At 75.1% G+C, this 56809-nt stretch carries 48 protein-coding genes, 1 tRNA gene and 1 pseudogene (1 of these 50 cut by a window edge); 15 read left to right on the top strand and 35 right to left on the bottom strand.

Features of this window, described 5'->3' with window-relative positions:
* On the top strand, nt 1-547 hold the end of the coding sequence (locus ACH436_RS07985) for a hypothetical protein (protein WP_430559661.1). Its footprint begins 1283 nt before the window's first position; 547 of the gene's 1830 nt are visible here — the last part of the coding sequence; its start codon lies beyond the left edge, outside the window; its stop codon occupies nt 545-547.
* Between the two features lie 25 nt (nt 548-572).
* Here ACH436_RS07985 and ACH436_RS07980 read toward each other — a convergent pair whose 3' ends face one another.
* The 3 genes from ACH436_RS07980 to ACH436_RS07970 are packed head-to-tail and all read right to left on the bottom strand — an operon-like array spanning nt 573 to nt 4320.
* Nucleotides 573-1637 (bottom strand): glycosyltransferase family 4 protein, encoded by a 1065-nt coding sequence (locus ACH436_RS07980; protein WP_430559660.1) that lies wholly within the window; start codon nt 1635-1637, stop codon nt 573-575.
* Complete coding sequence (locus ACH436_RS07975; RefSeq protein WP_430559659.1) at nt 1634-2692, bottom strand: glycoside hydrolase family 99-like domain-containing protein; 1059 nt, start codon at nt 2690-2692, stop codon at nt 1634-1636. Before ACH436_RS07975 ends, ACH436_RS07980 begins: the two co-directional genes overlap by 4 nt.
* Before the next feature lie 38 nt (nt 2693-2730).
* Complete coding sequence (locus ACH436_RS07970; RefSeq protein WP_430559658.1) at nt 2731-4320, bottom strand: lipopolysaccharide biosynthesis protein; 1590 nt, start codon at nt 4318-4320, stop codon at nt 2731-2733.
* 174 nt (nt 4321-4494) lie between these two features.
* Between ACH436_RS07970 and ACH436_RS07965 the strand changes: the two genes are divergently transcribed.
* On the top strand, nt 4495-5691 hold the full coding sequence (locus ACH436_RS07965; RefSeq protein ID WP_430559657.1) for a glycosyltransferase family 4 protein: 1197 nt from the start codon (nt 4495-4497) through the stop codon (nt 5689-5691).
* 50 nt (nt 5692-5741) lie between these two features.
* Here the strand turns inward: ACH436_RS07965 and ACH436_RS07960 are convergent, their stop codons facing one another.
* Genes ACH436_RS07960 through ACH436_RS07935 form a run of 6 tightly spaced genes read right to left on the bottom strand, consistent with a single transcriptional unit; the run spans nt 5742 to nt 12289 of the window.
* Nucleotides 5742-7157, bottom strand: coding sequence for a DUF4038 domain-containing protein (locus tag ACH436_RS07960; RefSeq protein WP_430559656.1), 1416 nt, complete (start codon nt 7155-7157; stop codon nt 5742-5744).
* 58 nt (nt 7158-7215) lie between these two features.
* Nucleotides 7216-8100 (bottom strand): glycosyltransferase family 2 protein, encoded by an 885-nt coding sequence (locus ACH436_RS07955; RefSeq protein WP_430559655.1) that lies wholly within the window; start codon nt 8098-8100, stop codon nt 7216-7218.
* On the bottom strand, nt 8097-8747 hold the full coding sequence (locus tag ACH436_RS07950; RefSeq protein ID WP_430559654.1) for a PIG-L deacetylase family protein: 651 nt from the start codon (nt 8745-8747) through the stop codon (nt 8097-8099). Before ACH436_RS07950 ends, ACH436_RS07955 begins: the two co-directional genes overlap by 4 nt.
* A complete protein-coding gene (locus tag ACH436_RS07945) occupies nt 8744-10033 on the bottom strand; it encodes a polysaccharide pyruvyl transferase family protein (RefSeq protein ID WP_430559653.1) in 1290 nt (429 codons plus the stop codon). Before ACH436_RS07945 ends, ACH436_RS07950 begins: the two co-directional genes overlap by 4 nt.
* Nucleotides 10020-10871: a sugar phosphate nucleotidyltransferase gene (locus ACH436_RS07940; protein WP_430559652.1), complete on the bottom strand. Its 852-nt coding sequence runs from the start codon at nt 10869-10871 to the stop codon at nt 10020-10022. The genes ACH436_RS07945 and ACH436_RS07940 overlap by 14 nt, the downstream gene beginning before the upstream one ends.
* Nucleotides 10868-12289 carry a glutamate-1-semialdehyde 2,1-aminomutase gene (locus tag ACH436_RS07935; protein ID WP_430559651.1) on the bottom strand — a complete coding sequence of 474 codons (1422 nt, stop codon included), beginning with the start codon at nt 12287-12289 and terminating at the stop codon, nt 10868-10870. Before ACH436_RS07935 ends, ACH436_RS07940 begins: the two co-directional genes overlap by 4 nt.
* A 179-nt stretch (nt 12290-12468) precedes the next feature.
* On the opposite strand from ACH436_RS07935, the gene ACH436_RS07930 reads away from it, so the two are divergent.
* Nucleotides 12469-13035, top strand: coding sequence for a dTDP-4-dehydrorhamnose 3,5-epimerase family protein (locus ACH436_RS07930; RefSeq protein WP_430559650.1), 567 nt, complete (start codon nt 12469-12471; stop codon nt 13033-13035).
* Here the strand turns inward: ACH436_RS07930 and ACH436_RS07925 are convergent.
* The 3 genes from ACH436_RS07925 to ACH436_RS07915 are packed head-to-tail and all read right to left on the bottom strand — an operon-like array spanning nt 13007 to nt 16550.
* On the bottom strand, nt 13007-14206 hold the full coding sequence (locus ACH436_RS07925) for a class I SAM-dependent methyltransferase (RefSeq protein ID WP_430559649.1): 1200 nt from the start codon (nt 14204-14206) through the stop codon (nt 13007-13009). The genes ACH436_RS07930 and ACH436_RS07925 overlap by 29 nt on opposite strands.
* On the bottom strand, nt 14203-15519 hold the full coding sequence (locus ACH436_RS07920) for a methyltransferase domain-containing protein (RefSeq protein ID WP_430559648.1): 1317 nt from the start codon (nt 15517-15519) through the stop codon (nt 14203-14205). Before ACH436_RS07920 ends, ACH436_RS07925 begins: the two co-directional genes overlap by 4 nt.
* Nucleotides 15516-16550 carry an NAD-dependent epimerase/dehydratase family protein gene (locus ACH436_RS07915; protein WP_430559647.1) on the bottom strand — a complete coding sequence of 345 codons (1035 nt, stop codon included), beginning with the start codon at nt 16548-16550 and terminating at the stop codon, nt 15516-15518. The genes ACH436_RS07920 and ACH436_RS07915 overlap by 4 nt, the downstream gene beginning before the upstream one ends.
* A 193-nt stretch (nt 16551-16743) precedes the next feature.
* Between ACH436_RS07915 and ACH436_RS07910 the strand changes: the two genes are divergently transcribed.
* Genes ACH436_RS07910 through ACH436_RS07895 form a run of 4 tightly spaced genes read left to right on the top strand, consistent with a single transcriptional unit; the run spans nt 16744 to nt 22428 of the window.
* Nucleotides 16744-18801, top strand: coding sequence for a glycosyltransferase (locus ACH436_RS07910; RefSeq protein ID WP_430559646.1), 2058 nt, complete (start codon nt 16744-16746; stop codon nt 18799-18801).
* Nucleotides 18798-20231 (top strand): O-antigen ligase family protein, encoded by a 1434-nt coding sequence (locus ACH436_RS07905; protein WP_430559645.1) that lies wholly within the window; start codon nt 18798-18800, stop codon nt 20229-20231. Before ACH436_RS07910 ends, ACH436_RS07905 begins: the two co-directional genes overlap by 4 nt.
* A complete protein-coding gene (locus tag ACH436_RS07900) occupies nt 20228-21250 on the top strand; it encodes a glycosyltransferase family 4 protein (RefSeq protein WP_430559644.1) in 1023 nt (340 codons plus the stop codon). Before ACH436_RS07905 ends, ACH436_RS07900 begins: the two co-directional genes overlap by 4 nt.
* Nucleotides 21247-22428 (top strand): glycosyltransferase, encoded by a 1182-nt coding sequence (locus ACH436_RS07895; RefSeq protein ID WP_430559643.1) that lies wholly within the window; start codon nt 21247-21249, stop codon nt 22426-22428. Before ACH436_RS07900 ends, ACH436_RS07895 begins: the two co-directional genes overlap by 4 nt.
* On the opposite strand, the gene ACH436_RS07890 is transcribed toward ACH436_RS07895, so the two are convergent.
* The 9 genes from ACH436_RS07890 to ACH436_RS07850 form a co-directional block, all read right to left on the bottom strand.
* Entirely contained in the window at nt 22376-23581 is a 1206-nt protein-coding gene (locus ACH436_RS07890; protein ID WP_430559642.1) for a glycosyltransferase family 4 protein, read from the bottom strand. The genes ACH436_RS07895 and ACH436_RS07890 overlap by 53 nt on opposite strands.
* The gene (locus tag ACH436_RS07885; RefSeq protein WP_430559641.1) at nt 23578-25392 is read right to left on the bottom strand and encodes a Wzz/FepE/Etk N-terminal domain-containing protein; all 1815 of its coding nucleotides are present in this window, start codon (nt 25390-25392) and stop codon (nt 23578-23580) included. The genes ACH436_RS07890 and ACH436_RS07885 overlap by 4 nt, the downstream gene beginning before the upstream one ends.
* Nucleotides 25389-26546, bottom strand: a complete 1158-nt coding sequence (locus ACH436_RS07880; protein WP_430559640.1) for a glycosyltransferase — start codon at nt 26544-26546, stop codon at nt 25389-25391. Before ACH436_RS07880 ends, ACH436_RS07885 begins: the two co-directional genes overlap by 4 nt.
* Nucleotides 26547-26709: 163 nt before the next feature.
* Nucleotides 26710-27312 carry an aminoacyl-tRNA hydrolase gene (gene pth / locus ACH436_RS07875; RefSeq protein WP_430559639.1) on the bottom strand — a complete coding sequence of 201 codons (603 nt, stop codon included), beginning with the start codon at nt 27310-27312 and terminating at the stop codon, nt 26710-26712.
* Nucleotides 27313-27423: 111 nt separating this feature from the next.
* Nucleotides 27424-28032 carry a 50S ribosomal protein L25/general stress protein Ctc gene (locus tag ACH436_RS07870; RefSeq protein ID WP_430559638.1) on the bottom strand — a complete coding sequence of 203 codons (609 nt, stop codon included), beginning with the start codon at nt 28030-28032 and terminating at the stop codon, nt 27424-27426.
* A gap of 400 nt (nt 28033-28432) precedes the next feature.
* The gene (locus tag ACH436_RS07865; RefSeq protein WP_430559637.1) at nt 28433-29578 is read right to left on the bottom strand and encodes a glycosyltransferase; all 1146 of its coding nucleotides are present in this window, start codon (nt 29576-29578) and stop codon (nt 28433-28435) included.
* A gap of 67 nt (nt 29579-29645) precedes the next feature.
* Nucleotides 29646-30629, bottom strand: a complete 984-nt coding sequence (locus ACH436_RS07860) for a ribose-phosphate diphosphokinase (RefSeq protein WP_430559636.1) — start codon at nt 30627-30629, stop codon at nt 29646-29648.
* The gene (gene glmU, locus ACH436_RS07855) at nt 30626-32230 is read right to left on the bottom strand and encodes a bifunctional UDP-N-acetylglucosamine diphosphorylase/glucosamine-1-phosphate N-acetyltransferase GlmU (RefSeq protein WP_430559635.1); all 1605 of its coding nucleotides are present in this window, start codon (nt 32228-32230) and stop codon (nt 30626-30628) included. The genes ACH436_RS07860 and glmU overlap by 4 nt, the downstream gene beginning before the upstream one ends.
* Before the next feature lie 148 nt (nt 32231-32378).
* Nucleotides 32379-32450: transfer RNA gene (locus ACH436_RS07850), tRNA-Gln, on the bottom strand.
* Nucleotides 32451-32702: 252 nt separating this feature from the next.
* On the opposite strand from ACH436_RS07850, the gene ACH436_RS07845 reads away from it, so the two are divergent.
* Nucleotides 32703-33302, top strand: a complete 600-nt coding sequence (locus ACH436_RS07845; RefSeq protein WP_430559883.1) for a TetR/AcrR family transcriptional regulator — start codon at nt 32703-32705, stop codon at nt 33300-33302.
* 18 nt (nt 33303-33320) lie between these two features.
* Here ACH436_RS07845 and ACH436_RS07840 read toward each other — a convergent pair whose 3' ends face one another.
* Nucleotides 33321-33959 carry a TetR/AcrR family transcriptional regulator gene (locus tag ACH436_RS07840; protein WP_430559634.1) on the bottom strand — a complete coding sequence of 213 codons (639 nt, stop codon included), beginning with the start codon at nt 33957-33959 and terminating at the stop codon, nt 33321-33323.
* Nucleotides 33960-34071: 112 nt separating this feature from the next.
* Here ACH436_RS07840 and ACH436_RS07835 point away from each other — a divergent pair, with 112 nt between their 5' ends.
* Complete coding sequence (locus ACH436_RS07835; RefSeq protein ID WP_430559633.1) at nt 34072-34950, top strand: alpha/beta fold hydrolase; 879 nt, start codon at nt 34072-34074, stop codon at nt 34948-34950.
* Between the two features lie 60 nt (nt 34951-35010).
* Here ACH436_RS07835 and fdhA read toward each other — a convergent pair whose 3' ends face one another.
* Entirely contained in the window at nt 35011-36234 is a 1224-nt protein-coding gene (fdhA, locus tag ACH436_RS07830) for a formaldehyde dehydrogenase, glutathione-independent (protein WP_430559632.1), read from the bottom strand.
* 126 nt (nt 36235-36360) lie between these two features.
* Here fdhA and fdhD point away from each other — a divergent pair, with 126 nt between their 5' ends.
* Complete coding sequence (gene fdhD / locus ACH436_RS07825; protein ID WP_430559631.1) at nt 36361-37320, top strand: formate dehydrogenase accessory sulfurtransferase FdhD; 960 nt, start codon at nt 36361-36363, stop codon at nt 37318-37320.
* A complete protein-coding gene (locus ACH436_RS07820; RefSeq protein WP_430559630.1) occupies nt 37317-39632 on the top strand; it encodes an FdhF/YdeP family oxidoreductase in 2316 nt (771 codons plus the stop codon). The genes fdhD and ACH436_RS07820 overlap by 4 nt, the downstream gene beginning before the upstream one ends.
* Before the next feature lie 82 nt (nt 39633-39714).
* Here ACH436_RS07820 and ACH436_RS07815 read toward each other — a convergent pair whose 3' ends face one another.
* Nucleotides 39715-40194, bottom strand: a complete 480-nt coding sequence (locus tag ACH436_RS07815) for a MarR family winged helix-turn-helix transcriptional regulator (RefSeq protein WP_430559629.1) — start codon at nt 40192-40194, stop codon at nt 39715-39717.
* Between the two features lie 139 nt (nt 40195-40333).
* On the opposite strand from ACH436_RS07815, the gene ACH436_RS07810 reads away from it, so the two are divergent.
* The 3 genes and pseudogenes from ACH436_RS07810 to ACH436_RS07800 form a co-directional block, all read left to right on the top strand.
* Nucleotides 40334-41914, top strand: coding sequence for an MFS transporter (locus ACH436_RS07810; RefSeq protein WP_430559628.1), 1581 nt, complete (start codon nt 40334-40336; stop codon nt 41912-41914).
* Between the two features lie 169 nt (nt 41915-42083).
* On the top strand, nt 42084-42587 hold the full coding sequence (locus tag ACH436_RS07805; protein ID WP_430559627.1) for a MarR family winged helix-turn-helix transcriptional regulator: 504 nt from the start codon (nt 42084-42086) through the stop codon (nt 42585-42587).
* A 62-nt stretch (nt 42588-42649) separates the two neighbouring features.
* Nucleotides 42650-43840: pseudogene (locus ACH436_RS07800) on the top strand (CynX/NimT family MFS transporter); the annotation flags it as partial.
* 16 nt (nt 43841-43856) lie between these two features.
* Here ACH436_RS07800 and ACH436_RS07795 read toward each other — a convergent pair.
* The 7 genes from ACH436_RS07795 to ACH436_RS07765 form a co-directional block, all read right to left on the bottom strand.
* Nucleotides 43857-44654 carry a serine hydrolase gene (locus ACH436_RS07795; protein ID WP_430559626.1) on the bottom strand — a complete coding sequence of 266 codons (798 nt, stop codon included), beginning with the start codon at nt 44652-44654 and terminating at the stop codon, nt 43857-43859.
* The gene (locus ACH436_RS07790; protein ID WP_430559625.1) at nt 44654-45481 is read right to left on the bottom strand and encodes a type 1 glutamine amidotransferase; all 828 of its coding nucleotides are present in this window, start codon (nt 45479-45481) and stop codon (nt 44654-44656) included. Before ACH436_RS07790 ends, ACH436_RS07795 begins: the two co-directional genes overlap by 1 nt.
* A 2-nt stretch (nt 45482-45483) precedes the next feature.
* A complete protein-coding gene (locus ACH436_RS07785) occupies nt 45484-46767 on the bottom strand; it encodes an ABC transporter ATP-binding protein (RefSeq protein WP_430559624.1) in 1284 nt (427 codons plus the stop codon).
* On the bottom strand, nt 46760-47833 hold the full coding sequence (locus ACH436_RS07780) for an ABC transporter ATP-binding protein (protein WP_430559623.1): 1074 nt from the start codon (nt 47831-47833) through the stop codon (nt 46760-46762). Before ACH436_RS07780 ends, ACH436_RS07785 begins: the two co-directional genes overlap by 8 nt.
* Before the next feature lie 14 nt (nt 47834-47847).
* Nucleotides 47848-48780 (bottom strand): ABC transporter permease, encoded by a 933-nt coding sequence (locus tag ACH436_RS07775; RefSeq protein WP_430559622.1) that lies wholly within the window; start codon nt 48778-48780, stop codon nt 47848-47850.
* Nucleotides 48773-49777, bottom strand: a complete 1005-nt coding sequence (locus tag ACH436_RS07770; RefSeq protein ID WP_430559621.1) for an ABC transporter permease — start codon at nt 49775-49777, stop codon at nt 48773-48775. The genes ACH436_RS07775 and ACH436_RS07770 overlap by 8 nt, the downstream gene beginning before the upstream one ends.
* A gap of 97 nt (nt 49778-49874) precedes the next feature.
* Nucleotides 49875-51518 (bottom strand): ABC transporter substrate-binding protein, encoded by a 1644-nt coding sequence (locus tag ACH436_RS07765; protein ID WP_430559620.1) that lies wholly within the window; start codon nt 51516-51518, stop codon nt 49875-49877.
* A gap of 296 nt (nt 51519-51814) precedes the next feature.
* On the opposite strand from ACH436_RS07765, the gene ACH436_RS07760 reads away from it, so the two are divergent.
* Nucleotides 51815-52129 carry a hypothetical protein gene (locus tag ACH436_RS07760; RefSeq protein WP_430559619.1) on the top strand — a complete coding sequence of 105 codons (315 nt, stop codon included), beginning with the start codon at nt 51815-51817 and terminating at the stop codon, nt 52127-52129.
* Between the two features lie 50 nt (nt 52130-52179).
* On the opposite strand, the gene ACH436_RS07755 is transcribed toward ACH436_RS07760, so the two are convergent.
* From ACH436_RS07755 to ACH436_RS07740, 4 genes are all read right to left on the bottom strand, one after another.
* Nucleotides 52180-52764 (bottom strand): hypothetical protein, encoded by a 585-nt coding sequence (locus ACH436_RS07755; protein WP_430559618.1) that lies wholly within the window; start codon nt 52762-52764, stop codon nt 52180-52182.
* A gap of 163 nt (nt 52765-52927) precedes the next feature.
* Complete coding sequence (gene lat / locus ACH436_RS07750) at nt 52928-54286, bottom strand: L-lysine 6-transaminase (RefSeq protein WP_430559617.1); 1359 nt, start codon at nt 54284-54286, stop codon at nt 52928-52930.
* 58 nt (nt 54287-54344) lie between these two features.
* On the bottom strand, nt 54345-54800 hold the full coding sequence (locus ACH436_RS07745; protein ID WP_430559616.1) for an Lrp/AsnC family transcriptional regulator: 456 nt from the start codon (nt 54798-54800) through the stop codon (nt 54345-54347).
* 19 nt (nt 54801-54819) lie between these two features.
* Nucleotides 54820-56691, bottom strand: coding sequence for an ABC-F family ATP-binding cassette domain-containing protein (locus ACH436_RS07740; RefSeq protein WP_430559615.1), 1872 nt, complete (start codon nt 56689-56691; stop codon nt 54820-54822).
* Between the last annotated feature and the right edge of the window lie 118 nt (nt 56692-56809).

Here is a 56809-nt window from a genome sequence, read left to right as displayed (position 1 = left end):
GGTGCTGTCGGTGCAGAACGACGACGCGTCCTTCACCTACGTGCACACCCCCGGGGACGGCACCACCCCGGACCCCGAGCCGACCCCGACGCCCACGCCCACGCCGACACCGACCGTCCCGGCCGACGCCGTCGTGATGGAGTCGACCCTCGCGCTGTGGCACTGCGACGCCTACGCGACGTGCGCGGACGACGGCTGGACGCCGTGGGTGGGCGGCGCGCTCGCGTGGCCGGAGTGGGCCGCGTACCCGACGAACGCGCGCGAGGGCTCGAACTCGCGCACGGTGCGCGACCTCGACGGCGAGACCATCCACCCCTACATGGGGTCGTGGGCCGACGGCTGCCGGATCCAGGTGCTCGAGGGTGACGTGCTGGTGATCGAGTGGAAGCGCGGCACGGACACGTGGCGGCCCACCTACCTGTCCCCCGGCGACGTCTACACGATCGACCTCGAGGGCGACGAGGACGGCGCCATGATCGAGACGCCGGACACGCCGACCACGTTCACCGTCGCGCTGACGGACTGCACCCCGCAGCCGGTGCCGTGAGCGGTGGCGCGCCGGCGGGCGCGGGTCAGCGGTCGGCGCGGTAGAGCGCCTCGTACCGGTCGACGACGGCGTCCAGCGTGAACTCCTGGACCCGCTCGAGCGCCGCCGCCGCGAGCGCCTCCCGCCGCGCGTCGTCCGCCAGGAGCTCGGCGAGGGCCGTGCCGACGTCCTCCAGGGGGGCGACGACGGCGGTGCGGCCGCCGTCCGTCACGTACATCGCGCCGGGGTTGGGCGTCGCGACCACGGGCAGCCCGGACGCCATCGCCTCGACGTACGGGATGCCGAAGCCCTCGTAGTCGCTCGGCAGGCAGAACGCCCACGCCTGCTGGAAGGCGAGCGCCAGCTCGGCGTCGGAGAGCCGTCCCAGCTCACGAACCCCCGGGCCGGCGTCGTCGGGCACGTCCCGGCTGACCATCCACAGCTCGGCGTCGGGGTGCTTCGGCAGCACCGTCTCCTGGAACTGGCGCGCCAGCTCCGCGCCGCGCTTGCGGCCGCGCCAGTAGCCGACGAACAGGACCACCGGGTGGTCCGCGCGGCGTGACCCGTCGGGCCGGAAGCGGCGTACGTCCGTGCCGCAGGGGACGACGTCGCGCACCCACGGGTACCACCGGCGCGTCTCGGGCGAGATGACGACGGTGTGGTCGGCGACGAGCGACGCGAGCACCTCCGACAGCCCGAGGAGGACCATCCGGGTCTTCTCCTTGACGCCCTTGATGGTGCGGGCCTCCTCGAAGCACGACCCGGCGAGCGTGCGCACGTGCCGGGGCACGCGACGCCGCCACAGCCAGTAGTCGTCACCCCAGGCGTGCAGGACGTCGAAGGACGACAGGTCCACCCGCCGCAGCGCGAGCGCGAACCGGAACGTGCGCAGCGAGCCCGTCATCCGCACGTGCTGGTGCCCGTACACGGCCCCCTCGACCGGCGGGCAGTCGCTCAGGACGGTGACGTCGTGGCCGCGCCGCACGAGCTCGGTGGCGAGCTCGTGCACCTGGTAGCCGATGCCCTGCTTGCTCGTGCTGGGCAGGTAGTAGGAGATGATCGCGACCCGCAACGGCCGTGCCTCGGGGTGGGGTCGCGCGGCCGTGCTCATCGCAGGCCGTCCCGCAGGGCCTCGAGCCAGCCGCGGCCGTGCCGGAGGTCCGGCTCGAGGTGGTTGCCCTCCGCCCACTCGTTCCACGACTTGACCCACAGCAGGCGCTCGTCGGCGGGGCGGTGCGCGACCGACGCCACCGCCTGGCGCACGTTCTGGCCGAACTTCTCCGGCGTCGCGCCGTGCAGCACGACGCCGCCGCGGCCGGATCGCGGCGTGTTGTCCCAGTTGGGGTACACGCACGGCTGGATCAGGTCCCCGGTGCGGTTCTGCCCCGCCCAGTCGGTCGAGTACGGGAACACCTCGGGACCGCCCGCCAGCCGGCGGTACGCCCGCATCCGCAGCAGCTCCGCCCGCGACGTCCCCGCCGGCATCCGCATGTACACCCCGGCGTCGAACCCGTCCTCCTTGACGCGGTCGTACCGCGGCCCGCCGCCCAGCAGGTCGCTCATCTCCGCGACGAGGTAGAGGCCCTCGAGCCCGGCCTTGCGGGCCAGCGACTGCCAGAGGTCGACGAAGACAGCGGCGTCGGGCAGCTCCTCCGGGCGGAACACGTAGAACACGGGCCGCCCGCCGACCCGCAGGTAGCGGGGGTCGCGGAAGGCGGGCAGCACGGCCTCGAAGTGGGCGGTGTAGTCCTCGACGCCCGGGTAGTGCTGCTGCACGAGGATGCGGTCGGCCTCGCCGTGCCAGATCCCGCTCCACGTCTGGTTCGCCCAGGCGAGGCAGAACGACACGTCGGGCGCCCCGGAGGCCAGCACCTCCGCGAACGGGCGCTCCAGGATGCGCCGCCCGTTGCCGAACCAGTAGTGCCAGTACGCGAACGCCTCGACGCCGTACTGGTGCGCCAGCTCGGACTGCGCCGCGCGCGTCTCGGGCAGCCGCAGGTCGTAGAACCCGAGGTCCGCGGGGACCAGCGGCTGCCGGTGACCGGGGTACAGGCGGCGTGCCCGGGCCACGTTGGTCCACTCGGTGAACCCCGGGCCCCACCACGTGTCGTTCTCCGGGATGGGGTGGAACTGCGGCAGGTAGAAGGCGACCGCTCTGGCGTCCAACGTCTCGTTCCTCTCGTCCGGCACGCTGCCCGTGCCCGTCATGCCCGGCTCGCAGCGACGACCCGCAGCACCGGCAGGGCCACGGCCCGCACCCGCGCCGGCACGGAGCGCGCGACGGCGTCGGCGTCGGCGGGAGTCAGACCCGTCCGGCAGAGGCGCACCGCCCCGACGAACAGCCCGAGCCCGAGCACGCCGGCCACGACGGCGGACGGCACGGCCGGCGCGCCCACCTCGTTCACGCCCCACCAGGTCAGCACCGAGATCACCGCGCCGAGCACGAACGGCAGGACCGTGCCCAGGGCCCGCCGGGCCGGCAGGCGCAGCGACCGCGCCTCCAGGTACAGCAGGCCGCCGAAGAGCAGCACCGCCGCCGTGGCGTTGCCGAGCACCGCCGCCCACAGCCCGAGCGGGCGCACCAGCGCGACGGTGAGCCCCACGTCCACGACCAGGCAGGCCAGGTTGGTCCACAGCAGCCACGTGCCCTTGAGCCGCGCCATGAGGAACGCCTTGAGCGGCCCCGCCATGACGAGCAGCCCGCCGGCGACGCTGAGGACCACGAGGACCGGCGGGACGGCGGAGAACTCCGGGCCGTAGATCGTCGGCACCAGCAGCGCGAACGCCGGGGTCGCTGCCGCCACGACGCCCGCCGTGGCGGTCGACGACGCGCGCAGGGTGCGGTCGAGCGCGCGGCCCACCGCCTCGTGGTCCACCTCGCGCAGCCCGGAGATCGCCGGCACGAGCGGCCCGAGCAACGACTGGGCCGGGGCGAACAGGTGCGCACCGAGCCCGATCGCGAGCGCGAAGACGCCGGCCGCCTCCGGCTCGGACATCCACGTCAGCACGAGCACCTCGCTGCGCGAGGACACGAACGCCTCGACGAGGCCGGCCGCGCCGGCCGGCAGCGCGAACGCCCAGAAGCCGGGCGGGAACCGGCGCAGGCGGGGGCGCAGCAGGACCCGCCGGTACATCGGCGCCACGAAGTACAGGTAGGCCACGGCGCCCAGCCCCGCCGCGACGAGCCGCACCGCCCAGATCGCGTCGGCGGTGCCCACCGTCGTGGCCGCGACCACGACCAGGACCTGGGCGACGAGGTTGACGATCATCGCCGACTGCGCGTTCTGTGCCGTCTTGTTCTCGATGGCCAGCGCGTCGCCCGCTCCCGAGAACGTCAGGGGCACCAGCACGCCGAAGACGAGGGCGATCACGGTGAGCACGGGATCGGCGTCGATCAGCAGCAGCAGCGCCGTGCCCACCACCGGCACGCCCACGAGCATCTTGTAGCCCTGCGCCGCCTGGAGCATGTGCCGCACCTCGGCGAACCGGCCGGCGGCGTGCGCCTTCGACCCGAACTGGACGAGCCCCGTGCCGACACCCAGGTCGATGGTCGTCAGGACGAGGGCGAGGACGGTCGAGAGGTACGCGAGGCGCCCGTAGTCGACCACGCCGAGGACGCGCGCGACGACGATGTTCACCGCGAACGCCAGCGGCAGCATGACGGCGACGTGCACGAGCGTCCACAGGGCGCCCCGGATCGCCCTGTCCTGGAGCTCGCCGCGCGACATGGCCTCGCCGGGCGGGACGTCGCCCGCCACTGGCCCCGGCTCGACCGCCTTCTCGTCGGTGCTCATCGCACTCCCCGGGCGGCCGGAGGACGGCCCGTTCGGCGGAGGTCGGCGCTCATGGTCACACCGGCCATCGTTTCCGACGACTGCCCGCATTCCGAGGGCCGGGGCGGTTTTTCAGCCGGGCCCGGGCACGTTTCACCCTCGGGAGGCGGCCGCCCGCCACCTAGGCTCGACGGCATGGCCAGCGGAGTCCGGGCCGGGAGCCACCTGCACGTGATCACGCCCGGCGACCACTTCTCCCCCTCGACCGGGAGCGCCCTGCCCTCGGTCGTGCACGGCCTCGCGTCCGCCGCCCCGGCCGGGGCCCCGCGGTCGGTCGTCGCCGTCGCGCGCGGCACCTACCCCGACCGCTACCCGAGCGCCGACGTCCTCGAGTACGACCCCGTGCCCTCCCGCCGCGCCGACCGCTACCTCGACGCCGCGGCGGCGCGCCTGGGCCTCCCCCGGGCCGGCGCCCGGCGGCCGCTCGCCGCCGCGCTCGCGGACCAGGCGCGGTGGCCCGCTTCCGTCGTCCTCGGCCACAACCTCCCCCAGCTCGTCCCGCTCGTGGACACCGACCGGCACGCCGCGGTGCTCTACGCGCACAACGAGCTGCTGCGCACGTACTCGGCCCGGGAGGCGGCCCGGGTGCTCGACCGCGCGGGCGCCGTCGTCTGCGTCAGCCGCTACGTGGCCGAGCGGACCGCGCACCGCCTGCCGCCGCGGCTGCGCGACCGGGTGCAGGTGGTCCACAACGGGGTCGACACCGGCCTCTTCCGCCCTGCCGACGGGCGGCAGGAGGCCGGTGGTCCCCTGCGGGTCGTGTTCGTCGGGCGCACCGTGCCCGACAAGGGCCCCGACGTGCTCGTGGACGCCCTGCTCCGGCTCCGCCGGCGGGACGTGGTCGCCACCCTCGTCGGCACCCCGCACTTCGCCCCCGGTGCGCCGCTCACCCGGTACGAGCGCGAGCTGCGGGCCGCCGCCGAGCCGCTCGGCGACGCCGTGCGCTGGCTCCCGTTCCGCCCCCGGGACGAGGTGGCCGCGCTGCTGCGCGCGGCGGACGTCGTCGTGGTGCCGTCCCGGTGGGCCGAGCCGTTCGCCCTCACCGTGCTGGAGGGGATGGCGTCCGGGGCGGCGGTCGTCGCCTCGCGGACGGGAGGCGTCCCCGAGGCGGCGGGCGACGCCGGGATCCTTGTCCCGCCCGGCTCCCCGGACGCCCTGGCGTCGGCGCTGGAGGTGCTCGCCGACGACCGCGCTCTCCTGGCCGCGACCCGCGACCGCTGCCTCCGGCACGCGCGGGGGCACGACTGGCGGGTGGCGCGGCGGCGGCTCGACACCGTGCTCGCCGACCTCGGCCTGACCTCCGCGAGCCCGGCGGGGACGCCCGCGCCCTAGCGGTCCGCCCAGCACGACCCGATCAGCACGACCCGATCAGTCCGGACCGATCAGCCCGGGCCGATCACCAGCAGCCAGTCACCCCCGCCGTCGGCGTTGCGGCCAGGGGTGCGCAGCCGCTCGGTCAGCGCGACGTCGGTCGCCTCTCCCGACGACGGGTCCACCCAGCGCGCCGTCGGCCCGGCGGCGAGCACGCCCAGGTCGAGGCCGAGCTCACGCGCGGTCGGGACGTAGACGACGGCGGTGCGGCCGTCCGCCGTGACCGCCGCCGTCGCGCGGTCGCCGTCGAGGACGTCCGTCGTGTCGTCGACGCGCGCCTCGCCCGCACCGGCGATCAGGAGGTCGTCCGACGGGCGCAGCTGCCACCAGGGCAGCGCCTCGAGCACGTCCCGCACCACGCCGACCTGCCGGAGCCCCGGCGCGTCGAGGCGGTCCTGCCAGCCGTCGAGGAACTCCCAGTCGTCGCTGCCGTAGAAGTCCCCCGGCGAGCCCGAGGTCAGGGCCCACGCGGCCTGCCGCCGCAGGGACTCCGGGGTGGCGGGCGGCCCGCCGTCGTTGTTCTCCCCCTCGTAGTTCCCCTCGGCGAAGAGCGCGGGGATCGCGGGCTCGTGGTCGTAGGCCTGCCGCACGGCGTCGGGGGCGGGCGGGTACGAGTAGACGAAGCTGAAGTCCACGCGCGACGCCCAGTACGGGTCGTCCGTGGAGACGGACCGCGGGTAGCCCAGCTGGATCGAGAAGGGCCGGGTGTCGCCCGTGTCCCGGATGCCCTGGACCACCTGGTCGAAGCACCGGTCGACGTCGCTGCCCGCGGCCGGGTCGTCCGTCGCCGGGAAGTAGTCGCCCCCTGTCATCCAGACGACCCCGGGCAGGTCCGCGGCCCACCGGCCCACCCGCTCGCCGTAGGTGCGGCAGTCCTGCTGGGAGGCCGGCGAGAACGCGCGGCCCACCGTCCAGCCGTCGACCGGGTACAGGAACACGGACATGCCGCGCTCCGCGGCGGCGGCGAGGATCGTGTGCGCGCGGTCCCAGTACGCGGGTTCCCAGGACAGCACGTCGCCGCCCACGAACGGGAGCAGCCCGTCCGCGGTCGCGCCGTCGTCGGACGGCCCGCCGTTGGCCGTCGCCCCCAGCAGCGAGACGATCAGCGCGTTGACGCCGCGCCCCTGCCGGTCGTCGAGGTACGTCAGCGCCTCCTCGGGCGACAGGTCGACGAGCATCGACCAGGGCGAGTCGCCGCGCACCAGCACCGGCGCGCCGTCCTGGTCGACGAAGTACCGCCCGTCGGGCCCGATGCCGGAGACGAGGTGCGCCCCGTCCGGAGCCTCGGGGGCGGGCGGGGCGGCGGGCAGCTCCGCGGCCACCGGGCCGGCGGTGCCGCCGATCCGGCTCGCCTGCCCCTCGTGCTCCCGGTCCCACCAGATCACGGCACCTGCGACCGCGAGCGCCAGCACCGCCGTCGCCGCCACGACCGCGACCGCCCGCCGCCGTCCCCGCGACCGCCCCCGCACCACGTCGCCGCCCCGCTCAGCCCGCGAACCCGGCCGCCGTCGCGACGTCGCGGGCCATGCCCCGCCATCGCGGCAGCACCCAGCCGGGACCGATCCGCGACCAGCAGCGTGCCTTCTCCCGGAGCGGGAGCCCCGTCGTCGCGACGGCCCGGTACAGCTCGAGGTTGAGTCGCGTCTGCGGGAAGGCGAAGCGGACCCGCGCGGACGGCGCGTGCCACTTCACCTGCTCCTGGCCCTGCAGGGACAGCTGCTCGGGCACCCGCCGCTGCAGGAACGCCCGGTCGTCGACGACGAGGGCCGGTCCCTGGCAGAGCAGCTCGGTGAGCAGCACGATGTCGTCGCCCACCATCGGGCGCAGAGGGCGCGCACGGGCGAGCGCCGAGCGCCGGATCACGCCGTACATGACGTGCGACGCCTGCGACCGGAAGAGCCGGCGGAGCCGCTCGTGCGGCGTGCCGGCGTCGAGCCCGAGCGCCGCGTCCTGGAGCCCGTCGGACACGACGCCGTCGCCGTCGACCAGCCGGGCCCGCGTCATGGCGAGCACGGCGTCGGGACGCTCGTCGAGCGCCCGCACGCACGACGAGGCGAACGTCGGGAGCCAGAGGTCGTCGACGGCCGCCCAGCTGAACAGGGGTGCCGACGACCGCTCCAGGACGCGGCGGTAGTTCCACGTGCCGCCGTGGTTCGTCTCCGAGCGGAGGTACCGCACGCGGGGGTCGGCCGCGGCGACGGACCGGCAGATCTCCTCGGTGCCGTCGGTCGAGCCGTTGTCCGAGACGACGACCTCGAGGTCCTCCAGGTCCTGGGCGAGCAGCGCGGCGAGGGCGCCCTCGAGGAACCGTTCGCCGTCGTGCACCGGCATGCCGAACGACAGGGCGGGGGTCCGTGCGCCGCCGCTCACGGGGTCCCCCTGCCGAGCGACAGCACGCTCTTGGTCACGGCGTACGCCTCGGCGTAGCGGCTGCGGCACTCCATGCCCCGCAGCCGCAGGAGCCCGAGGAACACCTCCCGGTCCCACCAGTCGTGGGCCTTCTGGGAGGGGTAGCAGGCGTCGAGCAGCTCCACCTTGCGCCGGGCCAGCGCCTCGGGGACGGGCACGTAGGACGACGGCCGCCCCATGTCGCCGTCCCACTTGGGGATCTCGTAGTGCAGCACCAGGGCGTCCCGCCAGACCGTGGGGGCCATGGTGCCCAGGAGGCGGTGGTCCTGGTGCGCGTCGTCGGTCCGGGGCGCCAGGACCAGGTGCGGCGCGGGGACCCGTTCGGCGTGCTCGTGCAGCGCGGCGCGCGCCTCGCCCCAGCGGTCCGGCAGGCGCCCGTCCGGCAGTCCGCCGAAGACGCTCGTCGCGCCGGGCAGGAACGCCTCGGCGGCGCTGCGCGCCTCGTCCTGACGATCGGGTCCGCCCGTGAGCGTGAGGAACGCCGCCTCGACGCCGCCGCGCGCCGCGAGCCCCAGGAGGGTGCCGCCGCAGGCGATCTCGACGTCGTCCGGGTGCGCGGCGAGGCACACCACCCGCAGCGGGCCGTCGGGGAGCGCGAGGCCGATCATCGGGCGGCCTCTCTCTCGGGCGGGACGGCGGCCGCCCCGGGGACGGTCGTTCCGCGGGTGGTCGAGGTGCGGACGGTCGAGGTGCGGACGGTCGAGGTGCGGACGGTCGAGGTGCGGACGGTCGAGGCGAGGACCTCGCGGAGCCGGTCCTCCTGGGCCGCCAGGCGCCGGGCCGCCTCGGCGCGCGCGGGGCGCGTGTCCGGCGGGGGCTCGCGCAGCAGGGCGAGGACCTGGTCCGCGACCTCCTCCGGGTCGAAGCCGTCGACCGTGTGCACCCGGTCCCCCTGGCCGAACTGCTCGAGCAGCCACCCCTGCTTCGCGCCGTAGCCCAGCGAGACGGCAGGGACTCCCAGCCGTACCGCCGTGACGAGGTGGTGGTACCGGGCCGCCACGACGGCCCACGACCCGGCCGTCGCCCGCGAGACGTCCGCCAGCGACTCCGCCTCCACGGCCTCGACGCGCCGGGGGCCGGCCGACGCCGCACGGGCGGCGACCTCCCGCACGGTCGGCGCGTCCGGCAGCGCGCCGCCGACGACCACGACGTCGGCGCCCGACCCCGCGAGCCGGTCGACGACCCGCACCGTCCGGGCGACGTACGCGGCACGGTCCGCCGGTCCCTCCGCCGTCCCGAGACCCCGGTAGTCGATGACGCCCACGACGACCCGCGGGCGCTCCCGGCGGGGGGTGCCGGGATCCGGCAGGCCGAGGACCAGGTCGGGCACCACGTCGAGGTCGCGCCGCACCCCGAGCCGGCGCGCGGCGTCCGCCGACCCCTCGTCGCGCACCGTCGCGACGGTCGCGGCCGCCAGCGTCCAGCGGAACAGGCGCGCCGTGAGCGGGTGGAAGGCGGCGTCCACCCCGACCGACAGGACGAGGAACGGCCGGCGTCGGAGGCGTGCGGCGAGGGCGTACCAGAAGAGGGTGAGCGGGATCCCCCCGGGGGCGATCGCCAGGCCCTCGAAGATGCCGGTACCGGGGACGACCACGGCGTCCAGGCCGCCGACCGTGCGCCAGGCGTGGCGCGCGTCGGCCAGCTTGCCGAGCAGGCCGCCCGCTCCCCCGCGCCGGCCACCGGGGTGGTGCAGCGGGACTGCCGCCGCGCCGTGCTCCGCGGTCACCGCCTCGCACCGGTCGGCGACGACCACGGGCACCAGCCGGTCGTCGGGGCGCAGCACGTCCAGCACGGCGGCCAGCGACGCCTCGTTCCCGAAGTTGTGCACCCCGAACTCGCCCAGCAGCCCCACGCGCACCCGCTCCGCGCGCACCGGGGCCTCAGGCGCTGGCACGAGCGGGACCCACGACCTCGCCGACCTCGACCTCGGGCACGCGCCGCGGCGCGGGGACCGCGCCGCGGTCCCACACCGCCCACGGCCGGTCGCCGGCACGGTTCATCTCCTCCAGCGCGGAGCGCTCCTTCAGCGTGTCCATCGGCGCCCAGAACCCGCTGTGCGGGTGCACGCGGAACCGGCCGTCCCGGGCGGCGCGCACGCAGGCGTCCATCACCAGGTCCTCGCCCTCGCCGAGGTAGTCGAAGATGCCCTGCCGCAGCACGAAGTAGCCGCCGTTGATGCACATGCTCATGTCGGCCACGGGCTCCAGGTCGCGCATGGTGCCGTCGGGGTCGTAGCGCACCACGTGGAAGGAGTCCTGCGGGGCCACCGCCATGAGCGACCCGACGGCGTCCGTGGCGAGGAAGTCGTCGACGATGCGGTCCATCGGGGCGTCGGTGAGCACGTCGCCGTAGTTGGCGAGGAACACCTCGTCGTCGTCGAGGTGGCGCCGCACGCGGCGCAGGCGCTCGCCGATCGCCGTGTCGATCCCGGTGTCGACGAACGTGATGCGCCACTCGCTGATGTCGCTGCTCAGCAGCTCGACGTGCTCGCCGCCCTTGGTGAGGACGAAGTCGTTGGAGTGCGTCTCGGAGTAGTTGAGGAAGTAGTCCTTGACGGCGTTCGCCCCGTGGCCGAGGCACAGCACGAACTCCGTGTGCCCGTAGTGCGCGTAGTACTTCATGATGTGCCACAGGACGGGGCGCGACCCGATGGGCATCATCGGCTTGGGCAGCGAGTCGGGGCCGGAGCGCATGCGCATCCCCAGCCCGCCGCAGAACAGCACGACCTTCATGACGTCCCTCCCAGGGCCTGCCCGCTGCCGGGCGAATGACGGACGCGGCGCGGCGCGGCCCGCTCCCGCAGTGCGGGGGCGACGGGCCGGCCGTCGAGGAAACCGTCGGTGCCGCCCGCGTCCAGGGCGGCGGCGTAGACGGGCAGCGCCCCCGCGACGGCCTCGACCGTGCGGTCGACGTCGACGTCGGTGTGCGCGGCCGAGACGACGAACGACTGCGCCAGCACCCCGCGGCGCAGCAGCTCGGCGAGGAAGAGGGTGCGGTACGCCTGCGAGGGCTCGCCGTCGGGGTCGCGGGTGCCGAAGACCAGGCACGCCGGGTGCCCCGAGACGGTCACCCAGCGGCTCAGCCCGGCGGCGTCGACCACCTGCTGGACGCCGGCCCGCAGCCGCTCGCCCTGGGCGGCCATCACGGCGGGCACGTCGCGCGCCGCGTACTCGCGGTGCACGGCCAGCCAGGCCGCGAGCCCCGCCGTCTCGGCGCCGTGGGTGGTGGAGAGCAGGAACACGCGGCGCGCGTCCGTGGCGAGCCCGCCGAGCTCCATGAGCTCCCGGCGCCCGGCGAGCGCCGAGACGGCGAACCCGTTGCCGAGCGCCTTGCCCCACGTGGACAGGTCCGGCACGACGCCGTAGACGGCCTGCGCCCCGCCCGACGACCACCGCATCCCCGTGATGATCTCGTCGAACACGAGCACCGTGCCGGTGCTGTCGCACAGGGCGCGCAGCCCCTCGAGGTAACCGGGCGGCGGGCTCGCGTGCGCCGTGGCGGCCTCGAGCACGACGGCGGCGACGCGGCCCTCGTGGGCGGCGAGCAGCGCCTGCAGGGCGGCGAGGTCGCCGTACGGGAAGCGGACCGTCAGGTCGCTGACGGCCCGCGGGATCCCGGCGTCCATCGGGGTGGTCCCGATGAACCAGTCGTCGGTGGAGAAGAACGGGTGGTCGGCGCAGACGGCGACGAGGTCGCGGCCCGTGGCGGCGCGGGCCAGGCGGACCGCGGCCGTGGTCACGTCGGAACCGTTCTTCGCGAACTTCACCATGTCCGCCCCGGGTACCTGGGCGCGGAAGGCCTCGGCCGCGTCGAGCTCCCAGACGCTCGGCCGCGAGAAGCTCACGCCGTCCGCGACCGCCCGGGCCACGGCGTCCACGACGGGCCGGAACCCGTGCCCGAGCGTGACGCTGCGCAGCCCCATCCCGTACTCGACGTACTCGTTCCCGTCCACGTCCCACACGTGGGCCCCCGCGCCCCGGGCGAGCACCGGCGCCATGCCCTCCGGGTACTGGTCCGCTCCGCGGGCGTAGGTGTGCGCGCCCCCGGGCACCAGACGGTGCAGCCGGGCCTGCGCGGCCGTGGACCGGTCGAAGGACCGGGTGGGCTGCGCCGGCTCGGGCTGCGTCGCGTGCTGCGTCAGCTGCGTCATCGTGCCCCCGCGTGCGGTCTGGAGGTCGGTCGTGGAGCCTGGTGGGGCCGGCAGGGGGCCGGTCCCGCCGCCAGTCTGCGGCGCGGCGCGGCGCCGTTGAAGGGCTCGCGGGCCTTTTCATCCGGGGCCCGCGCCGACTTCACCCGACCGCCCCGGCGCCCGCTCCGTACCGTGAGGACATGCAGGTGCTGCCCACCACCCTCGACGGGGTGCTGATCCTCGCCCCCACCCCGCACCGCGACGAGCGCGGGCTGTTCACGCGCACGTTCGACACGGCGTCGGCCGCGCGCGCCGGCCTCGACCCGGCGGCGTTCGTGCAGGACAGCCAGTCGCGCTCGCGCCGCGGCGTGGTCCGTGGGCTGCACGGCCGCGTCGGCGGCGGGGAGGCCAAGCTGGTCCGCGTCGCTCACGGCGCGGTGCACGACGTCGTCGTCGACGCCCGGCCCGGCTCGCCCACGTTCGGGCGGTGGGAGGCGTTCCGGCTCGACGACGTCGACTTCCACGTCCTGCACGTGCCGCGCGGCTGCCTGCACGGCCACCAGACGCTCACGGAGACGGCCGACGTCTGCTACCGCATCGACGCCGAGCACGACCCGGCGGAGGACGTCGCCGTGCACCACCTCGACCCCGACCTGGGGGTGGACTGGCCGCTGCCCGTGTCGCTCGTCAGCGACCGCGACGCCGCCGCCGGCTCGTGGGCGGCGCTCGTCGCGGCGCTCACCAGCGCCGGCCGCGGTCGCGGCTGAGCGGCTCCACCTCGACGGGCTCGGGCTCGGCGACCACCCAGCGGCCGCCGAGCGCCTCGACCTCCGGGTGGGCCCGCCGCACCTCGTCGAGCAGGTCGGGCACCAGCAGCAGCACCTTGTCGGGGCGCACCTCGGCCAGGATGTCCGGGCCGAGCACGGGCACCCGCGGCCCGGGCCCGCCGGGCATGGCCCGGCCCCGCTTGGCGGGGGACGCGTCCACGACGGCGAGGACGTCGTCCGCGGTGACGCCGGCGAGCGCGAACAGCGCGACCGCCCGGGACGCCGCGCCGTAGGCCACGACCTTCCCCGTGCTCGCGTCGAGCCAGGCGCGCAGGGCCGCCGCCGACCGGGCCACCTGGCCCTGGAGCGCCGACACCGCCCGCGGCTCCGTCGCGCCCGCCGCGGCCTCGGCCGCGAGCTCGGCGGCGACGAGGGCGCGCGCCGTCGGCGCGCGCTCCAGGGCGGGCCGCGAGCCCTCCCGCGCCAGCGCCAGCAGCCGCGTGCCGCCGTAGAGCGGGTAGCGCCACAGCCCGACCGGGACGAGCCCGGTGCTGCGCGCCATCTCCACGAGCACCGTGAGCGAGTAGTAGGCGAAGTGCCCGTGCCGCAGCGCGTTCCACGTGCCGTCGCGCACGATCACGGACAGCGGGTGCACGTGCAGCGCCAGGACCCCGTCGGGCGCGAGGGAGTCGAGCCGCAGGTCCCAGGCCGCACGCTGGTCGGCCTCGTGCATGATCCCGAGCGAGTCGACGACGAGGTCGGCCGCCAGCCCGGGCACCGTGCCGCGCCCGTCCAGCAGCACGGCGTCCGGCACGAGCTCCTGCACCCGCTCCAGCCACGACCCCCCGTGCGGGCTGCGCATCTCCCCGACCCACGCCCCGGGCTCCAGCAGCCCGCCCGCCACGAGGTCGGCCACGCCCTCCCGCGCCTGCGCGACGAGGGCCGCGGGCTCGACGCCGCGCGGCTCCTCCGGACCGGTCGGGTCCTCCTCGAGCTGGGCCAGGCGGCACCGGTCGCACATCACCATGCGCAGCGGGTGCACGGGGTCCGGGACGGGCGCCTCCGGCTCGGGGAACAGGTCCGCCGCGGGCTGGGCGCCCAGGTCGAGCACGACCGCCCCGTGCTCCCCGCGGCACCACCGGCACCGCCACCCGGCCACGACGGCGCTCACGTGCCCGGCTCGAAGACCTCGAGGCGCGGCAGGAACGTCACCAGCCGGCCGCCCCAGCCGGCCACGTGCGCGAGCTGGGCCGAGATCTCCCGGCGCAGGTTCCACGGCATGACGACGACGTAGTCCGGCCGGGCGGCGTCGAGCGCCTCGGGGGCGTGGATCGGGAGGTGCATGCCCGGGGTGAACCGCCCGTGCTTGTACGGGTTGCGGTCCACGGCGAACTCGATCAGGTCGGGGCGCACGCCGCAGTGGTTGAGCAGCGTGTTCCCCTTGCCCGGCGCCCCGTACGCCACGACCCGCTTGCCCTCGCGACGCGCGGTGAGCAGGAAGCGCAGCACGTCGTCGCGCACGGCGGCGACCTGCTCGGCGAAGCCGGCGTGCCCCGCAACGGTGTGCAGGCCGGCCGCCGCCTCGGCGGCGAGCACACGCACCACGGCGTCGGACGACGCGGGCACGGCGCCGGTGGACGCGCCGTCGGGCGTGGGCACGGACCACGTGCGCAGCGACCCGCCGTGGCTGGGCAGCTCGTCGACGTCCACGACGGTGAGCCCGGCCGCGGCGAGCACCCGCTGCGTCGTGAGCAGCGACAGGTAGCTGTAGTGCTCGTGGTAGATCGTGTCGTACTCGTTGCCCTCGACGAGGCGCAGCAGGTGCGGGATCTCGATCGAGACCCGCCCGTCGTCGGCGACGAGCTGACGCAGCCCCCGGGAGAAGTCGACGATGTCCGGCACGTGCGCGAACACGTTGTTGGCCACGACCAGGTCGGCCGGGCCGTGCTCGGCGCGCACCCGCCGCCCCGTCTCCTCGCCGAGGAACTCGACCACCGTGGGGACGCCGCGCTCGACGGCCGCCGCGGCCACGTTGCCCGACGGCTCGATGCCGAGGCAGCGGATCCCCCGGTCGACGACGTGCTGGAGCAGGTAGCCGTCGTTGCTCGCCACCTCGACGACGAACGACCGCTCGGGCGTGAGGCCCAGCCGCTCCACCGCACCGTCGACGTACCGGCGGGCGTGCTCCACCCACGACGCCGAGTAGGACGAGAAGTAGGCGTAGTCGTCGAAGATGTCCTCGGCCGGCACGTAGGCGGGCAGCTGCACCAGCAGGCACTGCTCGCAGACGCGCACGTGCAGGGGGTAGAACACCTCCGGCCCGTCGACCTGCTGCGCGGTCGGGTAGGTCTCGCACGGCGGCGACATCCCCAGGTCCACGAACGTGCGGGTCAGGGGTGCGCCGCACAGCCGGCACGACGGCGCGGGCACGCCGGACGTCTCGGGCGCGGTGGCGGCGTGCCGCGCCGCCGACACGGCGGTCATGCCGGCACCGCCGTCGTCCGCAGGTTCGCGAGGTCGAGCGCGCCCGCGTCGGCCAGCTCGCTCACCCGGTGCAGGCGCACGAAGCGGGAGCCCTCGAAGTCGTCGGCCGTGAGCCCGAACCGGTGGGCGTCCTGCCAGATCTGCCGGATGCCGTCGGGCACCGTCCAGCGCGGCGCGGCGCCCGGCAGCTCCGCACGGATGCGGGTGAAGTCGACCCGGTAGTTGCGGGTGTCCGCCCCGGCCCCGGCCGCGAAGGTCACCGGCGCGCCGGTGATGTCGCTGACCTGCTCCGCGACGGTGCGGATCTGAACCACGTCCTCGTCCCGCCCGACGTTGAAGGCCCGGTCGTGCACCGTCTCGCGGGGCGCCTCCATCGCGGCCAGGAAGGCCCGCGCGATGTCCTCCACGTGCACGAGCGGCCGCCACGGCGTCCCGTCGGACGCGAGCCGCACCTCGCCGCGGGTGAACGCGGTGCCCGTCAGGTTGTTGACCACGATGTCGGCACGCAGGCGCGGCGAGGAGCCGTACGCGGTGGCGTTGCGCAGGAAGGTGGGCGAGAAGCCGTCGTCGGCGAGCGCCGAGAGCCCGCGCTCCGCCTGGATCTTCGACTCCCCGTAGGGGGTGACGGGGTGGAACTCGGCGCCCTCGTCCACCGGTGCGTCGCCCGCCGCGCCGTAGAGCGAGCACGACGACGAGAACAGGAACCGGGTCACGCCCGCCGCCTTGGCCGCGCGGGCCATGCGCACGGCGCCGTCCGTGTTGACGGAGAACGTGGCCTGCGGGTTGAGGTGGCCCAGCGGGTCGTTGGAGATGGCCGCGAGGTGCACCACGGCGTCGAACCCGACGAGGTCCTCGGGCCGGGCGTCCCGGACGTCGCCGGTGCGCTGCTCGTACCCCGTCACGGGCGGCCCGAAGTCGCACCCGTCGTACCAGCCGGCGTCCAGCCCCACCACCTCGTGACCTGCCGCCTGCAGGAACGGCACGAGCACCGCGCCCACGTAGCCACGGTCGCCATCGACGAGCACTCGCATGGTCCGTCCCCCGTCGTCGTCCGGCCGGACCGCGGGCTGGGGAGCCCGGGCCGGTGGCTTCTCAGCCGACTCGACGCTAACCAGCGGCCCCCGCTCACCGTCAGGGCTGCCCGGGGTGAAAAGGCCCGTCACCCGGGTGATTCCCCGCCCGCGACGTTCCCCGGCCGCACCCCGGCGGCGAGGATCGGGAGCCATGAGGGTCCTGCGCATCTCCCACAGCGCGGTGGTCGACGCCTGGCGCGGCCGCGAGGCCGAGCTGCGCCGTCGTGGCGACCACGTGCGCGTCCTCACCGCCGCCGTCTGGGACGAGGGGGGCCGCGACGTGCGGCCCGCTCCCCTGCCCGGCGAGGACCTCGAGACCGCGCGCACCGTGGGCCGGCACCCTGCCCTGTTCCTCTACGACCCGCGCGTCCTGTGGCGGGCCCTCGGCGAGCGGTGGGACGTGCTCGACATCCACGAGGAGCCGGTCGCGCTCGCGACCGCGGAGGTCCTGGCGGTCCGCGCCGCGCGGAGGGCCGCCGACCGGCTGCGGGGACACCGGCCCGGACGCCCGGCGCCGTACCTGCTCTACTCCGCGCAGAACCTCCTCAAGCGGTACCCGTGGCCCTTCCGGGCCCTCGAGACCGCGGCGCTGCGGGGCGCGGCCGCCGTCGTCACCTGCAACCACGACGCCGCGCGGGTCGTGCGCTACAAGGGTGCCCGGGGGCTCGTGGAGCGCATCCCGCTCGGGCTCGACACGACCGTGTTCTCGCCCGCCGACGACCCTGGGCACGGCGGGCACGGCGGGCACGGCGAGCACCGTGCCGGGCTGCGCGCGCCGGGACGGGTGCGCGTGGGGTACGCCGGCCGCCTCACCGCCCAGAAGGGGGTGGACGTGCTGCTCGCGGCCGTCGCCCGGGACGGGTCGCTGGACCTCGTGGTGGCGGGCGCCGGCCCGGAGGAGGCCCGGCTGCGGCAGGCCGCCGCCCCCCTGGGCGACCGCGTCGACTTCCTCGGCCCGCTCGATACCGGCGACCTCCCCGCCTTCTACCGCGGGCTGGACGTGCTCGTCGTGCCGTCCCGAGACACCCCGGGGCTCGCCGAGCAGTTCGGCCGCGTGGTCGTCGAGGCGATGGCGTGCGGCACGCCGGTCGTGGCGACCCGGGTGGGCTCGGTGCCGGACCTCGTCGACGGCGCGGGCGTCCTCGTCGCGCCGGAGGACCCGGCGGCCCTCCTGGAGGGCATCCGGGAGGCGACGCACCCGCGGACGGCGCCGGCCCTGCGCCTGGCGGGGCTCGAGCGCGCGCGGGAGTGCTCGTGGCCCGAGGTCGCCGGCCGGTACCGCGCGGTCTACGACGCGGTCCGGGGCACGGCGCAGGACGGCGCCACCGGCCGCGGGCCCGGCTCGCGGCCGGTCCCCCGGGTCGAGGTGGTCGTCGTCGCCTACGGCGACCCCGACCTGCTGCGCTCCGCCCTCGAGCCCCTGGCCGGCACCTTCCCGATCACCGTGGTCGACAACTCGTCCGACCCGCGCCACCGGGCGCTCGCCCAGGTCTTCGGCGCCGCCTACCACGACCCCGGGCGGAACCTCGGGTTCGCGGCGGCCGTCAACGTCGCGCTCGCGCACCGGCAGGACCCCGAGGCGGACGTGTTCCTCCTCAACCCCGACGCCGTCGTCGGGACCGACACCGTCACCGCCCTGCACGACGCCCTGCACGCGGACCCCGGGCTGGCGAGCGTCGGCCCGGCCCAGGTCGACGGCGCGGGCCGCCCGGGGCGCGTCGTCTGGCCGTTCCCGTCCCCCGCGCGGGCGTGGCTGGAGGCCGCCGGCCTCGGCCGGCTCCGGCTGCCGCGCGAGCGCACCTTCGTCATCGGCTCGGCCCTGCTGATCCGGGCGGCCGCGCTGGACGGCGTCGGCGGGCTCGACGAGCGCTTCTTCCTCTACGCGGAGGAGACCGACTGGGCGTACCGCGCCGACCGGCAGGGGTGGCGGCACGCCCTCGTGCCCACCACCGAGGTCGTGCACGAGGGCGCCGGCACGGGCGGCGACCACCGGGTCCGCGAGCTGCACTTCCATGCCTCGCAGGAGCGCTACCTGCGCAAGCACTACGGCGCGGCCGGCTGGACCGCCGCCCGCGCGGGGCTCGTCGCGGGCGCCGCGCTCCGTTCCGCCGCCCTCCGCGGCCCCCGCCGGGTGGACGCGCAGCGCCGGCTGCGCGCGTACCTCGGCGGGCCGGCCGCCCTGGAGGACCGCGAGGCGGTGCCGTCGTGAGCGCCCGCGGCGCGCACCTGCGGACCGGCCGCCGGTCCGGCCCGCGGCCGGGCGTGCCGTCGGGCCTCGCGTCCGGCGTGCGGGCCACCACGCGCGCCGCGACCTGGGCGGCGGTGCTGGGCGTCGTCGTCCTCGCGGCGACCTACGTGCTCGCCCACGACCTCACGCTCGGGGTCGCCGTGACCGCCGTCGCCGTGCTGGCGGCGGTGATGGTCTACGACCCGTCGCTGGTCCCTGTGGTCGCGATGCCCACGTTCGTGGTGGCCGAGCGGGTCGGCGGGGACGCCCTCAACATGTCGCTGGGCGACGTGACCCTGTTCGGGGCGTTCTGGGTCGCCGTCCTCTTCTCCCCGCGCCCGTTCACGCCCGCGCTGCGGTCCATGCTCTGGCTGTCGGCGGTGTACCAGCTCGCGACGCTCTTCGCCGTCGTCGCCACCCCCTTCGCCCAGAACTCGGTCGAGTGGTTCCACGCGTGGCTGCTGGTGGGCGGCGCCCTGGTCGTGGGCTGGGCGGTGGGCCGGTCCGGGCACGCGACCCTCGGGCTGACGCTCCTGGCCGTCCTCGTGCTCGCCATCGCGCTCGACGCCTGCGCGACCGCCGCCGTGCAGCTCGCGCAGGGCAACGTGTCGCCGGTCTACCCGAGCTGGCCGTTCGAGCTGCACAAGAACCTCGCGGGCCCGATCTTCGCGTCGGTCGCCCTGCTCGCCTTCGTGCGGCAGCCGTGGCTGCGCTGGCCGGCGTGGTTCCGCGTGCCGGCCTTCTACCTGCTGGTGCTCGCCCTCATGGCCGTCCAGTCGCGCCAGGCGATCGTCGGCCTGGGTGTCGGCCTCATCGTGCTCGCGCTGCGCGCCGGCCGCGGGCGCCGCCGCACGCCGATCCTCATGCTGCTCACCATGGCCCCCGCCGCGATCTTCGTCGCGAGCCGGGTGCAGGACGACCTCTCCGGCGACGACCCGTTCAACTCCACGGCGTTCCGCGCCGTGGGCATCGAGGGCGGCTTCGACGTCTGGCGCGAGCACCTGTGGTTCGGTGCCGGCCTGCGCTGGTGGACCGTGGGGCCCGAGCTGGGGTTCCAGCCCCCCAACGCCGTGGCCGAGGTGCTGTCCTCGGTCGGCATCGTCGGCCTCGCCGGGTTCGCGGTCCTCATGCTGGGCACGCTGGTCGTCGCCTGGCGGATGGACCGGCGGTTCGGCACCCTCGCCGTCGCGCTGCTCGCGTCCCGCCTCGTGGCGAGCCAGTTCGACCAGTTCTGGGTCTCCATCATCGTGTCCCTGCCGTTCCTGCTGGTGGGCGTCTGCCTGGGTGCCGAGGGGTTCGCGAGGGCCTCGGCGCCGCCTCCCGTCGGCGGGTCGGCCCGCTCGGCGGCGCCGGAACCTGCACCTGAACCGGAGCCCGGGCCGGAGCCGGTGCTGCTGGCGGGGCGGCCATGAGGATCACGCACGTCGTCGTCACCGACGCGTACGCCGGGGTCGAGGCCCACGTGGCGCGGCTCGCCCGGGCGCAGGCGCGGGCCGGCCACGACGTCACGGTCGTGGGCGGCGCCCAGGACGCGATGCGCGCCGTCGTGGGCGACGACGTCGGGCTCCGGCCCGGGTCCACCCTCGCCGGGGCGCGCCGCTCGCTCGCGCGCGGTCCCCGGCCGGACGTCGTCCACGCGCACATGACGGCGGCCGAGATCGCGGCGTGCCTCGACGCGCGGGTGCTGCTGCGCCGCGTGCCGCTGGTCGTGACGCGGCACTTCGCCCTGGTCCGGGGGCGCAGCGCGGCCGGCCGCGTGGCCGCCCCGGTGATCCGCCGCACCGCGGCCGCGCAGATCGCGATCAGCGCCTTCGTGCAGGAGCGCATCGACGGCCCGAGCCGGGTGGTGGCCGCCGGTCTCGACGAGCGACCGCAGCGCGGCGCCGCGCTGCGGTCGCCCGTGGTGCTGGTCGCGTCCCGGCTGGAGCCCGAGAAGCGGGTCGACGCCGGCGTCCGGGCGTTCGCGGCGTCCGGGCTCGCGGACCGCGGCTGGCGGCTGCGGGTCGCCGGCTCGGGCTCGCTCGAGGTGGCGACCAAGGAGCTCGTCGGCGAGCTCGGGCTCGACGAGGCCGTCGACCTCCTGGGACACCGTGACGACGTGCCCGCGCTCCTGGCCGACGCAGGGCTCTTCCTCGCCCCCACCCCTGGCGACGGCTTCGGGCTCAGCGTGCTCGAGGCGATGGCGAGCGGCGTCCCGGTGGTGGCGGACGGCTCCGGCGGGCACGTCGAGTCGCTCGGTCCCGTCGGCGGCCCGGGCCTGTACGCCACGGGCGACGTGCACGACGCGGCACGCCGCCTGCGTGCCCTCGCCGACGACCCCGCGCTGCGCGACCGCTACGGCGCCGCCCTGCAGGCCCGGCAGCGGGCCGAGTTCTCCCTCGCCCACCAGGCCGCCGCCACCGAGCGCGTGTACCGGGAGGTGCTGGCGTGACGCCGGCCCGCGAGGCCGTCACCGGCCCCGACCTCGTCGTGATGTCGCTCGAGCCGTGGGACGACGTCTGGCGGCGCAACCAGCACCTCGTCGCCGGGCTCCTGCGGGAGCGCCCGTCGGCCCGGGTGCTGTTCGTCGAGCCGGTCAGCGACCCCGTGCACGCCCTGAGCCGCGGCGCACGGCCGCGGCCCGGCCGCGGGCTGCGGCCCGCCCCGCACGTCGACGGGGTCGGGCCGCGCCGGCTCTGGCTCCTGGAGCCCACCAAGCTGCTGCCCCGCCGGGTCGCCCCCCGCGGCGACGAGCGCCGCGCCGCCGTCGTCGTGCGCGCCGCACGACGGCTCGGGCTGGCGCGGCCGGTGCTGTGGGTCAACGACCCGTACGGCGCCACCCTCGCCCGGGTCAGCGGCTGGCCCACCCTCTACGACGTCACCGACGACTGGACCGCGGCGTCGCGCGGCCCCGCGGAGTCCCGCCGCGTCACCGACGCCGACCGGTACCTGGTGGAGCACGCCGCCACGGTCACGGTCTGCTCGCCCGCCCTGGCGGACCGCAAGCGCGACGCCCGCTCGGTCGTGCTCGTCACCAACGGCGTCGACGTCGACCGGTACCGGCGTCCCGCCCCCCGGCCGGCGGACCTGCCGCCCGGGGGGACCGCCGTCTACGTCGGCACGCTGCACGCCGACCGCCTCGACGTCGGGCTCTGCGAGGAGACGGCGCGCGCCCTGGACGGCGCCGGCACGCTGGTGCTGGTGGGTCCGGTCGCGCTGGACCGGGCCGACGCCGACCGCCTCCGCCGCGCCGGGGTCGCGGTGCTCGGGGCGCGCCCGTTCGACGAGGTGCCCGCCTACCTCCAGCACGCCGACGTGCTCGTCGTCCCGCACGTCGCGGACGACTTCACCGACAGCCTCGACCCCCTCAAGCTCTACGAGTACCGCGCGGTGGGGCGGCCCGTCGTCTCGACGCCCGTGGCCGGGTTCCGGGACACGCGCGACCCGGCCGTCGCCGTCGCCCCGCCGGAGGGCTTCGCCGCCGCCGTGCGTGACGCGGTGACGCGTCCGGCGCGCCGGGACGCGGAAGACCCCGCGCAGGCCGAGCCCATCCCCACCTGGTCGCGCCAGGTCGCCCTCATGTCCGACGTCGTCGACGCCGTCCGGCGACCCGCTCCCACACCTCGGTGACGGCCCGCGCGGTCTCGCGCGCGGGGAACCTGCGGGTCGCGTCGTCGTAGGCCGCACGGGCCCTCCGTTCGGCGCCGCCCGGGTCGTCCAGGACGGACAGGATCCCGGCGGCGAGCGCGGCGGCGTCGCCCGGCGGCACGAGGACGCCCAGGTCGGCGCCCGAGGGACGCATGATCTCCGGGACGCCGCCGGCGTCGGTCGCGACCACGGGCACGCCCCGCACCATCGCCTCCACCACGACCTGCCCGAACGGCTCCGGGACGGGCGACGCGTGCACGCACACGGCCAGCCGGTCGAGCTCGCCGGCCGGGTCGTCGCTGAAGCCGACCACCTCCACGGCGTCCCGCACCCCGAGCCGGCGGGCCTCGGCGTCCACGGCGGCGGCGTAGTCGTCCTCGCCGAAGAGCGCCCCTCCGACGAGCCGGAACCGCACGTCGGGGTGCTCGTCGAGCACGGTGCGCGCCGCGCGGACCAGCTCGAGCTGCCCCTTGGTCGGGCTCAGCCGCCCGATCAGGCCGACGACGGCGCGGGCCGGGCGCCTGCGGTCGTCGAAGGCGGGCAACGCCTGCTCGGGGGCGTAGCCGGGGTGGGCGACGGTGAGGTCGCGCGCGCCCGGGAGCGTCCGCGCGGTCGCCGCCGAGTTCGCGACGACGGCCCGCGGCCCGCGGCGCGCCAGCGCGCGCAGCACCCGGACCGCGGCCGCGGGCAGGTAGTCGGCGGCGATCCGGTCGTGGACGTGCCACACCACCGGCACCCGGGCCCACGGCGCCGCGAACAGCCCGACGACGTCGGCGCGCAGCGAGTTCGTGTGCACGACGTCCGCGTCGGCCCGGCGCAGCAGGGCGGCCAGCCGCACGACGAGCCGGGCGGTGTCCGTCACCGCGAGCAGGGCACGCCACGAGCCGGTCAGCGCGTGCCGGTCCAGGCCCCGCGACCGAGCGCCCGCGCGCACGACGACCGTCCGCACACCTGCCGCCCGCAGCCGGGCCACGAGCGGGCCGTCGTCGAGCAGGACCGCGCGGAGCTCGACCCGGCTCGGGTCGAGCTGCGCGGCCAGGCGGAGCAGCGCCAGCTCGCCGCCCCCCAGCGCCGCGGTGTGGTCGACGACGACGACCCGCAGCGGCCGACCGGCGCCGCCCGGGGGCGCGGTCACGACGAGCGCGCGGTGCGCAGCAGACGCCCGATGGTGGGCGCGACCTGGGCGGGCGTGGGCGGCTCGTCCCCCGCCGCCCGCGGGGCGGCCACGGTCGCGACCCGCACGCCGGTGGGCGGGAACGCCGGGGGCCGGACCGGCGCCGGCGGCGCGGCGGGCCGCGCGGGTCCGGCCTCGTCGCGCGCCGGGGCGGGCCGGGGGGTGTCGTCCGCGGGGCCGGCGGGCGCGGCGTCGTCCGGGCCGGCCTGCGCGCCGCTCGCCGGACCGGCCGGGTCGGTGACCGGGTCGGGCGAGGCGGCGGGCGCGGCGGCCGAGGCGTCGGCGGGTTCCGACTCGACGGGCTCGCCGTAGGTCGAGGCGTAGACCATCCGGCTGTCGCCCTTCACCCCGGCGAGCGCGACGCCGGTGAGCGGCACGCTGTTGATCCGCAGCCGCTCGGCCGCCTCGGCGAGGACGTTGCGCGCCGTGCGCCCGGCGGTCGCGACGAGCACCACGCAGTCGGCGTAGGCGCCGAGGATCGTGGCGTCCGCCGCCGCCAGGACGGGCGGCGCGTCGATGACGAGCACCTCGCCGGCGTCCCGGGCGGCCTCGACGATGGCCCGCACACGGTCCGTCGCCAGGAAGTCCGCGGGGTCCATCGTCGGGTCGTGGAGCGCGAGGAAGCGGAGGTTCGGCACCTGCGTGGAGCGCAGCCCGTCCGGGTCGGTGCCCGGCCCCGACGCGCGCGGCAGCAGGTCCTCCAGGTCCGGGCGGCGCAGGTCTCCCGAGACCGCCACGGTCGCGCGGCCGCTCATGGCCCACGACGCCGCGAGGTTCGCGGCGATGAACGGCCTGGGGGCGTGCGGGTCGGTGGCCGTGACCACGACGACGGCGTGCTCGCGGTCCTGCATCGCCACGTGCAGGGCGGTGCGCAGCTCGCGGATCGACTCCGTGAACGGGGAGGCCACCCGGCTCGAGATCGGCAGCACGGGGGTACGGCGGTACGACTTGGCGGCCCGCGTCACCCCGTACAGCTCGGCGAGCACGGGCACGCCCGCCGCGGCCGCGGCGTCGGACCGGCCGCGCACCCGGGAGTCGAGGGCCCGCCGCGCCAGGGCGAGGCCGACGCCGATCGCCAGCCCGGCGAGCGCCCCGAGCAGGACGATGCTGATCCGGGGCAGCCCGACCACCACGGCGGAGGAGCCCGTCGCCGGCGTGAGCACCTGCGCGGGCGTCACGATCGACTCGAGCGTGCTCCGGCTCGCCGACAGGGTCTGGTACTGGTCGATGATCGTGGAGCGCTCCGCCCCCGCCAGGGGGTCCTTCGGCGAGCTCTTCACCTGCTCGTCCACGGCGTCGAGCTGGTCGCGCAGCGCGTCCCGGCGGGCGTCGATCTCCGCGATCTGGTCGTCGATCACGCCGGGCAGGCTGTCGACGTAGGCGGACGCGACGGCGTTCGCCAGCTCGACCGCGCCGCCCGGGGTGCCCGCCGTCGTGGTGATCGTCATGACCTGCGTCCCCGCGTCGAACTGCCCCGACACCTGGGCGGCCAGCGCCTTCGGGTCCACCCCGGCGGCCACGGCCTTCGCGACGGCCTGCAGCACGCCGGGCGCCTCGACGAGGCCGGGGTCGGTGTCGACGCTCGTGGTGGTGGCCGCCGGCGTGGTGCTGTCCCCCAGCTCCACGGCGTTGACCTGGACGACGGCCGTCGCCTCGAACACCTCGGGCTTGCGGTCCGCGTACACCCAGGCCGCCGCCAGGGCCAGCACCACCGCACCGACGACCAGGTACTTGCCCTCCCACAGCACCCGCAGGAACTCCCGGACGGTCATCGCCCCTCCACCTCTCCGCGCGCGCTCGTCCCGGCGACCACCGCGACCTCCTGTGCCACCACCGCCTGGAGCCGCGCGACGAACGCGTCCCGGGAGAACCCCTTCACGTGCACCCCGATGGCCTCCTGGTCCCAGGAGCGCGCCAGCGCGGCCTCGATCCCCGCGGCGACGTCCTCGGCGTCCGGCCGGTCCACGTACAGCCCGGTCACGCCGTCCACCACGGTGTCGAGGTAGCCGCCCGTGCCGAGCGTCACCGCCGGGACGCCGAAGGCCGCCGCCTCCAGCGGCGTCAGCCCGTAGTCCTCGTACGAGGTGGCCACCAGCAGCGACGCGTGCCCGTAGAGCCACCGCAGCTGGGCGTCGTCGACCTTGCCGACGAACCGCACCCGGTCGTCCGCCAGGCGCTCGAGCCGCTCGCGGTCGGGGCCGACCCCGACGACGACGAGGGGCAGCCGGAGCCGCCGCGCGGCCGCGACGACGACGTCGACGTTCTTGTACGGCAGCAGCCGCGCCACACACAGCAGGTAGCCGGGGGCGACGCCGGGCACGGGGGTCGCGGGGCCGTCCGGTTCCATCGCCGGCGGCGGGGGCACGACCTCGGCCTCGATGCCGTACGCCTCCTGGACCGCGCGCCGGGCCACGGTCGACACGGCCAGGTAGACGTCCGCGCGCGCGGCGGCCTCGGCGTCCGACCGGCGCAGCCCGGGGCCGACGAGGTCGAGCGCGGCGCCGGCGAGCCCGGTGCGCCACCGGTCCTTCCACGTGCGCCCGGAGGCGCCGGAGAGGTACCGGTCGCGCTGGTACAGCCAGCGCGCCGGGGCGTAGCAGTACACGACGGTGCGGCGGGCGCCGCGGTAGCGGTGCGCCCAGCCGCTGGAGCTGGCGAGCAGCACGTCGGCCTCGACGGGCTGCCCCTCGACCGCGCCCCGCAGCAGCGGCAGCGCCAGCCGGTGGTGGCGCCGCAGCGTGCCGACGCGGTCCAGGCGGGACGGGTGCACGTCCACGTCCGCGAACTCGGGGAACGTGCCGTCGGGGTGGTACAGCGTCGTGTAGAGCGGGGCCGCGGGGAAGGCCTGGGCCATCGTCAGCGCCACCCGCTCGGCGCCGCCGCGCTGGGTCAGGTAGTCGTGCGCCAGTGCCACCGTCGGGCCCATGGTTCCTCCTCGTGCGGACGGTCGAGACCGCCCGTCGAGCGTAAGGAGACCAGGGCACGGATTGGGCCCTGTGACCGGCTTTCCACCCGGGTGAAGAGCCCGGTCAGGGCCCGATCACCCCTGGTCGACCACCTGGTCGATCAGCTGGCCGATCAGCTGTCGATCACGCCTTGGTGTGGAACTTCCCCTGCGCGGCGAGGAGCCCGTCGACGAGCACCGTCTCGACGGCGTCGGCGGCGTCGTCGACGAGGATGGGCAGGTCCTCGCGCTCGGTGGCGGAGAAGTCCTTGAGCACGTGGTCGGCGGTGTCCATGCGGCCCGGGGGGCGGCCGACGCCGACGCGCACGCGCACGTAGTCCTTGGTGCCGAGGGCCTTGGTGATGTCGCGCAGGCCGTTGTGCCCGCCCTCGCCCCCGCCCGACTTGAGCTTGATGGTGTCGAACGGGATGTCGACCTCGTCGTGCACGACGACGACCTGCGCCGGGTCGACGCCGTAGTACTTCGCGAGCCCGGCGACGGGGCCGCCGGAGGTGTTCATGTACGTGGCGGGCTTGGCCAGCACCACGCGGGGCCCCGGGCGCCCGCCGGGCAGGACGCCGAGGCGGGTCTCGGCGACGACCGCCTGCGCGCGGGCGTGCCGGGAGAAGCGCGCGCCCGTGCGCTCGGCGAGCAGGTCGAGCACCATCTGCCCGACGTTGTGCCGGTTGCCCGCGTACTTCGGGCCGGGGTTGCCCAGCCCGACCACCAGCCAGGGGGTGTCGCTCACGCGCTGTTCCTCTCGTCGTCGCCACCGCAGACAGTTGTGGGCGCGATTTCGGGGACTGTCCACGCGTGGAAAGTCCCCGAAATCGCGCCCACAACGCTAGGCAGGTGCGTGTCAGCCCTCGGTGGACTCGGCGGCCTCGGCGGTCTCGGCGGCCTCGCCCTCCTCCGCCTCGTCGGCGACCTCGCCACGCGGCTCGGAGACGGCGACGACGGCGGCGTCCGGGTCGGTGAGCAGCGTCGCGCCCTCGGGCAGGGTGACCTCGCCCGCGGTCACGTGCTGGCCGGCCTCGAGGCCCTCGATGGAGACCTCGACCGACTCGGGCAGGTTGGTGGCGAGCGCCTCGACCGACAGGGTCTGCGCCTCGACGAAGTGGATGGTGCCGGGGGCCGACTCGCCCACCACGTTCACGGTGACGTCGACGGCGATCTTCTCGCCGCGGCGCACGATGAGGAAGTCGATGTGCTCGATGGTGCTGTTCACGGGCGTGCGCTGCACGTCCTTGGCGACGGCGAGCTCGGTCTTGCCGTCCAGCTCGATCGAGAACAGGGCGTTGCTGTGACGCATCGCCAGCATCGTCTCGTGGCCCGGGAGGGTGATGTGCAGCGGGTCCGCACCGTGCCCGTACAGGACGGCGGGGATCTTGTTCGCGCGGCGGATGCGGCGGGCGGCGCCCTTGCCGAACTCGGTGCGGGCCTCGGCGGCAAGCTTGATGTCGGACACGTGGATCACTCCTGGGATGTCTGTGCGTGCCGACGGCCAGAGGGAGCCGTCGGCTGTCCACGAGGTGGTGGTCCCCGCGAACTGCGGTTGCGTCGGCGTGGGACACGTGACGGACGCGATCGAGAGCGCGCCGTGGGGGCACCCGCAGAGCGCGGTGCACCGACAGCCGCCCAGTCGATCACGGAAATCCGACGGATCCTGCGCTGAGGGTGGCGGCCGGGTCGCAGGTGCTTGACCTGTACGACCTGGGTGACCGGCGCCCGTCAGACGTCCCTCGCCGAGGCAACCGGACGAGTATAGCCCCCTCGGGCCGGGGGCGTGCCAGGCCCCTGCCGCCGACGGTGCCCCGACCGGGCCCCGACCAGGCCCCGACCAGGCCCCGGCCGGACGTCGACCCGCGTCAGGGTCGCGCGTGGTCGCCCGTGCGGGCCCCCGCCCGTGCCGAGCCGCGCGGCCGGTAGACGACCTGCGCCTGGAAGACGAACCGCACGACGAAGGCGACCAGGATCAGCACCGCCTGCACGAGCTCCGGGTGCGGCACGGCGCGCTCGACGATCCACCACAGCAGCAGCGTGCGCACGGCCGCCTCGGTGCCGTTGAACGCGAACGACCGCACGAAGCGACCCCAGAACCCGTGCGCGCCGTCACGCAGGTCGGCGAAGACGAACCGCTCCTGGAGCAGGAAGTTGATGACGATCGTCACGACGTTGGCCCAGATCACGGCCGGCAGGTAGTGCACCCCGACCCCTTGGAGCCCCGCCAGGATCGCGAGGTTGAGCACGGCGCCGAGCGCGCCGATCAGCGCGAACGGCGACAGCCGCCCGAACCGCAGCAGCGTGAGCTGCTGCACGTACCTCAGCCCGTTGGCGACGGTCGCCTTGGACCGGCCCGCGAACCGTTCCCCGAAGACGAACGGCTCCTCGACGACGACCAGCCGCTGCCGCGCCAGGATCTCGAGCAGGATCTTGAAGCCCCGCGGGCGCAGCCCGGCCAGGTCGACGGCCCCCGGGCGGACGACGAAGAACCCCGTCATCGGGTCGGACACGTCGCGCAGCTTGACGGGGAACATCGACCGGGCGAGCAGCCCCGACGCCTTGGAGACCCAGCGGCGGTAGCGCCCGTCGAGGCCGCCGGCGTCGCCCTTGCCCGTGTACCGGGAGGCGACGACGACGTCGGCGCCGGTCTCGCGCGCGGTCGTGAGGAGCACGGGCACCATCTCGGGCGGGTGCTGCAGGTCGCCGTCCATCACGACGACGCGCTCGCCGGTCGCGGCGCGCAGTCCGGCGACGACGGCGCCGGAGAGCCCGCCGTCGGGCACGTCGCGGTGGATCATGCGCACGGGCAGCGGGGCGGTGGCGGCGACCCGCTCGATGATCGCGGGGGTGTCGTCGCGCGAGTCGTCGACGAAGAGGATCTCGGCGCCGCCGGGCGCGACGCGGCGACCCTCGCCGTCGGGGCCGAGCGCGGCGGCGAGACGACGGACCAGCTCGGCGACGTTGGGCCCCTCGTTGTAGGTGGGGACCACCACGGTCACGTCCACCGTCATGCCACCGCGCCTCCCCTCGGGGACGCCGCGGCCCGGGACGACGTGCGCCCCGGGCCCCCGGCGTCGATCAGGCGTTGCCGTCGAACAGGCTCGTCACGGAGCCGTCGTCGAACACCTCGCGGATGGCGCGGGCGACGAGCGGGGCGATGGACAGCACGGTGAGCTTGTCGAACCGCTTGTCGGCCGTGATCGGCAGCGTGTCGGTGACGACGACCTCGGTGGCGCCGCACTCCTGCAGGCGCTGCGCCGCCGGGTCGGACAGCACGCCGTGCGTGGCGGCCACGGTGACGGAGCGGGCACCGGCGTCCATGACCACCTTGACGGCCTCGGCGATGGTGCCGCCCGTGTCGATGAGGTCGTCGACGAGCACGCAGTCGCGGCCCTCGACCTCGCCGACCACGCGGTTGGCGACGGCCTGGTTGGGGCGGGTGACGTCGCGCGTCTTGTGCACGAAGGCCAGCGGGCAGCCGCCCAGCTTGGCCGCCCACTGCTCGGCCACGCGGATGCGGCCGGCGTCGGGCGAGACGACCGCGACGTTGGACAGGTCCACGCGGGTGCGCACGTAGTCGACCAGCACGGGCATGGCCCACAGGTGGTCCACCGGGCCGTCGAAGAAGCCCTGGATCTGCGGGGTGTGCAGGTCGACGCTGAGGATGCGGTCGGCGCCCGCGGTCTTGAGCATGTCGGCGACGAGGCGGGCCGAGATCGGCTCGCGGCCGCGGCTCTTCTTGTCCTGGCGCGCGTACGCGTAGAACGGTGCCACCGCGGTGATCGAGCGTGCCGAGCCGCGCTTGGCCGCGTCGACCATGAGCAGCTGCTCCATGAGCCACTGGTTCACCGGGGCGGTGTGGCTCTGCAGCAGGAAGATGTCCGAGCCGCGCACCGACTCGCTGAACCGCACGTACGTCTCGCTGTTCGCGAAGTCGTACGCGGAGACGGGGAGCAGCTCGATGCCGAGCTCCTTCGCGACGGCCTCCGCGAGCTCGGGGTGCGCCCGACCGGTGGCGAGGACGAGCGTGCGCTCACCGGTGCCGGGGATGAAGTTGTTCATCGCTGCGTGCTTCCTTCGGTCGGGTCGGAACTGTCGGCGGGGGGCACCACCGGGATGGCACCGGTGAGGGCATTGTGCTCGGCGAGCTGCTGCTGCGCCTGCGCGCCGAGCTGCCCGCCGGAGCCCTCGGTGCGGGCGCGGGCGGCCGCCTCCGCCGCGGGCGTCCCCGGCCAGCGGCGCTCCACCCAGCCCTCGACGTTGCGCTGCTGGGCGCGCGCCACGCCGAGCGCCCCGGCGGGCACGTCCTTGACGATGACCGAGCCCGCGCCCGTGTAGGCGCCGTCGCCCACGGTCACCGGCGCGACGAACATCGTGTCGGCGCCCGTCTTCGCGTACGAGCCGATCACCGTGCGGTGCTTCTTCTGGCCGTCGTAGTTCACCGTGACGGCGGCGGCCCCGATGTTGGTGTGCTCGCCGATCGTCGTGTCCCCGATGTACGACAGGTGCGGCACCTTCGAGCCCTCGCCGATCTGCGAGTTCTTCGTCTCGACGAACGTGCCGATCTTGCCCTTGGTGCCGAGCTCCGTGCCGGGGCGCAGGTAGGCGAACGGGCCCACGGTCGCGTCCGGCCCGATGACGGACAGCGAGCCGTGCGTGCGCACCACGGTGGCGCCGGGGCCCACCTCGACGTCGGTCAGCGTGGTGTCCGGGCCGATCGTCGCGCCGGACTCCACCTTGGTGGCGCCGTGCAGCTGGGTGCCCGGCAGGATCGTGACGTCGGGGGCGAGCTCGACGTCCACGTCCACCCAGGTGGTCGCCGGGTCGACGACGGTCACGCCGGCCTGCATCCACTCCGTGAGCACGCGGCGGTTGAGCTCGGCGCCGAGGGTGGCGAGCGCCACGCGGTCGTTGACGCCCTCGACGAGCATCGGGTCGTCGCTGAGCACGGCGCGCACGGCGCCGCCCTCGGCCCGCGCCGAGGCGACGACGTCGGTGAGGTAGACCTCGCCCTGCGCGTTGTCGGTGCCCAGGCCGGCCAGGCCGCGGCGCAGCACCGCGGCGTCGAAGACGTAGACGGAGCTGTTGATCTCGCGGATCTCGAGCTGCTCGGGCGAGGCGTCCTTGTGCTCCACGATGGCCTGCACGTCGCCCGTGCCCGCCTCGCGCACGATCCGGCCGTAGCCGGTGGCGTCGGCGACCTCGGTGGTGAGGATCGTGACGGCGTTGCCGTCGGCGTGGTGCGCCGCGAGCAGCTGGCCCAGTGTCGCGCCGTCGAGCAGCGGGATGTCGCCGGCGAGGACGACGACGGCGCCGTCGAGGCCGTCGCCCAGCGGGTGGTCCCCGCCGTTGGCGTGGTCGACGTGCAGCTCGTCGTCGACGGCGTCGTCGTGCACGAGCTGGGCGGCGCGCCCCGCGTGCGCACGGGAGTCGAGCGCGTCGAGCGCGCACTGCACCGCGCGGCCGGTGCCGGGGATCTCGTCCTGGTCGACGACGAAGGCGCCGGGGTCGACCTCGAGGGCCGCGGCGGCGACGAGCTCGCGCTCGTGCCGCACCACGACGGCGACGCTCTCCGGGTCCAGCTCACGCGCCGCGGTCATCACGTGGCCGAGCAGCGTGCGCCCGCCGATGCTGTGCAGCATCTTCGGCGTCGCGGACCTCATCCGGGTCCCCTGCCCCGCGGCGAGGACGACGACGGCCGCCGGTCTGGTGTCGGTCGACCTCGTCGACCCCTCTGCTGCGGCGTCCGGTCCTGTCGAGACCACGAGTGCTCCGTCTCTTCTCGGGTGTGCTGGTTCGATGGTGCACGAGCTCCGCCCCCAGGACTCGAACCTGGACCAAAGGCACCAAAAACCTCTGTGCTGCCGATTACACCAAGGCGGATCGGGCCCCCGGGCCGGGTTCGCGCCCCAGCAGGCGCGGCACCGTCGGGCGTCCGTCCTCAGTCTGCCAGGTCCGGAAGACCGCCCCCGCACGCGTCCCGGCCCTCGGCGGGGCCCACGGCCGTGGCGCGCGCCACACCGCCCCGACGGCGGACGGCCGACCACGCCCGCCGACCACGCCCCTCGCCCGGAGGGCACAATGGGGGCCATGCCCACCGACTCCCGCGGGTCCAAGCGTCCGCCGCGCGCCCGGATGACGGCGAGCCAGCGGCGCGAGCAGCTGCTCGAGGTCGGGCGGGGCCTGTTCGCCGAGAAGGGCTTCGACGGCACCAGCGTCGAGGAGATCGCGGCGCGCGCCGAGGTGTCGAAGCCGGTGGTCTACGAGCACTTCGGCGGCAAGGAGGGCGTCTACGCCGTCGTCGTCGACCGCGAGGTGCGCGCGCTGACGTCCGCGCTGACCGGCGCGCTCGAGGAGGGCGGCCACCCCAAGGTGCTGGTGGAGCGCACGGCGCTGGCCCTGCTCGGCTACATCGAGGCGTCGGAGGACGGCTTCCGCATCCTCGTGCGCGACTCCCCCGTCGCCCAGGCCACCGGCACGTTCTCCAGCCTGATCGGCGACGTCGCCACCCTGGTCGAGCACATCCTCGGCGACCAGTTCAAGGCGAACGGCCTCGACCGCAAGGCCGCGCCGCTCTACGCGCAGATGCTCGTGGGCATGGTCGCGCTCACCGGGCAGTACTGGCTCGACGCCCGCAGCCCCGACAAGGCCGAGGTGGCCGCGCACCTGACGAACCTGGCCTGGAACGGGCTGTCCGGGATGGTCAAGAGGCCGGAGCTCACGAAGTCCCGCTGACCCCGCCCCAGCAACGTGTCAGGCGGGACCGACGAGGTGGTCGAGCAGCCGGTCGACGACGGCGAGCCCCGTCTCCCCGTCCATGTGCCCGGCGAGGATCCCCTGCGTCAGCCCGGCGGCCGACGCGAGCACCAGCTCGGCGTCCAGGCGGGCCGCGTCCTCGCGTCCTGAGGCCGGCCCCGTGCCCCCGCCGTCGTCCCGCGCCCGCAGCAGCTGCGCCGAGACGAGGTCGACGAGCGCCCGCGGCGCGCCGCGCAGCTCCTGGGGGGTGACCGCCTCGTTCGTCAGGGCGGCGGCATGGAACGCGGCGAGCACGACGGCGTCCGCGCGGCGGGCGTCGTCGAGCGGGAGGAGGGCCGCGAGCACGGCGCGCAGGACGGCGCGGGGCGGGGGCGGCTGGTCCGCGGGGCCCTGGTCGACGTCGCCGGGCGGCCCGCCGCCGAACCGCGCGGCCGACCCCTCGATCACGGCGCGGTGCGTCGCGACGAGGAGCCCGTGCTTGTTGCCGAAGTAGTACTGCACGAGCCGCACGGAGACCCCCGCCTCCGCCGCGACGGCCTGGAACGTGGCCGCCTCGAGCCCGTCGCGCGCGACGACGCGCCGGCACGCGTCGGTGATCTGGCGGCGGCGTTCCTCGTGGTCCACCCGTCGCGGCACGGGCCCTCCCCTCGTCGGTGCTCTCGGTCGACCGTCGTCGACCCGCGTTGATGATACGTCCGTACCACTTAAATGGTACGGTCATACCATCAACCGCGCCCCGGGAGGTCCGATGTCGTCGACAGGCCGTTTCACCAGCGAGGCCGCACGCGCCGAGTACGAGACCGCGTACCGCGCCGTCGAGGCGCTCTGGCCGTTGCCGTCCGAGGAGGTCCGGGTCGAGACCGTGTTCGGCCCCACGGTCGTGCGCCGCTCCGGCACCGGGGACCGGACGCCGCTGGTCCTGCTGCACGGCCTGAACGGCACCGGCCTGAGCTGGCACGGCGTCGTGCCGGCGCTGGCCGCCGGCCGGGTCGTCTACGCGCCCGACGTCGTCGGCACGGCCGGGCGCAGCGAGCAGACCGCCCCGCTCACCTCGGCCGACGACTACGCCGTGTGGGGCGTCCAGCTGCTCGAGGGCCTCGGCCTGGAGCGTGCGCACGTGCTCGGCTACTCCGAGGGGGCGTGGTTCGCCGCGCTGCTGGCGTCCCGGGCCGCCGTGCGGGCCCCGGGCCGCGTGGGCGCGCTCGTCCTCGGCGAGGGCATCACCGCGCTCGTCAGGCCCGACCGGAAGGTCGTCTCCCGCATGGTCCGCGCCGCCGTCGTCCCCACCGCACGCAGCCTCGGGCGCCTCGACGAGTGGCTGAACCCCGGCGTCACCCTCACCGACGCGGACCGCGCCCTGGCCCGCGCCGCGATGCGCTACCGCCGTCGGACGCCGTGGCCGAGCCCCCTGCCCGACGACCAGCTGCGCGCGATCACCGCCCCCACCCTGGCGTTCTTCGGCGCGGACACCAGGCTCGGTGACCCGGCCGCCGCGGGCCGCCGGGTCACCGAGCACCTGCCCCGCGCGCGCGTCGAGCTGGTGCCGGGCGGCGGCCACGGCGTCCTGTGGCAGCTGCCCGACCAGGTGCTCCCGCTGGTCGAGGACTTCCTGCGCGCCCACGACTGAGCACCTGTCAGGGCCACAGGCGCGCATACCCTCCCGTGGCCCTGACAACTCGCGGACACGTCACTTGCCGTCGAGGTACCCGTTCGCGTTGATGACGTACTTCGTCGCGGCCCCGGCGTCGAACTCGGCGTAGCTCTGCGGGGCCTGGTCGAGGGTGATGGCCTTGGCGTTGACGTTCTTCGCGATCTGCACCCGGTCGTGCAGGATCGCCTGCATCAGGCCGCGGTGGTACTTCATCACCGGGCACTGGCCTGTGGTGAACGCCAGCGACTTGGCCCACCCCGTCCCCAGGCTGAGGGACAGCGACCCCTTCTTGGCCGCCTCGTCGATGCCACCCGGGTCACCGGTCACGTACAGCCCCGGGATGCCCAGCGCGCCGCCCGCCGCCGTCACGTCCATCAGTGAGTTGAGCACCGTCGCCGGTGCCTCGTGGCCCGAGTCCGACCCGTGCCCCTTGGCCTCGAAGCCGACGGCGTCGATGCCGCAGTCCACCTCCGGCACGCCGAGGAGCTGCTCGATCTGCTCGACCGGCCCGCCCTTCGTCAGGTCGACGGTCTCGCAGCCGAACGACCTCGCCTGCGCGAGCCGGTCGGCGTTCATGTCCCCGACGATCACGACGGCGGCGCCCAGCAGCAGCGCACCGGTCGCGGCGGCCAGCCCCACCGGCCCGGCCCCGGCGACGTACACCGTGGAACCCACCTCGACGCCCGCGGTCACCGCCCCGTGGAAGCCCGTGGGGAAGATGTCGGACAGCATCGTGAGGTCCATGATCTTCTCGAGCGCCTGGTCCTTGTCCGGGAACCGCAGCAGGTTCCAGTCGGCGTACGGCACCAGCACGTAGTTGGCCTGGCCGCCGACCCAGCCGCCCATGTCGACGTACCCGTACGCGCTGCCCGGCCGGTCCGGGTTCACGTTGAGGCAGATGCCCGTCTTGCGCTCCTTGCAGTTCTTGCAGCGGCCGCACGCGATGTTGAACGGCACGGACACGAGGTCGCCCACCTTGACGAACTCGACGTCCGGCCCCGCCTCGACGACCTCGCCCGTGATCTCGTGGCCCAGCACGAGGTCCGGGGGCGCCGTCGTGCGCCCCCGGACCATGTGCTGGTCCGAGCCGCAGATGTTGGTCGCGACGGTCTTGACGATCACGCCGTGCGGCACCTTGCGGCCCACGTTCGCCGGGTTCACCCCGGGCCCGTCCTTGAGCTCGAACGTCGGGTAGTCGATGTCGATGACCGCGACCTCGCCCGGCCCCTGGTACGCGACCGCGCGGTTGGTGTCTGCCATGGTGCTCCTCCTTGAACACGTCCGGCCCGGTCTGAGCCGGTCCTTCGACCGTAGGCGCGTCGCCGCGTGGGGGCCAGGCCGCGCACACCCGTTGTGCACGGGGCGGGGGTCTGCTAGGCCTGCGGTATGACCCGCGTCACCGTCCGACGCCGCGTCAGGCGCGTCACCATCGGCAGCCGCACCGCGAGCCGCGAGGACCTCCTCGCGGGCGAGGAGCCGCTGGAGATCCGTGTGGGCGGGAGGTCGTACGCGGTCACCATGCGGACCCCGGGCCACGACGTCGAGCTCGCCACGGGCTTCCTGGTCTCGGAGGGCGTCGTCACCGACGGCGCCCAGGTCGCCGGCGCCCGGTACTGCACGGGCAGCGGGCAGGCGGCGGTCGAGAACACGTACAACGTGCTCGACGTCGCGCTCGCCCCGGGAGTGCGTCCCCCGGACCCGGCGCTCGCCCGGGAGTTCTTCACCTCCAGCGCGTGCGGTTTGTGCGGCAAGGCGTCGATCGACGCGGTGTTCACGCGCAGCGCGTTCGACGTCGCCGGCGACCCGGCCCGGGTGGACGCCGCCCTGCTCGCCGGCCTGCCCGACCGGCTGCGCGCGGCCCAGGCGGTCTTCGCCCGCACCGGCGGGCTGCACGCCGCGGGGCTCTTCGACGCCGCCACCGGCGAGACCCTCATCGTCCGGGAGGACGTCGGCCGGCACAACGCCGTCGACAAGGTGGTGGGCTGGGCCGCCGCGGCCGGGAGGCTGCCGCTGCGCGGCACGGTGCTCGTCGTGTCCGGGCGGGCCAGCTTCGAGCTCACGCAGAAGGCCGTCATGGCGGGGGTGCCGGTGCTCGCCGCCGTCTCCGCGCCGTCGTCGCTCGCCGCCGAGCTGGCCGACTCCGCGGGGCTCACGCTCGTCGGCTTCGTGCGCGACCCGACGCTCGTGGTCTACGCGGGCGAGCACCGCGTCGTCGAGCACGAGGGCGCGGGCCGCGACGACACGCCCGCCGCCCACGCCGCCACCCACGCCGCCACCCACCGGACCGCCCGCGACACGGCGGACGAGGGGCGCGACCACCACGACCGGAGAGGGGACGCCGCATGACCACGCACCGGCCGGAGGAGACGCAGCCCGGCGACCCCACGGACACGCCGCCGCAGGAGGTGCGCCCGCCGAAGGACTGGGCGGCCGGCCTCCCCGGCATCGCGCACGCGCTCGTGCCGGCGCTGCGCGGCATGAGTCCCACGCGCACGGCACGGCTGCTGCTGTCGATGAACCACCGCGACGGGTTCGACTGCATGAGCTGCGCCTGGCCGGACCCGGACCGGCGCAAGCCCGCCGAGTTCTGCGAGAACGGCGCCAAGGCGGTGACGTGGGAGGCGACCCCGCTCGTCGTCGAGCCGTCGTTCTGGGCCGAGCACCCCGTCTCGGACCTCGTCACCCGCACCGAGCACTGGCTCGGGCAGCAGGGGCGGCTCGTCGAGCCGGTGCACAAGGCGGCCGGGTCCGACCACTACGTCCCCGTCTCGTGGGACGAGGCGTTCGCGATCGTCGCCGACCGGCTGAACGGGCTCGACTCCCCCGACCAGGCGTCCTTCTACACGAGCGGGCGCACCTCCAACGAGGCCGCGTTCGTCTACCAGCTGTTCGTGCGCGCCTTCGGCACGAACAACCTGCCCGACTGCTCCAACATGTGCCACGAGTCCACCGGGGCCGCCCTGGGCGAGACGATCGGCGTCGGGAAGGCGACGATCACCTACGACGACTTCGCGCTGGCCGACCTCATCGTGATCATGGGGCAGAACCCCGGCACCAACCACCCGCGCATGCTCACCGCGCTGGAGGAGGCCAAGGAGAACGGGGCGAGCATCGTCGCGGTCAACCCCCTGCCCGAGGCAGGGCTCAAGCGCTACAAGAACCCGCAGACGGTGCGCGGGCTGGCGGGCCGCGGCACCGAGCTCGCCGACCAGTTCCTCCAGATCCGCCTCGGCGGCGACATGGCGCTGCTGCAGGCGGTCTCGAAGCGGGTGCTCGACGCCGAGGCCGCCGCCCCGGGCACCGTGCTGGACCACGAGTTCCTCGCCGCGCACACGTCGGGCCTGGACGCCCTGCGGGCCCACCTCGCGGACCTCGACGAGGACGCCGTGCTCGCCGCCACCGGCCTCGCGAGCGCCGAGATCGACGAGCTCGCGGGCCGCTACCTGCGCGCCGAACGCGTCATCGTCACGTGGGCGATGGGGCTGACGCAGCACGCCAAGGCCGTCCCGACGATCAAGGAGATCGTCAACCTGCTCCTCCTGCGCGGGAACATCGGCCGCCCGGGCGCGGGGGCGTCGCCGATCCGCGGGCACTCCAACGTGCAGGGCGACCGGACCATGGGCATCTGGGAGCAGATGCCGGACAGCTTCCTCGACGCGCTCGACGCCGAGTTCGGCATCGCCTCGCCCCGCGCGCACGGGCTCGACGCCGTCGCCACGGTGGAGGCGATGGCGGCCGGGCGCGTGCGGGCGCTCGTGGCCCTCGGGGGGAACCTGGTCGGCGCGATCTCGGACACGGGCGCCGCCGAGGAGGCGGTGCGCCGCGCCGACCTCACCGTGCAGATCTCGACGAAGCTCAACCGCTCCCACGCCGTCGTCGGCCGCGAGGCACTCATCCTGCCCACGCTGGGCCGCACCGACATCGACCGGCAGGCGTCGGGCGAGCAGATGGTCTCCGTCGAGGACACCGTGTGCGCCGTGCACGCGTCGCACGGCAAGGTCGAGCCGGTGGCGCCGGGCCTGCTGTCGGAGGTCTCGATCGTCACGCGGCTGGCGCGAGCGGTCCTCGGCGAACGGCCGGACGGCCCCGGGCCGATCGACTGGGCCGCGATGGAGCGCGACTACGACGTGATCCGCGAGCACATCGCCCGCGTGGTGCCGGGCTGCGAGGACTACAACGCGAAGCTCCGGCGGCCGAACGGCTTCCGCCTGCCGCACGGCCCGCGCGACTCGCGCACCTTCCCCACCGCGGACGGTCGCGCCCACCTCACGGTCAACGAGCTCGCGCCCGTCGAGTGCCCGCCCGGTCGCCTGCTGCTGCAGACCATCCGCTCGCACGACCAGTTCAACACCACGATCTATCGGCGCGACGACCGCTACCGCGGCATCAAAGGCGGGCGCGCCGTCGTGCTGGTCAACCCCGACGACCTCGTGGAGCTGGGGATCGCCGACGGCTCCACCGTCGACGTGCACGGCGAGTACCACGACGGCGTCGACCGGGTGCTGCGCGGGCAGCGGGTGGTCGCCTACCCGACGGCGCGCGGCTGCGCCGCCGCCTACTTCCCCGAGGCCAACGTCCTCGTGCCTCTCGGCGCGACCGCCGAGACCAGCAGGACGCCGGTGTCCAAGGCCGTCGTGGTGCGCCTCGAGCCCGCCTGAGCCGAGGTAGTTCGATCCCTGCCGAGGTAGTTCAGACCCTGCCGAGGTAGTTCGAACCCTGCCGAGGTAGTGGTCCAGTCCACTACCTCGGCGCGGGGGCGTCCGGCGGGCGGCGGCTGAGCGCGTCGGCCAGGTCGGTGAGGGCCGGCAGCGCCCGCAGCGCGGCGGCGAGGACGTCGTCCGGGGCCTGCCCGAGGCGTCGCTCCCAGAACTCGTGCAGCCGGGCCACGTGGTCCGCCGACAGGTCGGTCGCGACGAGCTCGACGCGCCGCCCGTCACCGGCCGGGTGCTCGCGGACCACGAGACCCCGGGCCTCGAGCGTGCGCAGCGCCGTGCTGACGTTGCTGCGCGCGAGCCCGGTCACCTCGGCGATGCGCGACGGCGTCGCGCGCGGCGCGCGCCGGACCGCGCGGATCACGGCCACCTCCGTGCCGGTGAGCGGCACGACGCCGCGCAGCTCGGCGGAGCGCACGTCGAGGTGGCGCGCCAGCTCGAGGACGGCGTCGGCGAGGTCGGTCGGTCCGGGCGCCGCGGCGGGCGTGACGGGCGTCTCGTCGGGCATGGCTCGATCCTAGGCGCGGCTACTAGTTATAGTTTCATAATCAACATCGCGCCCGGGTCGCATGCCTCATGCCCCGGGCGCCGCGCTGCCCGGGCCCGCACCCGCACGCCGCCGTCCGACCCCCACCCCGAGGAGCTCCGTGAGCACCGCCACCACCCCTGCCCGCACGCCGTCCGACACAGGCACCGACGCCGGCACTGCCCTACCGCCGCTGCGCGGACGCCCCTGGCTGACGCTGGTCGGCGTCGCCTTCGGCCTGTTCCTCGTCGGCCTCGACGCGACCGTCGTGTCCATCGTCAACCCCTCGATCGCCGCCGACGTCGGCACCACGTTCGCGCAGCTGCAGTGGGTCACCCACAGCTACCTGCTGGGCCTGGCCGTCACCCTGATCCTCGCGGGCAAGCTCGGCGACCGGTACGGCCACCGGTCCCTCTACCTCGCCGGCCTCGTGCTGTTCACGCTCGCCTCCGTCGCCATCGGCCTCTCCGGCTCGGCCGCCACCCTCATCGGGTTCCGCGTCGTGCAGGGCGTCGCCGCCGGCCTGCTCATGCCCCAGACCCTCGCGCTGCTGCGGGCCACGTTCCCGCGCGAGAGGTTCGGCATGGCAGTCGGGATCTGGGGTGGCGTCTCGTCGATCGCGATCGCGGTCGGGCCCACCCTCGCCGGCGCCCTCGAGGCGGCCTTCGGCTGGCAGTCCGTGTTCTTCGTCAACGTGCCGGTGGCGGCCGTGGGCCTGGTCTACGGCCTGTGCCTGCTGCCCCGCACCAGCTTCCCGAGCACAGGCCGCTTCGACGTCCGCGGGGTCGTCGTGCTGGCGCTCGGGCTCGTCGCCACGGTGTTCGCGATCGTGCAGTCCGAGACGTGGGGCTGGGGCGACGTGCGGACGCTCGGCCTGCTCGCCGTCGGCCTGCTGGTCATCGTGGGCTTCGTCGCGCTCGAGGCCCGCACCGCCGACGCGCTGCTGCCCCTGTCCCTGTTCCGCGGCACGACGGTCGGCACCGGCGGGCTGATGATCGCCACCAACTTCTTCGTCCTGATGGGGGCGACGTTCGTGCTGCCGATGTTCTTCATCAACCTGCGCGGCGCCACCGGGCTCGAGGCCGGCCTCATGATGCTGCCGATGTCGGCCGTCTCGATCGTCTCCGCCCCGATCGGCGCCCTGCTCGTCGCGAGGATCGGCACCCGGGCCACCGGCACGCTGAGCCTCGCCCTCACCGCCGTGGGGCTCCTGGTGCTGCTCGACGCCTCCGCCACCTCGTCGTACGGCGTGATGGCCGCCGCGTTCGTGATCCTCGCCCTCGGCACCGGCATCACGATCACGGCCGGCGCCGAGGCCATCGTCGGCTCCGCCCCGGTGCACCTCGCCGGCGTGGCCGGCGGGTTCCAGTCCACGTGCATCCAGATCGGCGGCGCGCTGGGCACCGCCGTGATGTCGGCGCTCGTCGCGGCGAACGTGCACGGCGGCACGGTGTCCCTCGGCCTGGACGAGGCCGAGCTCCAGGGCCTCGCGCAGGGCGCGGTGCCCGCACGGCTGGACGCCGCCGCCGCGCAGGTCGCCGGGGACGCCTACGTGGCCGGCCTGCACACGGCGTTCCTCGTCGCGGCCGTGGTCGCCGTCGTCGTCGCCGCGGTGGCCTTCGTGACCCTCCGGGGCACCCGCCGGCCCACCGTCGAGCAGGTCGTCACGGAGACGGTCGAGGGCGAGGCCGGCCACGCCTGAGCCGAGGTAGTCCAGCGAGCGCCGAGGTAGTCCAGCGAGCGCCGAGGTAGTCCGGTGAGCGCCGAGGTAGTGGTCCAGTCCACTACCTCGCGCGAGCCGGGACTACCTCGGCATCAGATCACAGGCGTCAAGATTCTTGACGTCGAGAGACCGGGAGTAGTCTCGCCCCATGGATGGGGAGGCACGGTCCGACGAGGTCGACCGGATCGTCGACGCGTGGCGCCGCGAGCGCCCGGACCTGGACGTCGAGCCGCTGACGGTGTTCTCGCGCGTCAGCCGCCTGGCACGGCACCTGGACCGCGCGAGGCGCGGGGCGTTCGCCCGGCACGACCTGGAGACGTGGGAGTTCGACGTGCTGTCCGCGCTGCGGCGCGCCGGCGAGCCGTACCGCCTGTCCCCCGGGGTGCTCGTCGCGCAGACGCTGGTCACGAGCGGCACCATGACCAACCGCATCGACCGCCTCGAGGAGCGCGGGCTGGTGGAGCGCCACCGCGCGCCGTCCGACCGCCGCGGCGTGCTCGTGCAGCTCACCGCCGCCGGGCGGCAGCGGGTCGACGCCGCGATGAGCGACCTGCTCGACGTCGAGGCCCGCGTTCTCGACGCGCTGCCCTCCGCCGTGCGCCCGCAGCTCGCGGCGTTGCTGCGCACCGTCGTCGCGCAGTTCGACGAGTGACGTCCTACCCCTCCCCCTCCGCCCGCGACGACGGCGCCCGCGCCGGCCTGCTGCTGGCGGCGCTGCTGCTCGTCGCGCTCAACCTGCGCGCCCCGATCACGTCCCTGCCGCCCGTGGTCGACGACGTCGCGGCGTCCCTCGGCCTGACCCCCGCGGGCGCGGGGCTGCTCACGTCGGTCCCGGTGCTGTGCTTCGCGCTGTGCACCCCGCTGGCGTCGGTGCTGGTGGCACGGGCGGGCCCGGAGCTCGCGCTCGGTGCCTCGATGGCGGGGGTGCTCGCCGGCACCCTGCTGCGCTCGACGGGCTCCGTCCCGACCGCCCTGGCCGGCAGCGCGGTGCTCGGTGTCGCGATCACCATCGGCAACGTCGCGGTGCCCGTGGTCATCACCCGTGACTTCCGCCGCCGGGCCGCCGCGGTGACCGGCGCGTACAGCGCGACGATGAACCTCGGGTCCACGTTCACCACCATGCTCACGGTGCCGCTCGCGACGGCGTTCGGCTGGCAGTGGGCGCTGGCGGGGTGGGGCGTGCTCGCGGTGGGCGCGCTGGCGGCGTGGGTGCCGGCGGGACGGCGGCTCGCCGCCCGGGGGCGGGCCGCGGCGCCGCAGGGCGACGGGGGCGCGCGCGTCAGGCCGCCGTCGGCCCGCGCGGAGCTCGACGCGCTGGACCCACACGGCCGGTCCGCGGTGCGGCGCCTCGTCGTGCTGCTGTCGGTCGCGTTCGCGGGCCAGGCCTTCGGCTACTACGCCGTGACGGCGTGGTTGCCCGAGATCCTGCACGACCGGCTCGGCATGACCGCCGCGGGCGCGGGCAGCGCGGCCGCGCCGTTCCAGCTGTGCGCGGTGCTCGGGTCGTTCCTCGTGCCGGCGGCCTTCTCGCGGGGCCTGCCGGCGCGCGCGGTCGCGGCGCTCATGGCGGCGATGTGGATCTCGCTGCCGCTGGGGCTGCTCCTCGCGCCGGGCCCCTGGTGGCTGTGGGTGGCCCTGGCGGGCGCGGCCCAGGGCGGCAACTTCACCGTGATCTTCACGCTCGTGGCGCAGCGCAGCCCGGGCGTCGCGGTGGCGCGGCGGTCGTCGGCCGTGGTGCAGACGGCGGGCTACGGGTGCGCGGTGCTCGCCCCGACCGTGATGGGCGGGGTGCACGAGGCGACCCACGGGTGGACGGCCCCGCTGGCCCTGGTCGCGGGCGTCCTCGCGACCATGGCCGCGGCGATGTGGGTGGCGTCGGCCCGCCCGGCGTCCGCGACCTCCTGACTCCGCGGCCTCCCGGCTACGCGACTCCCGCCAGCGTGACCGCGAGGGAGCCCAGCGCCCGCAGTGCCTCCTCCGCGTGCGCCTCGTCGTAGCCGCGGGTGCACACCGCGACGACCAGCGCCTCCGGCCCGGGCGTGCCCACGAACGCGACGTCGTGCCGGATGCCGTCCACCCAGCCCGACTTGGACCCGTACGGCACGCCCTGGGGCACGGCGGAGGTGAGCTGCCGGTCGGTCTGGCGCGCGAGCAGGTCGATCATCCAGAGCGTGCGGTCCGGCCCCGCGACCTGCCCGGTGACGACGGCGGACATCAGCGCCGCAAGGTCGGCCGGCGTCGTGCGGTGCGAGTCGCCGCGAGCCTCGGCGGCGAGGTCGCTGTACTTGCGCCCGACGACGCTCGCGGCGGCGCCGACGTCGGCCAGCACCTGGTTGCACGCGTCGAGGCCGACGAGGTCGATCACCATGTTGGTGGCCTCGTTGGAGGAGACGACGATCATCCGCTCGACCGCCAGCCCGACCGGCATGAACGTGCCGGGCGGCGGCATGCCCGGGTCCAGGTCGTCGGGCTCGATGCGATAGTCGGGCTCGCCGGGCACCTGCGAGCGGAACGTGTCGGCGCTGGCCACCTCCTCGTCGAGCGTGAGCTCTCCGGCGTCGAGCGCCCGGGCGGCCGCGACCAGCACCGCAAGCTTGACCGTCGACGCCGCGTAGAACGGCGCGTCCGCGTCGCGCTCGGCGAGCACCTCGCCGCCCGCGCGCCGCACCTGGTACGCGACCACGGGGACGCCGTCGGAGTGCGTTCCCGTGCTCACCATCAGCGCACCCCCGAGGCGTTGTGAGCACGATTCCGGGGACTTTCGGGGCCGGAATTGTCCCCGGAATCGCGCTCACAGCGGTGGACGACGGCGGCGAAGGCCGCGGCGAGCGCTCGCGCCTGCCGCTCGTTCTCCGGCGCGCGCTCGAGCGCGGCGGCGAGCAGCGCGTCGCGGTCGAAGCCCAGCGTCGCGAGCTCGTCGGCGTCCCAGGTGCCGATGCGCTCCGGCGCCGCCTCAGGGTGGAACTGCAGCCCCCACGCGACGTCGCCCACGCGGAACGCCTGGACGACGCACGCGTCGCTCGTCGCGAGGTGCACGGCCTGCGGCGGGAGCCCGGTGATCGAGTCGACGTGACTCTCGACCATGCGGACCTCGCCGCCGACGGCCAGCGCGCCGAGCGGGCCGAGCAGGGCGTCGTCGGCCGCGGCGTCGAGGAGCCGCACGGGGCACAGCCCCTTCTCCGTCTCGCCCGACCGGCCCGTCACCGTGCCGCCCGCGACGTGCGCGAGCACCTGCCCGCCCAGGCAGATCCCCAGCACGGGGACGCCGGCGTCGAGGGCCTCGGCGACGAGGGCCCGTTCGTGCGGCAGCCAGGGCGCCCGCTCGTCCTCGTCGGGCAGCAGGCCGCCGCCCAGCAGGACGAGGCCGTCCACGCCGTCGGGCGCGGCGGCGCCCCCCTCGGCGAGCGAGGCGACCTGCTCCACGACGTCCGCGCCCTGCACGACGACGGCGGCCACGCCGTCCGCCTCCAGCCAGGCGGGCAGGCGGCCCGGGCCGCTGTGCGGGGAGTTCTGGACCAGGACGACGGTCGGTCGGCGGTCGGGCACGGTCAGCGCTCCCTGCTCTCGAGGACGGGGCTGTCGGGGACGGTCTCGGGCACGGGGTCGGCACCCGGCTCGTGGTCGTCGGGGTCCTGCTCGGCGTCCTGCTCGACGGCCCGGTCCGGGCCGGACGGCGTCTCGGCGGCGGACGTCGGACCCCCACCGAGCGCGGCCGCCTCCCGCGCGAAGTGGCACGCGGCGGCGTGCGGCACGACGGCCGCGGCACCACGGGTCCCGCCGTCGCCGCGGCGGCCGAGCGGCACGAGCACCGGGTCCTCGGTGCGGCAGCGCGCGGGCACGTCCTCCGGCCCGTCGCCCGTGACGCCCTCCTCGGCAGCGAGGCGGCGCGCGAGCCAGCAGCGCGTGTGGAAGCGGCAGCCGGACGGCGGGTCGGCGGGCGACGGCGGGTCGCCGTCGAGCAGCAGGTCGGCGTCGGCGGGCCGGGCGTCCGGGTCCGGCACCGGCACGGCGGACAGCAGGGCCCGCGTGTAGGGGTGGTGCGCGTCCCCGTAGACGGCCGGCCGGTCGCCCTCCTCGACGACCCGGCCCAGGTACATCACCGCGACCTCGTCGGCGATGTGCTGCACCACGGCGAGGTCGTGGGCGATGAACAGGTACGACAGGCCGAGCTCGTCCTGCAGGTCCTCCAGCAGGTTGATGACCTGGCCCTGCACGGACACGTCGAGGGCCGAGACGGGCTCGTCGCAGACCAGCACCCGCGGCTTGACCGCGAGCGCGCGGGCGATGCCGACACGCTGGCGCTGCCCGCCCGAGAACTGGTGCGGGTAGCGGTGCGCGTGGTCGGGATCGAGGCCGACGAGCTCGAGCAGCTCGGCCACCGCCCGGCGCCGGCCGCCGGCGGGGGCGGCGTCGCGGTGGATGCGGAACGGCTCCGCGACGATCTCCCCCACCGACATCCGAGGGTTCAGCGACGTGTACGGGTCCTGGAAGACCATCTGGACGTTGCGGCGCAGCTCGCGTCGCGCGGCGCGCGACATCGTCGACACGTCCTCGCCGTCGACGAGGACCTGCCCGCGGGTCGGCTTCTCGATCCCGACCAGCACCCGCGCGAGCGTGGACTTCCCGGAGCCGGACTCCCCCACGAGCCCGAGGGTGCGCCCGCGGCGCAGGGCCAGGGACACCCCGTCCACGGCCTGCACCTGGCCCACCGTGCGCCGGAGGACGACACCCCGGCGCACCGGGTAGGACTTGGCCAGGTCGCGCACCTCGAGGACGACGTCGTCGGACGTCGTGGGTGCGGCGGCGACGGGGCCGGCGGCGGTCTCAGGCACGGGCGCCTCCCAGGAGCTCGGCGGCGAAGTGGCAGGCCGACGACCGGCCGTGGGCGACGTCGTCGAGCGGCGGCTCGACCGTGCGGCACAGGTCCTGCGCCAGGTCGCAGCGCGGGTGGAACGGGCAGCCCGGCGGCACGTTCCCGGGTGCCGGCGGGCGGCCCGGGACGACCGGGAGACGCCCTCCGGCCTGCGCGTCCGCCGCGTCGAGCCGCGGCACCGAGCGCAGCAGGGCCCTGGTGTACGGGTGGGCGGGCGCGGCGTACAGGTCGCGCACGGGCGCGTGCTCCACGGCGCGGCCCGCGTACATCACGGTGACGTCGTCGGCGACGCCCGCGACGACGCCGAGGTCGTGGGTGATGAGCACGAGCCCCATCCGCCGCTCGGCCTGGATCTCCGCGAGCAGCCGCAGCACCTGCGCCTGCACGGTGACGTCGAGCGCCGTCGTCGGCTCGTCGGCGATGAGCACGTCGGGGTCGAGCGCCAGCGCGGACGCGATCATCACGCGCTGCCGCATGCCCCCGGAGAACTGGTGCGGGTACTCGTCCACCCGCTGCGCGGCGTTCGGCACCTTCACCAGGTCGAGCAGCTCGACCGCGCGCCGCCGTGCCTCGCGCCGCGACGTGCCGGTCCGCGCCCGCAGCGACTCGGTGAGCTGGTAGCCCACCGTGTGCACGGGGTTGAGCGCGGCCAGCGCGTCCTGGAAGACCATCGCGACGTGCGTGCCGCAGTGCACGCGGTGCTTGGTCGGCGACAGCGTCAGCAGGTCGGTGCCGCGGTAGCGGGCGGAGCCGCGCACGACCCGCGCCGTGGGCGGCAGCAGCCCCATCACCGCCAGCGAGCTCACCGACTTGCCGCAGCCGGACTCGCCCACCAGCGCGAGGGTGCGGCCGGCCTCCACGCGGTAGCTGAGGCCGTCGACGGCGCGCACCGCGCCGTCGTCGGACCGGAACTCGACCGCCAGGTCCTCGACCTCGAGCAGGACGTCCCCGGCCGACCGTGCTGCGCCGGGCGCGGCGGTCGTGCCCCGGGTCGTCGTCTCCGTCATGCCGGTCATGTCTGTCATGCCTGTCATCGCGGTCACCGGAGCCTCGGGTCGAGGGCGTCGCGCAGCGCGTCGCCGAGCACGACGAGCGCCAGCACCGTGAGGACGAGGCACCCGAGCGGGTAGAGGAGCAGGTACGGGTAGCCGCCGGTCACCCACTCGGCGCCGTTCGTGATCATGATCCCCCAGCTGATCGCGGGCGGTCGCACCCCGATGCCGAGGAACGCCAGCACCGCCTCCGCGCTGATGACCCCGGCGATCGCCGTCGGCACCAGCGCCGTCACCGGCCCGATCGCGTTGGGGAGCACGTGGCGCACCATGACCCGCAGGTCGGAGGCCCCCAGGGCGCGGGCCGCGGTCACGTAGTCGAGGTTCTTCGCCTCCAGCGTGGCCGCCCGGACGTACCTCGCGTACCCCATCCAGCCGAACAGCGTGAGCACGAGCGCCGGGAGCAGGATGACGTCGAACGCCCCGCTCCCCACGCTCACGTTGCGGAAGAGGGAGAGCAGGAGCAGCGCGGCGAGCAGCAGCGGGATCACCAGGAACACCTCGATGGTCCGCGAGACGACCGTGTCCACCCAGCCGAGGTAGTACCCGGCGAGCAGCCCGAGGACGATGCCGATGATCACGGACGCGCCGACCACGACGAACGCCAGCAGGAGCGACGGTCGCGCCCCGTGCACGAGCTGCGCCAGCATGTCGCACCCGTGCACGTCGGTGCCGAGCGGGTGCGGCTCCCCGAGCCCCTGCGGCCGGGTCTTCGAGTCCCCGATGATGCAGCGCTGCGGGTCGGTGCTGGTGAACAGCGTCGGGAACGCCGCCATGACCGCGAAGAAGGCCACGACCACCGCCGACACGATGACGTCCGGACGGCGGCGCAACCGGCGCCAGGCGTCCCCGCCGAGCGACGCCGAGGCGTCCGTCGGCGGGGCGTCGGGCGTCGTGGTGGCTGCGGTGGGCTCAGGCATAGCGGATCCTCGGGTCGAGGGCGGCGTAGGCGATGTCGACCACCAGCATCACGGCCACCGTCACGGCCGCCAGGATGGTCACCACGCCGAGGACGAGGGCCACGTCGGTGCCGCGCACCGCCTCCCACAGCACCCCGCCCATGCCGTAGATGTTCATCATCCCCTCGGTGATGACGGCGCCCGCGAGCGCCTCCGTGAACGTCAGCCCCACCGCCGTCACGACCGGGACCGCCGAGTTGCGCACCACGTGGTGCACCACCACGTGCCGCTCGTTCAGCCCGCGCGAGCGAGCCGTGCGGACGTGGTCGCCGGTGTACGACTCGAGCTGGCTCGCGCGCACCAGGCGGATGAACGCCGCCGACCCGGCCAGGCCCAGCAGGATGCCAGGGACGAGCAGGGTCGCCCACGGGTGGTCGTCGTCGAACGAGGGCCGGAACCACAGGGCGGGCAGGCTGCCGGCCCCGAACGTCTCCGTGGCCCACGCGTTCAGCGGGACGGCGAACACGTACCGGTAGACGAGCAGCAGCACGAAGATCGGGAACGCGTCGATGAGCACCGACGTCAGCCGGATGCCGTGATCGGCCGACCGGCCGCGCCAGCGCGCGGCGACCGTGCCGAGGCCCATGCCGAGCAGGAACCACACGATCGTCACGACGAGGAACAGCTTGAGCGTGTTCGGCGCCGCCGTCGCGACGATGTCGGTGACCTCGCGTCCCCGCAGGTTGGTGCCGAAGTCGCCCTGCGCGTAGGCGCCGAGCCGCTCGACGAAGGGGCCCAGGCACGGGTTGCCCGTCTGGTCGTAGCAGGGGTCGTCGAGGCCGAAGCGCTTCTCGACGGCCGCGAGCTGGGCGTCGGTGGGCACCCGCTCGCCGAAGAACGCGAGCGCGGGGTTGCCGTTGAGCTGGATCGCGAACGTCGTGAGCAGGTGCAGCACGAACATCACGAGCAGCAGGGTGGCCACGCCCAGCAGGGAGCGGCGGAGGATGTAGCGGCCCATTCACAGTCTTTCTGGTGGTGAGGCGGCCGAGCTCGTCGGGACCGCGGGCGGGTCCCGACGAGCTCGACCGGCGACGGCGTCGACCGGCGTCGCGACGTCACATGCCGTTCGTGACCTCCAGCAGGCGCAGCTTGGGCTCGCCGCTGAACGGGTCGAGGACGACGTTCGAGACGTTCTCGCTGTAGTAGTACGAGTTCACCGAGAAGACGACGGGCACGGTCGGGAAGTCCTGGGCCAGCACGGCCTCGGCCTCCTGGTAGTGCGTGACCGCCTCGTCGAGGGTCGCCGCCTCGTCGCCCGCCTTGATGGCCGCCTCGAAGTCCTCGCTGTAGTAGCCGAAGTTGACGTTGCCGTTCTCGGGGTCGCCGCTCGCGTAGACCGGGGCAAGGTAGTTCTCGTTGAGCGGGTAGTCCGGGAACCAGTTGGACCGGAACGGGCCGGAGAAGTCGCGGGCGGAGCGCCGGTCGAAGTAGTCCGGTGTCGGGTCGAGCTCGTAGGGGATGCCGAGGTTCTCCTGGATGGAGTCGCCGATCGCCTTGAACAGGGCCTGCTCGGTCTCGTCCTGGCCGAGGTGGATGGTCAGCTTCTCGCCGTCGGGCCAGCCGCCGGCCTTCTCGAGCGCCGCCTTCGCCGCGGCGGCGTCGAAGGTGCACCACTCGCAGGTGCCCGCCTCGCCGCCGGGGACGCCGTCGGGCACCACCCAGCTGTCCGCCGCGACGCGCTCACCGGGCAGCAGGGCGTCGATGATGCCCTGCCGGTCGATGGCCAGCGAGATCGCCTTGCGGAACTCGATGTCCTGCCACGGCCCGTCCTCGTACAGCGGGAACGCCAGGTAGGTGAGCGCCGCGCCGGGTCCCTCGACGAACCGCTCCTGCAGGTCCGGGTCGTTCTTCGCCGCGGCCATCTCGGCCGGCGGCGGGACGGCGAAGTCGAGGTTGCCCGCCTGGAAGTCGGGCCAGTTCTCGGTGCCCGCGTACTCGGTCCACTCGATGGAGCCGTACTCCGGGGTCTCCTCGAGGGGGTAGTCCTCCCACCGCGAGGCGGTGAGGCTCACGCCCTGGTCCCACTGGTCCACCTGGAAGGGGCCGTTGCCGATCGGCTTGACGGCGCACGCCTCGATGTCGTCGAGGCACTCCTGCGCGATGGGGTAGAAGCCGGTGTAGCCGAGCATCGTGCCGAACCCGGCGAACGGGCCGGTGAGCGTGACCTCGAGCGTCTGGGGGTCGACGACCTTGAGGCCCGAGAGCGTGTCCGCCTCGGGCTCCATGGTGACGTTGCCGTCGTCGTCGGTCTCGCCCTGCATCGCGTCGTAGCCCGCGATCCGCTCGAAGAAGTAGTTGTTCGCCATCGCGTTCGGGCCGTACGCGGCGTAGTTCCAGGCGCGGGCGAACGCGTCGGCGTCCACCGGCTCGCCGTTCTGGAACGTGAGGTCCGGCTTGATCGTGATCGTCCAGACGGTGTTGTCCTCGCTCTCGACGCTCTCGGCCACGTAGTTGTACGGCTCCGTGGTCTCGGGGTCGTAGCGGACCAGCCCGTCGTACACGACGTCGAGGACGGAGATGTTGTCCGCGACGTTCGAGTCCATCGGCAGCAGCGTCTCGACGTCCTGCGCGAGCGCGAGCCGCAGCGTGGCGTCCGCGTCGCTCCCGCCTCCTCCGCCGCCGTCCCCGTCGTCGTCGCCCCCGCCGCCGCCCGAACAGCTCGCCAGCACCAGCGCCACCGCTGTCGCCGCGGTTGCCACCGCAGCCCTTCGCCCCATCGTCACCGGCTTCTCCCCACGTCGTGTCGCCCAAGGCGCCGTCGCCATGCGTGTGTTCACGTCGTCGTGCACGCCGTCGTGGCCGCGCTCACGCGGACACGGCGGCGTTGCCGTGGAACATATCGCCATCATGACCTCTGGTGGTGAAAATCACTGTTAAGGATCAGTAACGATCGACCGCGTGTCGCGCCGCGGCCCTCACGCCGTGACCGCGGCAGTTCCAGGTCGACACCCACGCCGGACGCTTCTTCGTCGACCTCGCCTGGCCGGAGCACCGCGTGCTCGCCGAGTTCGACGGCCGCATCAAGTACCGCGACGGCGCGTTCGGCCCGGGCTACGACGCCGAACGCGCACTGTTCGAGGAGAAGGTGCGCGAGGACGCGATCGTCGAGCACCTCGGCATCCGACCGCTGCGGTTCGTCGCCCGGGACGCCCGCGACCCCGACGGCGTCGCGCGACGACTGCTCGCCAGGTTCCCGGCGGAGGTCCGCCGCGCGGCACGCGTCAACCCGCTGTTGCCACCCCCGCCGCCGCCCGCGCGCGCTCGCGGCGGCAGTTCGGGTTCACGTCGGCAGTTCGAACTGCCGACGTGAACCCGAACTGCCGTCCTGAACGGTCGCGACGGATGCCGCCCTCCGACCGATCACTCGCCGCGCGCGGCCCCGGCCAGGTCGACGACGGCGGCGGTGACGTCGTCGAGCGCCCGCGCCGTGCGCTCCGGGTCGCCGTCGATCTCGAGCGAGTGGTCGCCGCCGTCCACCTCGAGCACGCGCGCCCCGGACGCCGCAGCCAGCGCGCCATCCCACAGCCCGTCGGCGGTGCCGCCCGCCAGCAGCGCCGGCACCCCGGACGCGCCCAGACCGGCGGCCGCGGCACGCACCTCGGGCGTACGGCCGGTGGTGAGCAGCGGCGTCAGCCACGCCCCGGCCAGCACCAGCTCGACGGCGACGGGCAGCGCCAGCGTGCCGAGCGACTTCGCCAGCACCAGGTGCACCGCCGAGGGCGCGGCGGCCACGCCGTCCCGCAGCACGTCGGCATACACCCGCCGCGCGACGTCGAAGTCCGGCCGCCCGTCCCACACCACCGTCCGCACCGACCAGCCATCAGACCGCAGCGCAGCGGCAGGCCGCGCCAGCACCGGCCCCTCCGCCGTGTACCCCACACCGGGCAGCACCGTCAGCACCAGCCCCGTCTCGCCGTCGTCCACGACCACGTGAAAGTCAGCCACGACCTCAGCCTGCCACCACCGCGAGACGAAAAAAGGCCGGGCGGGGGATCGCGCGCACGGTAGTAGACGTCCCGAAGTGGAGGGCGCCCTGGCGCCCGTGAACGCTACCGTGCGCGCGATCCCCCGCCCGGCCGTCAACCGAAAGCGAGGTTTCGGCCCAAGCTCAGACCCGCGTCACCACGCGATCGAGAGCCGCAACAGCAGAGTCCAACACGGCCTCGTCCACCGTCAGCGCCGGCCGGAACCGCACGGACCGCTCGCCGCAGCCGAGGATGAGGCACCCCTCGGCGTGCAGCCCGGCCAGGACGGCGTCGCGCACGTCGCGCGAGGGCAGCGACACGGCGCACATGAGCCCTCGGCCGCGGGGGTCGCTGACGACGCCGGGGTGCGCGGCGGCGAGCGTCTCGAGCCGCGCCAGCAGCCCCGCCCCGACGTGCGCGGCGCGCTCGATCAGCCCCTCGGCCTCGATCACCTCGAGGATGCGGCGGGAGCGGACCATGTCGGCGAGGTTGCCGCCCCAGGTGGAGTTGATGCGTGAGGAGACGTGGAAGACGTTGTCGTCGATCTCGTCGACGCGGCCGCCCGCCATGACTCCGCACACCTGGGCCTTCTTGCCGAAGGCGACGACGTCGGGCTGGACGCCGAGCTGCTGGTAGGCCCACGCCGTCCCGGTCATGCCGACGCCGGTCTGCACCTCGTCCAGGACGAACAGCGCGTCGTGCTCGTGGCACAGGGCCTGCATGGCCTGGAGGAACTCGGCGCGCAGATGGTGGTCGCCGCCCTCCCCCTGGATCGGCTCGGCGACGAAGCAGGCGATGTCGTGCGGGTGCGCCTCGAACGCGGCGCGCGCCTCGGCGAGCGCCTGGGCCTCGAGCGCCTCGACGTCGCGGAGCGCGCCGCCGGCGTCGTGACCGGGGTAGGGCGAGCTGATGCGCGGCCAGTCGAACTTCGGGAAGCGGGCGACCTTGCCGGGCTCGGTGTTGGTGAGGGACATGGTGTAGCCCGAGCGGCCGTGGAACGCGTGCTGCAGGTGCAGCACCTTGGTGCCCAGCTCGGGCGAGCGGCCGTGCGCCTCGTTGTGGCGCGACTTCCAGTCGAAGGCGACCTTGAGGGCGTTCTCGACGGCGAGCGCGCCGCCGTCGACGAAGAAGAGGTGCGGCAGGGCGGGGTCGCCGAGCACGCGCGCGAAGGCGTCGACGAAGCGGGCGAGCTCGACGGTGTAGACGTCGGAGTTCGACGGCTTGTTGATCGCGGCGCGGGTGAGCTCCTCGCGGAACAGCGGGTCGCGGAACAGGGCGGGGTGGTTCATGCCCAGGGGGTTGGAGGCGAAGAAGGTGAACAGGTCGGTCCACTCGCGGCCGTCGCGGGCGTCGACGAGGGTCGAGCCGTGCGAGCGCTCGAGGTCGAGCACGAGGTCGAAGCCGTCGACGAGCAGGTGCTCGCGCAGCGACTCGAGGACGGCGGTGGCCTCGATCGAGCCACCGACGCTGGAGGCTGTGCGCTGAGAGATTGTCTCGGTCATACCCCGAAGGTAGAGGAGAACCTCCTGCCAAACCAGGGATACGCCGTAGGAATTCTCGTCAGTGCGCCAGCGGGCGCCCCTCGAAGTACGTCCGCAGCACCACGGTGGACCGCGTGGACACGCTCGCCTCCCGCCGGATGACCCCCAGCAGGTCCTCCAGCGCCGACGGCGACGACACCCGCACCAGCAGCAGGTAGTTCGCGTTGCCGGCCACCGACCAGCACGCCTCGATGCCGGGCACGTCGCGCAGGCGCTCGGGGGCGTCGTCGGCCTGCGACTGGTCCAGCGGCGTGATCTCCACGTACGCGGCGATGGGCAGCCCCACCGCGTCGGGGTCGACGACGGCGCGGTAGCCGGTGATCACCTGCCGCGCCTCGAGCTTGCGCACCCGCGCCTGCACGGCGGACTGCGACAGGCCCGTCACGCCGGCGAGCGCCGCCAGCGTCGCGCGCCCGTCCTCCCGCAGCGCGCGCACGAGCGCCCGGTCGACGTCGTCCAGGACGGTGTCGCTCATGCGTCGCGCTTCCCGTCGATCATCCCGCCACCTCGGCGGACTCCAACCAGGCCATCTCGAGCTCCTCCTTCTCGGCGCCGAGCGCCCGGAGGCGCTCGTCGAGGGCCGCCACCGCGGTGTAGTCCGTCGGATCGGCGGCGATCTGCTCGTGCAGAGTGTTCTCCTCGTCCGCGATCCGAGCCAACCTCCGCTCAATACGTGAGATTTCCTTCTTGGCGGCTCGCACCTCCGCCGCGGAGGGTCCCGACGCCGTCACCCCAGGTCCCGCGCCCGGAGCGGGGGCGGCAGGCTCGGTGGAGGGGGCGCCGGAGGCGGCGGCACCCGGCACGGCTGCCCGCCGCAGCTCGAGGTACTGCTCCACACCTCCCGGCAGGTCCCGCAGCGCACCGTCGCCGAGCAGGGCCCACTGCCGGTCGCAGACCCGCTCCAGCAGGTACCGGTCGTGCGAGACGACGATCAGCGTGCCCGGCCACCCGTCCAGCAGGTCCTCGACCGCGGCGAGGGTGTCGGTGTCCAGGTCGTTCGTGGGCTCGTCGAGCAGCAGCACGTTCGGCTCCGAGACGAGCAGCCGCAGCAGCTGGAGCCGGCGCCGCTCGCCGCCGGACAGGTCGCGCACGATCGTGTGCGCCCGCTCGCGGGTGAAGCCGAGTCGCTCGGTGAGCTGCCCGGCGGTGAGCTCCTTGCCGTCGACGACGACCGTGCGCTTCTCGCGGTCCACGACCTGCACGGCGGTGAGGTGGCCGACGTCGTCGAGCTCGCCGACGTCCTGGGTGAGCTCCGCGACGTGCACCGTCTTGCCGCGGCGCACCCGGCCGGACTCCGGCTCGCGGCGGCCGGCCAGCAGCGACAGCAGCGTCGTCTTGCCCGCGCCGTTGACGCCGACCACGCCGTACCGGTCGCCGGGGCCGAGGCGCCAGGTGACGTCGTCGAGCAGCACGCGGCGGCCGGCGGCGTCGCGCGGCCCGGCCTCGTGACCGTCGCGGGCGGGGACGGTGACCGTGACGTCCTCGAGGTCCAGCACGTCCTTGCCGAGCCGGCGGGTGGCCATCTGCGTGAGCTCGAGGGTGTCGCGCGGCGGCGGCTCGTCGTCGATGAGCGCGGCCGCGGCGTCGAGCCGGAACTTGGGCTTGGACGTGCGCGCGGGCGCGCCGCGCTTGAGCCACGCGAGCTCCTTGCGCAGCAGGTTGTTGCGCTTCTCGGCGGCCGTGGCGGCCTGCCGGGCCCGCTCGGCGCGCGCCAGGATGTAGGCCGCGTACCCGCCGTCGTACCCGTCGACGCCGCCGGTCCCGTCGCCGCGCACCTCCCACGTGCGGGAGCAGACGGCGTCGAGGAACCAGCGGTCGTGCGTGACGACGACCAGCGCGCCCGTGGCGCCCGGGCGGCCGTAGCGCGCCGCGAGGTGCTCGGCCAGCCAGGCGACGCCCTCGACGTCCAGGTGGTTGGTGGGCTCGTCGAGCAGCAGCACGTCCGGGTCCTCGACCAGGAGTGCCGCGAGCGCGACGCGGCGGCGCTGCCCGCCCGACAGGGTCGTCGCCGGCTGGTCCAGGTCGAGGTCGGCCAGCAGCCCGGCGTGCACGGAGCGGATGCGGGCGTCGGACGCCCACTCGTGCGTCGCGTCGTCGCCGTGCACGAGGTCGCGGATCGTCGCCGCGTCGTCGTCCACGTCGCGCTGGACGAGCATGCCGAGCCGCGAGCCGCCCACCCGGGTGACGCGCCCGGCGTCGGGTGCCTGCGTGCCTGCCAGCAGCCGCAGCAGGGTCGACTTGCCGGCCCCGTTGGGCCCGACGACGCCGATGCGGTCGCCGTCGTCGAGGCCGAGCGAGACGTCCTTGAGGAGGGTGCGGGTGCCGATGGTCAGCGCGATGCCGTCCGCGCCGAGAAGATGTGCCACCCGTCGAGGGTAGTCGCCTTCGACCAGGCGATCCGTCGCGGCATCCGGCCGGATGACGCGACGGATGGCCGGGGGGCCGCGGGCGCGGGGGCCGCCCCCCCGGGCCCCCCGGGACCGG

Source organism: Isoptericola sp. NPDC019693, from assembly GCF_044389085.1.
GTDB lineage: Bacteria > Actinomycetota > Actinomycetes > Actinomycetales > Cellulomonadaceae > Isoptericola.
The sequence above is the reverse complement of the archived record's forward strand: the minus strand, read 5'-3'. Positions and strand labels throughout refer to the sequence as shown.

What these genes read in the sequence shown, in the direction of transcription:
- ACH436_RS07980 (WP_430559660.1), bottom strand. Translation starts at nt 1,637, where the DNA reads ATGAGCACGGCCGCGCGACCCCACCCCGAGGCACGGCCGTTGCGGGTC.
- ACH436_RS07970 (WP_430559658.1), bottom strand. Translation starts at nt 4,320, where the DNA reads ATGAGCACCGACGAGAAGGCGGTCGAGCCGGGGCCAGTGGCGGGCGAC.
- ACH436_RS07965 (WP_430559657.1), top strand. Translation starts at nt 4,495, where the DNA reads ATGGCCAGCGGAGTCCGGGCCGGGAGCCACCTGCACGTGATCACGCCC.
- ACH436_RS07950 (WP_430559654.1), bottom strand. Translation starts at nt 8,747, where the DNA reads ATGATCGGCCTCGCGCTCCCCGACGGCCCGCTGCGGGTGGTGTGCCTC.
- ACH436_RS07940 (WP_430559652.1), bottom strand. Translation starts at nt 10,871, where the DNA reads ATGAAGGTCGTGCTGTTCTGCGGCGGGCTGGGGATGCGCATGCGCTCC.
- ACH436_RS07935 (WP_430559651.1), bottom strand. Translation starts at nt 12,289, where the DNA reads ATGACGCAGCTGACGCAGCACGCGACGCAGCCCGAGCCGGCGCAGCCC.
- ACH436_RS07930 (WP_430559650.1), top strand. Translation starts at nt 12,469, where the DNA reads ATGCAGGTGCTGCCCACCACCCTCGACGGGGTGCTGATCCTCGCCCCC.
- ACH436_RS07920 (WP_430559648.1), bottom strand. Translation starts at nt 15,519, where the DNA reads ATGACCGCCGTGTCGGCGGCGCGGCACGCCGCCACCGCGCCCGAGACG.
- ACH436_RS07915 (WP_430559647.1), bottom strand. Translation starts at nt 16,550, where the DNA reads ATGCGAGTGCTCGTCGATGGCGACCGTGGCTACGTGGGCGCGGTGCTC.
- ACH436_RS07910 (WP_430559646.1), top strand. Translation starts at nt 16,744, where the DNA reads ATGAGGGTCCTGCGCATCTCCCACAGCGCGGTGGTCGACGCCTGGCGC.
- ACH436_RS07900 (WP_430559644.1), top strand. Translation starts at nt 20,228, where the DNA reads ATGAGGATCACGCACGTCGTCGTCACCGACGCGTACGCCGGGGTCGAG.
- ACH436_RS07885 (WP_430559641.1), bottom strand. Translation starts at nt 25,392, where the DNA reads ATGACCGTCCGGGAGTTCCTGCGGGTGCTGTGGGAGGGCAAGTACCTG.
- ACH436_RS07880 (WP_430559640.1), bottom strand. Translation starts at nt 26,546, where the DNA reads ATGGGCCCGACGGTGGCACTGGCGCACGACTACCTGACCCAGCGCGGC.
- ACH436_RS07865 (WP_430559637.1), bottom strand. Translation starts at nt 29,578, where the DNA reads ATGACGGTGGACGTGACCGTGGTGGTCCCCACCTACAACGAGGGGCCC.
- ACH436_RS07860 (WP_430559636.1), bottom strand. Translation starts at nt 30,629, where the DNA reads ATGAACAACTTCATCCCCGGCACCGGTGAGCGCACGCTCGTCCTCGCC.
- glmU (WP_430559635.1), bottom strand. Translation starts at nt 32,230, where the DNA reads ATGAGGTCCGCGACGCCGAAGATGCTGCACAGCATCGGCGGGCGCACG.
- ACH436_RS07845 (WP_430559883.1), top strand. Translation starts at nt 32,703, where the DNA reads ATGACGGCGAGCCAGCGGCGCGAGCAGCTGCTCGAGGTCGGGCGGGGC.
- ACH436_RS07835 (WP_430559633.1), top strand. Translation starts at nt 34,072, where the DNA reads ATGTCGTCGACAGGCCGTTTCACCAGCGAGGCCGCACGCGCCGAGTAC.
- fdhA (WP_430559632.1), bottom strand. Translation starts at nt 36,234, where the DNA reads ATGGCAGACACCAACCGCGCGGTCGCGTACCAGGGGCCGGGCGAGGTC.
- fdhD (WP_430559631.1), top strand. Translation starts at nt 36,361, where the DNA reads ATGACCCGCGTCACCGTCCGACGCCGCGTCAGGCGCGTCACCATCGGC.
- ACH436_RS07820 (WP_430559630.1), top strand. Translation starts at nt 37,317, where the DNA reads ATGACCACGCACCGGCCGGAGGAGACGCAGCCCGGCGACCCCACGGAC.
- ACH436_RS07815 (WP_430559629.1), bottom strand. Translation starts at nt 40,194, where the DNA reads ATGCCCGACGAGACGCCCGTCACGCCCGCCGCGGCGCCCGGACCGACC.
- ACH436_RS07805 (WP_430559627.1), top strand. Translation starts at nt 42,084, where the DNA reads ATGGATGGGGAGGCACGGTCCGACGAGGTCGACCGGATCGTCGACGCG.
- ACH436_RS07795 (WP_430559626.1), bottom strand. Translation starts at nt 44,654, where the DNA reads ATGGTGAGCACGGGAACGCACTCCGACGGCGTCCCCGTGGTCGCGTAC.
- ACH436_RS07780 (WP_430559623.1), bottom strand. Translation starts at nt 47,833, where the DNA reads ATGACAGACATGACCGGCATGACGGAGACGACGACCCGGGGCACGACC.
- ACH436_RS07775 (WP_430559622.1), bottom strand. Translation starts at nt 48,780, where the DNA reads ATGCCTGAGCCCACCGCAGCCACCACGACGCCCGACGCCCCGCCGACG.
- ACH436_RS07770 (WP_430559621.1), bottom strand. Translation starts at nt 49,777, where the DNA reads ATGGGCCGCTACATCCTCCGCCGCTCCCTGCTGGGCGTGGCCACCCTG.
- lat (WP_430559617.1), bottom strand. Translation starts at nt 54,286, where the DNA reads ATGACCGAGACAATCTCTCAGCGCACAGCCTCCAGCGTCGGTGGCTCG.
- ACH436_RS07745 (WP_430559616.1), bottom strand. Translation starts at nt 54,800, where the DNA reads ATGAGCGACACCGTCCTGGACGACGTCGACCGGGCGCTCGTGCGCGCG.